Annotated in this window: 53 protein-coding genes (1 of these 53 running past the window's edge); 36 read left to right on the top strand and 17 right to left on the bottom strand. The window is 56.4% G+C overall.

Annotated elements, in window-relative coordinates:
* Nucleotides 1-794, top strand: the 3' portion of a protein-coding gene (locus GRPL_RS05715; RefSeq protein WP_032700309.1) for a Gfo/Idh/MocA family protein. Its footprint begins 130 nt before the window's first position; the window shows 794 of its 924 coding nt (coding positions 131-924); its start codon lies off the left edge, out of view; the stop codon is at nucleotides 792-794.
* Nucleotides 795-906: 112 nt separating this feature from the next.
* Nucleotides 907-2,442 (top strand): murein biosynthesis integral membrane protein MurJ, encoded by a 1,536-nt coding sequence (murJ, locus tag GRPL_RS05720; RefSeq protein WP_032688374.1) that lies wholly within the window; start codon nucleotides 907-909, stop codon nucleotides 2,440-2,442.
* Between the two features lie 52 nt (nucleotides 2,443-2,494).
* On the opposite strand, the gene GRPL_RS05725 is transcribed toward murJ, so the two are convergent.
* On the bottom strand, nucleotides 2,495-3,709 hold the full coding sequence (locus tag GRPL_RS05725) for an MFS transporter (RefSeq protein ID WP_032700307.1): 1,215 nt from the start codon (nucleotides 3,707-3,709) through the stop codon (nucleotides 2,495-2,497).
* A 109-nt stretch (nucleotides 3,710-3,818) separates the two neighbouring features.
* On the opposite strand from GRPL_RS05725, the gene GRPL_RS05730 reads away from it, so the two are divergent.
* Entirely contained in the window at nucleotides 3,819-4,754 is a 936-nt protein-coding gene (locus GRPL_RS05730; protein WP_032688372.1) for a LysR family transcriptional regulator, read from the top strand.
* Between the two features lie 41 nt (nucleotides 4,755-4,795).
* Here the strand turns inward: GRPL_RS05730 and rne are convergent, their stop codons facing one another.
* On the bottom strand, nucleotides 4,796-8,074 hold the full coding sequence (rne, locus tag GRPL_RS05735) for a ribonuclease E (protein WP_032700305.1): 3,279 nt from the start codon (nucleotides 8,072-8,074) through the stop codon (nucleotides 4,796-4,798).
* A gap of 829 nt (nucleotides 8,075-8,903) precedes the next feature.
* Between rne and rluC the strand changes: the two genes are divergently transcribed.
* Nucleotides 8,904-9,857: a 23S rRNA pseudouridine(955/2504/2580) synthase RluC gene (gene rluC / locus GRPL_RS05740; protein ID WP_015584649.1), complete on the top strand. Its 954-nt coding sequence runs from the start codon at nucleotides 8,904-8,906 to the stop codon at nucleotides 9,855-9,857.
* A 90-nt stretch (nucleotides 9,858-9,947) separates the two neighbouring features.
* Here the strand turns inward: rluC and GRPL_RS27875 are convergent, their stop codons facing one another.
* A complete protein-coding gene (locus GRPL_RS27875) occupies nucleotides 9,948-10,217 on the bottom strand; it encodes a hypothetical protein (protein ID WP_123618909.1) in 270 nt (89 codons plus the stop codon).
* Between the two features lie 109 nt (nucleotides 10,218-10,326).
* Nucleotides 10,327-10,911, bottom strand: coding sequence for a Maf family protein (locus GRPL_RS05745; protein WP_032688367.1), 585 nt, complete (start codon nucleotides 10,909-10,911; stop codon nucleotides 10,327-10,329).
* Between the two features lie 141 nt (nucleotides 10,912-11,052).
* Between GRPL_RS05745 and yceD the strand changes: the two genes are divergently transcribed.
* The 22 genes from yceD to GRPL_RS05850 all read left to right on the top strand — a co-directional run bounded on the left by yceD (nucleotide 11,053) and on the right by GRPL_RS05850 (nucleotide 30,158).
* Nucleotides 11,053-11,574 (top strand): 23S rRNA accumulation protein YceD, encoded by a 522-nt coding sequence (yceD, locus tag GRPL_RS05750; protein ID WP_032695736.1) that lies wholly within the window; start codon nucleotides 11,053-11,055, stop codon nucleotides 11,572-11,574.
* 16 nt (nucleotides 11,575-11,590) lie between these two features.
* Nucleotides 11,591-11,764 (top strand): 50S ribosomal protein L32, encoded by a 174-nt coding sequence (gene rpmF, locus GRPL_RS05755; RefSeq protein WP_000290724.1) that lies wholly within the window; start codon nucleotides 11,591-11,593, stop codon nucleotides 11,762-11,764.
* A 201-nt stretch (nucleotides 11,765-11,965) separates the two neighbouring features.
* Nucleotides 11,966-13,063, top strand: coding sequence for a phosphate acyltransferase PlsX (gene plsX, locus GRPL_RS0125885; protein WP_071824628.1), 1,098 nt, complete (start codon nucleotides 11,966-11,968; stop codon nucleotides 13,061-13,063).
* Nucleotides 13,064-13,116: 53 nt separating this feature from the next.
* The gene (locus tag GRPL_RS05760; RefSeq protein ID WP_032688349.1) at nucleotides 13,117-14,070 is read left to right on the top strand and encodes a beta-ketoacyl-ACP synthase III; all 954 of its coding nucleotides are present in this window, start codon (nucleotides 13,117-13,119) and stop codon (nucleotides 14,068-14,070) included.
* A gap of 15 nt (nucleotides 14,071-14,085) precedes the next feature.
* Nucleotides 14,086-15,015: an ACP S-malonyltransferase gene (gene fabD, locus GRPL_RS05765; protein ID WP_032688348.1), complete on the top strand. Its 930-nt coding sequence runs from the start codon at nucleotides 14,086-14,088 to the stop codon at nucleotides 15,013-15,015.
* A gap of 12 nt (nucleotides 15,016-15,027) precedes the next feature.
* Nucleotides 15,028-15,762 carry a 3-oxoacyl-ACP reductase FabG gene (gene fabG, locus GRPL_RS05770; RefSeq protein WP_004860512.1) on the top strand — a complete coding sequence of 245 codons (735 nt, stop codon included), beginning with the start codon at nucleotides 15,028-15,030 and terminating at the stop codon, nucleotides 15,760-15,762.
* A 210-nt stretch (nucleotides 15,763-15,972) separates the two neighbouring features.
* Nucleotides 15,973-16,209 (top strand): acyl carrier protein, encoded by a 237-nt coding sequence (gene acpP / locus GRPL_RS05775; protein ID WP_000103754.1) that lies wholly within the window; start codon nucleotides 15,973-15,975, stop codon nucleotides 16,207-16,209.
* Between the two features lie 88 nt (nucleotides 16,210-16,297).
* Nucleotides 16,298-17,539, top strand: a complete 1,242-nt coding sequence (gene fabF / locus GRPL_RS05780; protein WP_032688347.1) for a beta-ketoacyl-ACP synthase II — start codon at nucleotides 16,298-16,300, stop codon at nucleotides 17,537-17,539.
* 132 nt (nucleotides 17,540-17,671) lie between these two features.
* The gene (gene pabC, locus GRPL_RS05785; RefSeq protein ID WP_032700304.1) at nucleotides 17,672-18,481 is read left to right on the top strand and encodes an aminodeoxychorismate lyase; all 810 of its coding nucleotides are present in this window, start codon (nucleotides 17,672-17,674) and stop codon (nucleotides 18,479-18,481) included.
* Between the two features lie 2 nt (nucleotides 18,482-18,483).
* Nucleotides 18,484-19,506 (top strand): cell division protein YceG, encoded by a 1,023-nt coding sequence (gene yceG / locus GRPL_RS05790; protein ID WP_032700302.1) that lies wholly within the window; start codon nucleotides 18,484-18,486, stop codon nucleotides 19,504-19,506.
* Nucleotides 19,496-20,137, top strand: a complete 642-nt coding sequence (gene tmk, locus GRPL_RS05795) for a dTMP kinase (protein ID WP_032688343.1) — start codon at nucleotides 19,496-19,498, stop codon at nucleotides 20,135-20,137. Before yceG ends, tmk begins: the two co-directional genes overlap by 11 nt.
* Nucleotides 20,134-21,138: a DNA polymerase III subunit delta' gene (gene holB / locus GRPL_RS05800; protein ID WP_032700301.1), complete on the top strand. Its 1,005-nt coding sequence runs from the start codon at nucleotides 20,134-20,136 to the stop codon at nucleotides 21,136-21,138. The genes tmk and holB overlap by 4 nt, the downstream gene beginning before the upstream one ends.
* 10 nt (nucleotides 21,139-21,148) lie before the next feature.
* A complete protein-coding gene (locus GRPL_RS05805; RefSeq protein WP_004860525.1) occupies nucleotides 21,149-21,934 on the top strand; it encodes a metal-dependent hydrolase in 786 nt (261 codons plus the stop codon).
* 303 nt (nucleotides 21,935-22,237) lie between these two features.
* Complete coding sequence (gene ptsG, locus GRPL_RS05810) at nucleotides 22,238-23,671, top strand: PTS glucose transporter subunit IIBC (RefSeq protein WP_004860526.1); 1,434 nt, start codon at nucleotides 22,238-22,240, stop codon at nucleotides 23,669-23,671.
* A 345-nt stretch (nucleotides 23,672-24,016) separates the two neighbouring features.
* A complete protein-coding gene (gene hinT / locus GRPL_RS05815; protein ID WP_004860530.1) occupies nucleotides 24,017-24,373 on the top strand; it encodes a purine nucleoside phosphoramidase in 357 nt (118 codons plus the stop codon).
* Between the two features lie 3 nt (nucleotides 24,374-24,376).
* The gene (locus tag GRPL_RS05820; RefSeq protein WP_032700299.1) at nucleotides 24,377-24,751 is read left to right on the top strand and encodes a YcfL family putative periplasmic lipoprotein; all 375 of its coding nucleotides are present in this window, start codon (nucleotides 24,377-24,379) and stop codon (nucleotides 24,749-24,751) included.
* A gap of 21 nt (nucleotides 24,752-24,772) precedes the next feature.
* Nucleotides 24,773-25,408 carry a penicillin-binding protein activator LpoB gene (lpoB, locus tag GRPL_RS05825; RefSeq protein WP_162180106.1) on the top strand — a complete coding sequence of 212 codons (636 nt, stop codon included), beginning with the start codon at nucleotides 24,773-24,775 and terminating at the stop codon, nucleotides 25,406-25,408.
* On the top strand, nucleotides 25,389-26,207 hold the full coding sequence (gene thiK / locus GRPL_RS05830) for a thiamine kinase (RefSeq protein ID WP_032695740.1): 819 nt from the start codon (nucleotides 25,389-25,391) through the stop codon (nucleotides 26,205-26,207). The genes lpoB and thiK overlap by 20 nt, the downstream gene beginning before the upstream one ends.
* 20 nt (nucleotides 26,208-26,227) lie before the next feature.
* Nucleotides 26,228-27,250 carry a beta-N-acetylhexosaminidase gene (gene nagZ / locus GRPL_RS05835; RefSeq protein ID WP_015584641.1) on the top strand — a complete coding sequence of 341 codons (1,023 nt, stop codon included), beginning with the start codon at nucleotides 26,228-26,230 and terminating at the stop codon, nucleotides 27,248-27,250.
* Between the two features lie 26 nt (nucleotides 27,251-27,276).
* A complete protein-coding gene (ycfP, locus tag GRPL_RS05840) occupies nucleotides 27,277-27,819 on the top strand; it encodes an alpha/beta hydrolase YcfP (RefSeq protein ID WP_032688339.1) in 543 nt (180 codons plus the stop codon).
* 240 nt (nucleotides 27,820-28,059) lie between these two features.
* Complete coding sequence (locus GRPL_RS05845) at nucleotides 28,060-29,364, top strand: NAD(P)/FAD-dependent oxidoreductase (RefSeq protein WP_032688338.1); 1,305 nt, start codon at nucleotides 28,060-28,062, stop codon at nucleotides 29,362-29,364.
* Nucleotides 29,365-29,618: 254 nt separating this feature from the next.
* A complete protein-coding gene (locus GRPL_RS05850; RefSeq protein WP_048619515.1) occupies nucleotides 29,619-30,158 on the top strand; it encodes a glycine zipper 2TM domain-containing protein in 540 nt (179 codons plus the stop codon).
* Nucleotides 30,159-30,213: 55 nt separating this feature from the next.
* Here GRPL_RS05850 and GRPL_RS05855 read toward each other — a convergent pair whose 3' ends face one another.
* A complete protein-coding gene (locus GRPL_RS05855) occupies nucleotides 30,214-32,400 on the bottom strand; it encodes a TonB-dependent siderophore receptor (RefSeq protein WP_032700297.1) in 2,187 nt (728 codons plus the stop codon).
* 244 nt (nucleotides 32,401-32,644) lie between these two features.
* Nucleotides 32,645-33,280: a TetR/AcrR family transcriptional regulator gene (locus GRPL_RS05860; protein WP_032688336.1), complete on the bottom strand. Its 636-nt coding sequence runs from the start codon at nucleotides 33,278-33,280 to the stop codon at nucleotides 32,645-32,647.
* 249 nt (nucleotides 33,281-33,529) lie between these two features.
* Between GRPL_RS05860 and bhsA the strand changes: the two genes are divergently transcribed.
* Nucleotides 33,530-33,787 (top strand): multiple stress resistance protein BhsA, encoded by a 258-nt coding sequence (gene bhsA / locus GRPL_RS05865; protein WP_004860548.1) that lies wholly within the window; start codon nucleotides 33,530-33,532, stop codon nucleotides 33,785-33,787.
* A 209-nt stretch (nucleotides 33,788-33,996) separates the two neighbouring features.
* On the opposite strand, the gene ldtC is transcribed toward bhsA, so the two are convergent.
* Together ldtC and mfd are read right to left on the bottom strand one after the other, a co-directional pair.
* On the bottom strand, nucleotides 33,997-34,959 hold the full coding sequence (gene ldtC, locus GRPL_RS05870) for a L,D-transpeptidase LdtC (protein WP_032688335.1): 963 nt from the start codon (nucleotides 34,957-34,959) through the stop codon (nucleotides 33,997-33,999).
* Between the two features lie 167 nt (nucleotides 34,960-35,126).
* Complete coding sequence (gene mfd, locus GRPL_RS05875; RefSeq protein ID WP_032700295.1) at nucleotides 35,127-38,573, bottom strand: transcription-repair coupling factor; 3,447 nt, start codon at nucleotides 38,571-38,573, stop codon at nucleotides 35,127-35,129.
* Nucleotides 38,574-39,137: 564 nt separating this feature from the next.
* Between mfd and lolC the strand changes: the two genes are divergently transcribed.
* The 5 genes from lolC to cobB all read left to right on the top strand — a co-directional run bounded on the left by lolC (nucleotide 39,138) and on the right by cobB (nucleotide 44,181).
* Nucleotides 39,138-40,337 (top strand): lipoprotein-releasing ABC transporter permease subunit LolC, encoded by a 1,200-nt coding sequence (gene lolC, locus GRPL_RS05880; RefSeq protein ID WP_123198868.1) that lies wholly within the window; start codon nucleotides 39,138-39,140, stop codon nucleotides 40,335-40,337.
* The gene (gene lolD, locus GRPL_RS05885) at nucleotides 40,330-41,031 is read left to right on the top strand and encodes a lipoprotein-releasing ABC transporter ATP-binding protein LolD (RefSeq protein ID WP_032688332.1); all 702 of its coding nucleotides are present in this window, start codon (nucleotides 40,330-40,332) and stop codon (nucleotides 41,029-41,031) included. The genes lolC and lolD overlap by 8 nt, the downstream gene beginning before the upstream one ends.
* On the top strand, nucleotides 41,031-42,275 hold the full coding sequence (gene lolE, locus GRPL_RS05890; protein WP_032688331.1) for a lipoprotein-releasing ABC transporter permease subunit LolE: 1,245 nt from the start codon (nucleotides 41,031-41,033) through the stop codon (nucleotides 42,273-42,275). The genes lolD and lolE overlap by 1 nt, the downstream gene beginning before the upstream one ends.
* A 155-nt stretch (nucleotides 42,276-42,430) precedes the next feature.
* The gene (gene nagK, locus GRPL_RS05895) at nucleotides 42,431-43,342 is read left to right on the top strand and encodes an N-acetylglucosamine kinase (protein WP_032700293.1); all 912 of its coding nucleotides are present in this window, start codon (nucleotides 42,431-42,433) and stop codon (nucleotides 43,340-43,342) included.
* Nucleotides 43,343-43,356: 14 nt separating this feature from the next.
* Nucleotides 43,357-44,181: a Sir2 family NAD+-dependent deacetylase gene (gene cobB / locus GRPL_RS05900; RefSeq protein ID WP_032688329.1), complete on the top strand. Its 825-nt coding sequence runs from the start codon at nucleotides 43,357-43,359 to the stop codon at nucleotides 44,179-44,181.
* Nucleotides 44,182-44,351: 170 nt separating this feature from the next.
* Here the strand turns inward: cobB and GRPL_RS05905 are convergent, their stop codons facing one another.
* The 3 genes from GRPL_RS05905 to GRPL_RS05915 are packed head-to-tail and all read right to left on the bottom strand — an operon-like array spanning nucleotide 44,352 to nucleotide 46,072.
* A complete protein-coding gene (locus GRPL_RS05905) occupies nucleotides 44,352-44,612 on the bottom strand; it encodes a pentapeptide MXKDX repeat protein (protein WP_032700292.1) in 261 nt (86 codons plus the stop codon).
* 49 nt (nucleotides 44,613-44,661) lie between these two features.
* Nucleotides 44,662-45,450 carry a molybdopterin-binding protein gene (locus GRPL_RS05910; RefSeq protein ID WP_032695745.1) on the bottom strand — a complete coding sequence of 263 codons (789 nt, stop codon included), beginning with the start codon at nucleotides 45,448-45,450 and terminating at the stop codon, nucleotides 44,662-44,664.
* A 10-nt stretch (nucleotides 45,451-45,460) separates the two neighbouring features.
* Nucleotides 45,461-46,072 carry a cytochrome b/b6 domain-containing protein gene (locus GRPL_RS05915; RefSeq protein ID WP_032700317.1) on the bottom strand — a complete coding sequence of 204 codons (612 nt, stop codon included), beginning with the start codon at nucleotides 46,070-46,072 and terminating at the stop codon, nucleotides 45,461-45,463.
* A 144-nt stretch (nucleotides 46,073-46,216) separates the two neighbouring features.
* Here GRPL_RS05915 and GRPL_RS05920 point away from each other — a divergent pair, with 144 nt between their 5' ends.
* Nucleotides 46,217-46,936 carry a response regulator transcription factor gene (locus GRPL_RS05920; protein WP_032700290.1) on the top strand — a complete coding sequence of 240 codons (720 nt, stop codon included), beginning with the start codon at nucleotides 46,217-46,219 and terminating at the stop codon, nucleotides 46,934-46,936.
* Between the two features lie 272 nt (nucleotides 46,937-47,208).
* Nucleotides 47,209-48,846 carry a long-chain fatty acid--CoA ligase gene (locus GRPL_RS05925; protein ID WP_032700288.1) on the top strand — a complete coding sequence of 546 codons (1,638 nt, stop codon included), beginning with the start codon at nucleotides 47,209-47,211 and terminating at the stop codon, nucleotides 48,844-48,846.
* Between the two features lie 252 nt (nucleotides 48,847-49,098).
* Here the strand turns inward: GRPL_RS05925 and potD are convergent, their stop codons facing one another.
* The 4 genes from potD to potA are packed head-to-tail and all read right to left on the bottom strand — an operon-like array spanning nucleotide 49,099 to nucleotide 52,883.
* The gene (potD, locus tag GRPL_RS05930) at nucleotides 49,099-50,145 is read right to left on the bottom strand and encodes a spermidine/putrescine ABC transporter substrate-binding protein PotD (protein ID WP_032688324.1); all 1,047 of its coding nucleotides are present in this window, start codon (nucleotides 50,143-50,145) and stop codon (nucleotides 49,099-49,101) included.
* Nucleotides 50,142-50,927 carry a spermidine/putrescine ABC transporter permease PotC gene (potC, locus tag GRPL_RS05935; RefSeq protein WP_032688323.1) on the bottom strand — a complete coding sequence of 262 codons (786 nt, stop codon included), beginning with the start codon at nucleotides 50,925-50,927 and terminating at the stop codon, nucleotides 50,142-50,144. The genes potD and potC overlap by 4 nt, the downstream gene beginning before the upstream one ends.
* Nucleotides 50,924-51,781: a spermidine/putrescine ABC transporter permease PotB gene (potB, locus tag GRPL_RS05940; RefSeq protein ID WP_032700287.1), complete on the bottom strand. Its 858-nt coding sequence runs from the start codon at nucleotides 51,779-51,781 to the stop codon at nucleotides 50,924-50,926. Before potB ends, potC begins: the two co-directional genes overlap by 4 nt.
* Nucleotides 51,765-52,883 carry a spermidine/putrescine ABC transporter ATP-binding protein PotA gene (gene potA, locus GRPL_RS05945; RefSeq protein ID WP_032700285.1) on the bottom strand — a complete coding sequence of 373 codons (1,119 nt, stop codon included), beginning with the start codon at nucleotides 52,881-52,883 and terminating at the stop codon, nucleotides 51,765-51,767. The genes potB and potA overlap by 17 nt, the downstream gene beginning before the upstream one ends.
* A gap of 274 nt (nucleotides 52,884-53,157) precedes the next feature.
* Between potA and pepT the strand changes: the two genes are divergently transcribed.
* A complete protein-coding gene (gene pepT, locus GRPL_RS05950; RefSeq protein WP_032700283.1) occupies nucleotides 53,158-54,387 on the top strand; it encodes a peptidase T in 1,230 nt (409 codons plus the stop codon).
* 277 nt (nucleotides 54,388-54,664) lie between these two features.
* Entirely contained in the window at nucleotides 54,665-55,168 is a 504-nt protein-coding gene (locus GRPL_RS05955; protein ID WP_032695749.1) for an REP-associated tyrosine transposase, read from the top strand.
* Between the two features lie 450 nt (nucleotides 55,169-55,618).
* Here the strand turns inward: GRPL_RS05955 and GRPL_RS05960 are convergent, their stop codons facing one another.
* Nucleotides 55,619-56,740 (bottom strand): ribosomal protein uL16 3-hydroxylase, encoded by a 1,122-nt coding sequence (locus GRPL_RS05960; RefSeq protein ID WP_032688318.1) that lies wholly within the window; start codon nucleotides 56,738-56,740, stop codon nucleotides 55,619-55,621.
* A 124-nt stretch (nucleotides 56,741-56,864) separates the two neighbouring features.
* A partial coding sequence (gene phoQ, locus GRPL_RS05965) for a two-component system sensor histidine kinase PhoQ (protein ID WP_032700282.1) occupies nucleotides 56,865-57,671 on the bottom strand: 807 nt, incomplete at its 5' end.

The raw sequence follows: 57,671 nt of genomic DNA, 5'->3' as shown, positions 1-57,671 counted from the left end.
TGCGTATCTGTGAGGGCTGGCGCATTCCCTATGCCGACTCGCTGGAGCAGCTGGCGGCGCAGTGCGATGCGGTCTTTGTGCATACTTCAACGGCCTCGCATTTTGAGGTGGTCAGCCGCCTGTTGAATGCCGGGGTGCATGTGTGCGTGGATAAACCGCTGGCCGACAAGCTGAATGAGGCAGAGTCGCTGGTCGAACTGGCGGCGCGCCGCAAGCTCACGCTGATGGTCGGTTTTAACCGTCGCTTTGCGCCGCTGTATCGTGAACTCAAAACGCAGATGGGCAGCGCCGCATCGCTGCGCATGGATAAACATCGCAGCGACAGCGTCGGCCACGATCTGCGTTTTACGTTGCTGGATGATTATCTGCATGTGGTGGATACTGCGCTGTGGCTGGCGGGCGGTACCGCGCGCCTGAGCGGCGGCTCGCTGCAAACCACGTCCCAGGGCGAAATGCTCTATGCCGAACACCACTTCAGCACGCCTCAACTGGAGGTCACCACCAGTATGCACCGGCGTGCCGGTAGTCAGCGGGAGTGGGTGCAGGCCGTAACTGACGGCGGACTGTACGCCGTCTGCGATATGCGCGAATGGCAGGAAGAGCGCGGTCAGGGGGTGATTATGCGCCCGGTTCCGGGCTGGCAAACCACGCTGGAGCAACGCGGGTTTGTCGGCTGCGCGCGCCACTTCATCGAATGCGTGCAAAATCAGACGGTTCCGGAAACTGCGGGTGAACAGGCGCTGTTGGCCCAACGGGTGGTCGAAAAACTCTGGCGCGAGGCAATGAGTGAATAATTGGTTGTAACATCTGGGAGTAGTAATTCATGACGAACCCGGTAGACTATCGCCACTTTCCAGCGCCCGCAATCGCGGGCGTTTTACTTCAGGGTTGTGGAATAACACGTTAATGAACCTTTTAAAATCACTGGCAGCAGTCAGTTCGATGACCATGTTTTCACGCGTTCTGGGGTTTGCGCGTGATGCTATCGTCGCCCGAATTTTTGGCGCAGGGATGGCGACGGACGCCTTTTTCGTCGCGTTTAAATTACCGAATTTGCTGCGTCGTATCTTCGCTGAAGGGGCCTTCTCTCAGGCATTTGTACCCATTCTTGCCGAATATAAAAGCAAGCAGGGCGAAGATGCGACCCGCGTGTTTGTGGCCTATGTCTCTGGCCTGCTGACGCTGGTTCTGGCGGTCGTTACCGTTCTTGGAATGCTGGCGGCGCCCTGGGTGATTACCGTCACTGCGCCCGGTTTTGCCGACAGCCCGGATAAATTTACCCTGACCACCCAGCTGCTGCGCATCACCTTTCCTTATATTCTGCTGATTTCACTGGCGTCGTTAGCCGGGGCGATTCTCAACACCTGGAACCGTTTTTCCGTTCCCGCCTTCGCCCCGACGTTCCTCAACGTCAGTATGATCGGTTTTGCTCTGTTTGCCGCGCCCTATTTCCACCCACCAATGCTGGCGATGGCGTGGGCGGTCACCGTCGGCGGCGTGCTGCAACTGGCCTATCAACTGCCGCATCTGAAAAAGATTGGCATGCTGGTTCTGCCGCGCATTAACCTGAAAGATGCCGGCGCAATGCGGGTGGTCAAACAGATGGGGCCGGCGATCCTCGGCGTCTCTGTTAGCCAGATTTCATTGATTATCAACACTATCTTTGCCTCGTTCCTGGTGTCCGGTTCGGTGTCGTGGATGTATTACGCGGATCGCCTGATGGAGTTTCCGTCCGGGGTCCTTGGCGTGGCGCTGGGGACTATTCTGCTGCCATCGCTGTCAAAAAGCTTTGCCAGCGGTAATCATGATGAGTACTGTCGCCTGATGGACTGGGGGCTGCGTCTGTGTTTCCTGCTGGCGTTGCCCAGCGCCGTGGCGCTGGGGATCCTGGCGAAGCCGCTCACCGTTGCGCTGTTCCAGTATGGGAAATTCAGCGCGTTTGATGCGGCGATGACCCAGCGCGCGCTGGTGGCTTACTCCGTCGGACTGATGGGACTGATTGTCGTTAAGGTACTGGCACCGGGCTTTTATTCGCGGCAGGACATTAAAACGCCGGTAAAAATCGCGATCGTTACGCTGATTATGACCCAGGTGATGAACCTGATCTTTATTGGCCCGCTGAAGCATGCCGGGCTGTCGCTGTCTATCGGCCTGGCGGCCTGCCTTAACGCCGGTCTGTTGTACTGGCAGTTGCGTAAGCAAAAGATCTTTACTCCGCAGCCTGGATGGTTCTCCTTCCTGCTGCGCCTGGTGGTTGCGGTGCTGGTGATGTCGGCGGCGCTGTTGGGCATGATGTATATCATGCCGGAGTGGTCGCAGGGCTCGATGCCGTTCCGTCTGCTGCGCCTGATGGCGGTGGTGGCGGCGGGCGTGGTGGCCTATTTTGCCACCTTAATGGTGCTGGGCTTCCGGGTTAAAGAGTTTGCCCGACGTACGGCCTGACGCCATACGCCGGATTGAAAGAGACCCGTTCCGCATTGCGGAGCGGGTTTTTTTATCGCACTGCGCGCGCTATGGATGCCAGACGGGCGCTTTCCCGCAGACGAATCACGAGCGCAATCGCGCCGGTAACTACGGCCAGGACAACGACGCCGTTCCAGCCGGCGACCACGTATAGTCGGCTGCCGAGTACTGAGCCGAGCGCCATACCAATAAACACGCCGGTGAACAGCAGGGCGTTCAGGCGACCGCGAGCCTGCGGCTCGAGGCTGTAAACCAGATTCTGATGCGCGACCAGGCTGGACTGCAGACCGAGATCGAAGCCGATCGCCGAAAGGCCGATCAGCAGCAGCTGACCATGTGGCGGCAGTAGCGGCATCAGGAACATCAGGGCGAAAGAAAGGGTAACCAGTCCGGCCCCTAGCTGAGTGACCCTTCCCGCGCCATATTTATCGGCCAGTCCACCCGCCAGCGGGGCGGCAAGGGCCCCGGCCGCACCGGCGATGCCGAATCCCCCGGCCACGGCGCTACCCATCTGATAATGTGCGAGCAGCATCACCGCTAGCGTTGACCAGAAGGCGCTGAAGGCGATGGATAAAAAGCCCTGGGCCAGTGCCGCGCGTCGCAGCGCAGGGTAGCGTTGCCACAGGTGCGCCATCGATTTCATCAGCTGCGGATAGCTTAGCGTTGAGTGAATCGCAAAGCGGGGCAGAATACGCCACATCAGCAGGCCGATGAGAGCGATACTCAGAGCTGCCGCCTGATACATCACCCGCCAACCGAACAGCGCCCCGACCAGTCCGCTGACGGTCCGCGAGAGCAGAATTCCCAGCAGCAGACCGGTCATCACCGTCCCGACCATTTTCCCCTGCTTACCCGCCGGGGCCAGAATCGCTGCTGCCGGAACAATATCCTGCGCCATCGTCGCGGCCATCCCGATCAATAAGCTGACCACCAGCAGTGAAGTGAGCTGGTCCGTCAGGCTACACAGCAGCAGCAGGACCGCCAGCGCCGCGCTTTTCAGTAGAATCAACGTCCGCCGGTCGTGGCGATCGCCGAGCGGCAGCAGAAACAGAATGCCCAGCGCGTAGCCGGCCTGGGTCAGGGTCGGGACGAGGCCCATCCCTTCAACGCTCAGGTGCAGGTTGGCGCCCATCAGCGGGAGCAGGGGCTGGGCGTAATAAATAGAGGCAACGCTAAAACCAGCGCCAAGAGCGAGTATAAAAATAATCCAGCCTGCCTCGCGGGAGGATAGTGGAGTCGGGGTCATGATGAAGTCCTCGTAGATGAGATGGCGCTATTCTTCCCCGAATGCCGCTGGCGCGGTAGATAGCGTGGTGGTAAAACGGTTATACGTTTAACGTATAGAGAAAGTGATAATGAAGAGGCAGGAGCGTATAGACCGCATTGAACTGATGCGGACCTTTATTCGAATTGTCGAGGCCGGTTCACTCTCTTCGGCGGCACGGCAGCTGGATACCACTCAGGCGACGGTCAGCCGCCGTCTGCAGTCGCTGGAGAGCATGCTCGGTAATCGACTGATCCTGCGTACAACGCATGCCATGAAGCTCACCGATGATGGTGAACGCTGTTATCAGCACGCGCGTCAGGTGGTGGATGCGTGGCTGGCGCTGGAGGACGAGATGAGTATTGCTGACGATCGGCCGGTAGGGGTACTGCGCGTGCGTGCGCCTCATGCCTTTGGTCAGCAGCAGCTGCTGGGGCCGCTGGTCAGTTTTCTGCAACGCTATCCGCAGCTGGCGGTGGAGTGGATGCTCAATGACAAAACCGTCGATTTTCTCAGTGACAATATCGATTGCGCGATTCGGGTGGGCGCTGAAGTTGACCCGGCCACGGTGTCGGTGCTGCTGGCCGAAGTTCCGCGTAGTCTGGTGGTTGCCCCACAGCTGTTGTCACGCTATCCGGCATTAGCGATGCCTGAGGATCTGTCGCGGCTGCCGTGGGTGGCCATCAGTACCTTTTATCAACATGAAGTGGAGTTGCAGCATCAGGAGGATAGCCGGGAGATATCGTTTGGTATTGTGCCCTGTCTGAGCACCGATAGCGTGTATGTGGCCCGTAATACGGCGCTGGCGGGGCTGGGGGTTGCTATCGTGTCGAGTTGGGCTGTGACGGAGGATATCGCCGCCGGTCGGTTGGTTGAGCTATTTCCGCAGTGGCGGGCCTCTTCGCTGCCGGTCCACCTGGTCTATCCGTGGGCGCGTTATTACCCGACCCGGCTACGAAAGTTTCTCGACCTGATGCGCGAAGTGATGCCGCAGGTTGCCGGGATGCAGCGTCCGGAGGGGGAATAAAAAACCGGCCAGAGGCCGGTTTTTTTGATGCCGTACCGCGTTTACTCGGCAGGTTGTGGACGGGTTGGTTCCGCCGTCGCCTGATGAGTGGCGCTGTGGCCGCCTGCCGCACCTTTGCCGTCAAAGGCAAACGACGGGCGAACCCAGTCGCTGTGACGCGGCGCTTCTGGCTCGTAGGCCGGCGCCGGGGCACGCGTCATCGGGGCGGTCGCGTGGCGATGAGACACGATAACCGCCGCCGCGGGTGTGGCGACCACGACCGGAGCAGGCGCTGATTCGACGACCGGCGCTGTTTCCAGGACCGGAGCGGCTTCAACCACTGGGGCGGGTTCAACCACCGGAGTAGCTTCAACCACCGGCGCGGGTTCAATGACCTGCGGTGCCGGAGCTGCTTGTGCCACAACCGGGGCAGATTCCTCAACAACGGCTTCAGCTGCTGTTTCTACTGCTACCGTTTCCGGTTCTGCAGCAACCGGCGCAACACCGCTTTCTGCCTCAACAACCGGCGCTTCTGCGGCGATAGCATCCTGCGGCGCAACCTCGGTTTCGCGGGCGACTTCCGGCTGAACAGTCTGCGCGGCTTCAGCGGCGGTTGCTTCGGCTACGACAGGTTGTTCGGCGGCAGCAGGCGCCGCCTCGGCAACCGCCGGGGCGACCACTTCTGCAATGGCGGCTTCAGCGACAGCAACAGGAGCGACAGTTTCAGTAACGGACGCCTGAACCTGCTGTTCTTCCTGCTGTTGATCCTGCGGACGGACAACCGGGTAACGAATCCACACTTTACCTGACGCCATTTCCGGGGATGCACAGGCTACGGTCAGCGGCATCGGCGACTGGGTCGGGTAACGCTCATCGCGGTAACGACGACGACGCTGGCCGCTGACGCGCAGATGACGCGGCGAGCGACGGGAGCGACGCGGCATACCGTTGGCTTCGCGAGACTCGTTGTTGTCGTCATGGTCGCCGTTGCTTTCAACGACGGCAGGCAGATCGACTTTCGCCAGTTCCGTGCGCGGAGCGACCGCTTCCGGCTGGACCGCAGGCACGGTTTCAACAACCTGATCGGCCGTTTCAGCTACCGCAGACTCGATGCGAACTTTCTGGGATAACTGACGCGGTTTACGACGGGACATCGTCTGAACGCGTTCTTCCTGCTCGACTTCCTGCTGAACTACTGGCTCTTCGCGCGTTTGTGCTTTGGCTTCCTGCGGAGCCTGGCGCTTCTCGTCATTACGACGACGATTACGCTCACGACGCGGCTGCTGCTCATCGCGCGCTTTGCCTTTTTCTGCATCCTCGGTCACCGTCTGACGAGATTCACGCGGCTCGACATTCTGCTGCTGTTTCTCGCGACGATTACGGCGGTTTTCCTCGCGGGATTCACGAGGTTCACGGCCTTCGGTATTTTCAGCACGGTTATCGCGGTTATCACGACCGTCGCGGTTATCACGGTTATCACGACGATCGTTGCGATCGCGGCGATTGTTGGTCCGCGGTTTACGACGTTCTTGCTGACGTTCCGGTTTCTCTTCGGCTTTCTTCTCTACCTGAGGTTCTGCCGGTTTGGTCTCTTCTGCACCGGAGAAGATGTTTTTCAGGGCGCCAAAGAAGCGGGAGAGCAGACCAGGCTGCGCTGGCGCAGCAGCGGCTACCGCTGGTTTTGCGGCGGCAGGTGCGGCAACAGGAACTTCCTGCTCTGGCGCTGGCGGGACGTCCGGCATCACGAAGGTGGCCAGGGCCGGCTGCTCAGGGCGCTTACGCTCGGCCGGTTCTTCGTCAGCAGGCAGCGCCATCTCTTCTTCGTGCAGTTTAGGCAGCAGATAGCTCAGGGTAGAGGTCTCTTCGCCTTTACGTACGCGCAGCACGGAGTAGTGCGGGGTTTCCATCTGATCGTTCGGGACGATGATCACGCGCACGTCGCCCTGGCGGGTTTCGATGGCGCTCACCGCAGCACGTTTTTCGTTCAGCAGGTAGGACGCAATCGGCACAGGCACGATAGCGTGAACTTCCTGGGTGTTCTCTTTCAGCGCTTCTTCTTCAATCAGACGCAGGATAGAGAGCGACAGGGATTCGTTATCACGAACGGTGCCGGTACCGCTACAGCGTGGGCAGACGTGATGACTGGATTCACCCAGCGACGGGCTCAGACGCTGACGCGACATCTCGAGCAGGCCGAAGCGAGAGATATGACTGATCTGGATACGCGCACGATCCTGACGCACCGCTTCGCGCAGGCGGTTTTCCACCGCGCGCTGGTGGCGTACTGGCGTCATGTCGATGAAGTCGATGACAATCAGGCCGCCGAGGTCACGCAGACGCAGCTGGCGAGCAATCTCATCGGCTGCTTCCAGGTTGGTGTTGAATGCCGTTTCTTCGATGTCGCCGCCGCGGGTGGCGCGAGCGGAGTTGATATCGATAGCGGTTAACGCTTCGGTGCTGTCGATAACGATTGACCCGCCGGAAGGCAGGCGCACTTCGCGCTGGAAGGCGGATTCAATCTGCGATTCGATTTGATAATGGCTGAACAGCGGGATTTCACCGGTGTACAGTTTGATTTTGCTGCTGAAATCCGGGCGGCCCAGTGCGGCGATGTGCTGGCGAGCCAGCTCAAGCACTTTCGGGTTATCGATCAGGATTTCGCCGATGTCCTGGCGCAGGTAATCACGGAAGGCACGCACGATGACGTTGCTTTCCTGATGGATCAGGAACGGCGCCGGGCGGCTTTCAGCGGCTTTCTGGATTGCTTCCCAATGTTTCAGACGGAAGCTCAGGTCCCACTGCAGCGCTTCGGCAGATTTGCCGACGCCCGCGGTACGCACGATAAGCCCCATGCCGTCCGGCAGCTCAAGGCTGGCCAGCGCTTCTTTTAGTTCTGTACGATCGTCACCCTCAATGCGGCGTGAAATACCGCCCGCGCGCGGGTTGTTCGGCATCAGTACCAGATAGCTACCCGCCAGGCTGATAAAGGTGGTGAGCGCGGCGCCTTTGTTGCCACGTTCTTCTTTATCAATCTGAACAATCACTTCCTGACCTTCACGCAGAACATCCTTAATATTCGGACGACCATGAGAATTGTAGTTAGCAGGGAAGTATTCGCGGGCGATTTCTTTGAGGGGGAGGAAACCATGACGCTCGGCGCCGTAATCAACAAACGCGGCTTCAAGGCTAGGTTCAATACGGGTAATTTTGCCTTTGTAGATGTTCGCTTTTTTCTGTTCGTGCCCGGGGCTTTCGATATCCAGGTCGTACAGGCGCTGCCCATCAACAAGGGCGACGCGCAACTCTTCCTGCTGAGTTGCGTTGATTAACATTCTTTTCATCGTAACTTACTCATTATTCTTACATTGACGACTAAGCTGCGGGCAGAGTATTGCCTTGCCGGGGGAAACCGATGGCCTCGTGTCTGTTTCACGTCGCCAACCTCACGGTTGTCGCGCGCTTAAGAGGCGCAGAGTGTCGGTCGCCTGTATTTCAAACGGAAACACAGCGCAATTAGCAGGGGAACAGCCTGGGATGTATCACCAGAGAAGATTCCATTTATACGCGTCATTTTTCAGGTTGCTTCTGCGTCGGCTTGCTCGTTTCACCCCTGTTGCTGACTTACTGATGATGTCAGTTCCGGAGATTCTCTCTTTCGCCGCCTTGGCGCATCCTGAATAATTTTGCGTATATCTCGTCGTCTTTCACGTTACAGATGTAGTGGCTTAACCCGCTCATCTCAATCAGCGGACTGAGTAGAGCACCCGGGAATACCCGGAGTCGACGCCTTCCTGCGACGTGAAATCCATAGAGGCCTGTACCGGTAAGGACTGCAACCCGCAGCCCGCTAACTGTCTGAAAGATCAATACGTCTTACGCCATTGCTGCGTGGATGATCGGTCAGACAAAATTGGTCATTCCGCTAATTTCTTGTTCTAACAAGATTCAACACGGAAAACGGCATCATTATTCCATTGCTAACCTTGTTATAGCAAGTTGACTTTTACCTTTTATCACCCGGTTACTCACAGTTTTTTCACCAGCGCATACAGATTGTTCTAATAACAAACAAAACGCCGATGAAGCATTCAATGAAAACCGGATAATGATAAATATAAGCATATAAAAATGAGTGGCGCTAATGCGTCGGGCTATTTAGAATCGCGCACCATGAAAACTGAGACTCCAAGCGTAAAAATGGTTGCCATTACCGCCGATGAAGCGGGGCAACGCATCGATAACTTTTTGCGTACGCAGCTAAAGGGCGTACCGAAGAGCATGATTTATCGCATCCTGCGTAAAGGCGAGGTGCGGGTGAATAAAAAACGCGTCAAGCCGGAATACAAGCTGGAAGCCGGCGACGAAATCCGCATTCCGCCTGTTCGGGTTGCCGAGCGTGAAGAAGAAGCCGTCTCCCCGCATCTGCAGAAAGTGTCGGCGCTGGCCGACGTGATTCTGTATGAAGATGACCATATTCTGGTGCTGAACAAACCTTCCGGTACCGCGGTGCACGGCGGCAGCGGCCTGAGTTTCGGCGTCATTGAAGGCCTGCGCGCGCTGCGTCCGGAAGCCCGTTTCCTCGAACTGGTTCACCGCCTTGACCGCGATACCTCCGGCGTACTGCTGGTCGCGAAGAAGCGTTCCGCGCTGCGTTCGCTGCATGAACAGCTGCGCGAAAAGGGGATGCAGAAGGATTATCTGGCGCTGGTGCGCGGGCAGTGGCAGTCGCACACCAAAGTGGTGCAGGCACCGCTGCTGAAAAACATTCTGCAGAGCGGCGAACGTATCGTTCGCGTCAGTCAGGAAGGAAAACCGTCGGAGACGCGCTTTAAGGTTGAAGAGCGCTATACGCACGCGACGCTGGTTCGCTGCAGTCCGGTGACCGGGCGTACGCACCAGATCCGCGTTCACACGCAGTATGCGGGCCACCCCATTGCCTTTGACGACCGTTATGGCGACCGCGAGTTTGACAAACAGCTGGCTGGCACCGGCCTGAATCGGTTGTTCCTCCATGCTGCCGCGCTGAAATTTACTCATCCGGGGACCGGGGAAGTGATGCGTGTCGAAGCGCCGCTGGATAACCAGCTGAAGCGCTGCCTGCAGGTGCTACGTAATAGTAAATGATCGTCCCGGCGGACGCTGAATCCGCCATTGTCATCTGCTGCGTCGCTGTGCCAGCATTCACCGCGACGTTTTTCTCCTTTATGGGTAAATTTACCCGCCGCGCCAGCGCGATATCCCATACCGCACCCCATCAGGATTGCCGTTCGCCAGACCTCCGGGCCAGGCCAGACGGCGGCTGGCTCGCTCCCCACTGCCACTGACCTGTCGCCAGCGCCATCCTGACTTCGGCAATAGTGGTGTTGTTTCGCCCATCAGCGGATGGATAAACAGGCCGGCAGTCTGCCCCATCCCCACGGTGATGAGCAACATCAGGCTGGCAGGGTAACAGACAGCCGCGGCCAGGCGCGTGAGTGAGTCCACGGTTATTTTCAGTCGCTAAGAGGGGAAATGAGATGACTGGCTGAGACGGAAAAAAACCAAGGTAGAGCAGCAGGCCAGAACGGCGGTTCCGGCCCGGCAGAATAAACGGCTAGCGCAACAGCGGATTACAGCCTTCCCGGCGTAGCATCTGACACAGGGCGATCAGCGGCAGGCCCACCAGCGCATTCGGGTCACGTCCTTCCAGTCGCTCGAAAAGGGTAATGCCCAGACCTTCACTTTTAAAACTCCCGGCGCAGTGCAGCGGACGCTCTTTGCGCACATAATTGTCTATTTCCTGGTCGCTTAAATGGCGAAAATGGACATCAAAGGGTTCACACTCGGTTTGTAGATGGCCATTGGCGGAATGATAAAGTGCCAGTCCGGTATAAAAGGTCACAATCGTGCCGCTGGCTTTCCTTAACTGCAGGCGCGCATTCTCTTCGCTGTGCGGCTTGCCGGTAATTTCGCCATCGAGGACGCAAACCTGATCGGATCCGATAATTAAGTGCCGGGGATAGCGTTCGGCAAGAGCCTGCGCCTTCGCCTGCGCCAGACGGACCACCAGCTGACGGGCAGATTCGCCGGGGTGGGGTGTTTCATCCACATCAGGCGCCGCGCAGTCAAACGGCATGGCCAGTTTTTCCAGCAGCATTCGCCGCCACGGCGAGGTCGACGCCAGGATAAGTTCAGACATATTTTTTCATCCACATATAGCGCTTCTAAGAGCATCATTTTAAACTATGGGCCGCAATGTGTGCGAATAAATGGCGAAAGGCAACCTGAGGCTGCCTTTTTCTTTGACTCTATGACATTACAAAGTTAATATGCGCGCCCTATGCAAAAGGTAAAATTACCCCTGACTCTCGATCCGGTTCGCACGGCTCAAAAACGCCTCGATTACGAAGGTATCTATGCCCGTGATCAGGTTGAACGTGTAGCCGATTCAGTAGTCAGCGTGGACAGCGATGTGGAATGCAGCATGTCGTTCGCTATTGATAATCAGCGCCTTGCCGTTATTACCGGCGATGCAAAGGTATCAGTAACCCTCGAATGTCAGCGTTGCGGGAAACCGTTCCCCCATCATGTCCACACCACGTATTGTTTTAGCCCCGTCAGAAATGACGAACAGGCCGAAGCACTGCCGGAAGCGTATGAGCCGATTGAGGTTAACGAATTCGGTGAAATCGACCTGCAAGCGATGGTTGAGGATGAAATCATTCTCTCCTTGCCTGTAGTTCCGGTGCATGATTCTGAACACTGTGAAGTGTCCGACGCGGACATGGTCTTTGGTGAACTGCCTGAAGAGGCACAAAAACCAAATCCATTTGCCGTATTAGCCAGCTTAAAGCATAAGTAATTGAGGAGTAAGGTCCATGGCCGTACAACAGAATAAACCAACCCGTTCCAAACGTGGCATGCGTCGTTCCCATGACGCTCTGACCGCAGTCACCAGCCTGTCTGTAGACAAAACTTCTGGTGAGAAACACCTGCGTCACCACATCACTGCCGACGGTTTCTACCGCGGTCGCAAGGTTATCGCTAAGTAATCACGCACGACTCCATGGATTTCGCGCGGCAAGAGGCGTAAGCGAGAACATCGCCGGCAGCATAGACAACTATGTGACTGGGATGAACGAGCGCAGTCAACATACTTGCAGCGTGAAAGACAAAGAGTATGAGCGTGATGAAGCTTAGCGAGGATTTCCCCAGGTGACTGGGGAATAACCGAACCGGGCAGCGACGATATCTTGACACGTCTAACCCTGGCGTTAGATGTCATGGGGGGTGATTTTGGCCCATCCGTGACAGTGCCTGCAGCACTGCAGGCACTGAACTCTAATTCGCAACTCACACTTCTTTTAGTCGGCGACCCCGACACCATCACGCCATTACTTGCCAAAGCTGATTTCGAACAACGTTCGCGTCTGCAGGTGATCCCTGCGCAGTCAGTTATTGCTAGTGATGCGCGGCCCGCTCAGGCGATCCGCAGTAGCCGCGGAAGCTCAATGCGCGTGGCGCTGGAGTTAGTAAAAGAAGGGCGGGCGGAAGCCTGCGTCAGCGCGGGGAATACCGGCGCGCTGATGGGACTGGCCAAGTTATTACTCAAACCCATTGAAGGGATTGAGCGTCCGGCGCTGGTGACGGTGTTACCGCATCAGCAAAAGGGCAAAACGGTGGTGCTGGATTTAGGCGCCAACGTGGATTGCGATAGTACGATGCTGGTGCAGTTTGCGGTCATGGGCGCCGTACTGGCCGAAGAAGTGGTCGGCATTGAGAACCCCCGCGTCGCGCTGTTGAACATCGGCGAAGAAGAGATGAAGGGCCTCAGCAGTATCCGCGATGCCGCTGCGGTGCTGAAGACACTGCCGTCGCTGAACTATATCGGCTATCTTGAAGCCAACGAACTATTGACGGGCAAAACCGATGTGCTGGTTTGTGATGGATTCACGGGCAACGTCACATTAAAAACTATGGAAGGTGTTGTCAGAATGTTCCTCTCGCTGCTGAAATCACAGGGTGAGGGCAAAAAACGGTCGTGGTGGCTGCTGTTATTGAAGCGTTGGTTACAAAAAAGCCTGGCAAGGCGATTCAGTCACCTCAACCCCGACCAGTATAATGGCGCCTGTCTGTTAGGATTGCGCGGTTCCGTGATTAAGAGTCACGGTGCTGCCAATCAGCGCGCCTTCAGCGTGGCGATAGAGCAGGCAGTGCAGGCGGTGCAGCGGCAAATTCCTCAGCGGATCGCCGCTCGCCTGGAATCTTTATACCCAGCAGGTTTCGAACTGCCCACGGGCGACAGAAACGGGAACTCCCGGCAGCAAAGCGGGACGAACGAAGAAGGCTGACGCCCAGCGGTTTGAACAAGGCGGGTATATTACCCAAGAGTGACTGAGCGTACATGTATACGAAGATTATTGGTACCGGCAGTTATCTGCCCGAGCAAGTGCGTACTAACGCCGACCTGGAAAAAATGGTAGAGACGTCTGACGAGTGGATTGTTACTCGTACGGGTATCCGTGAACGTCGTATTGCTGCACCGAATGAAACCGTTGCTACGCTGGGTTTTGAAGCGGCAAAAAATGCGCTGGATATGGCGGGTGTTAAACCGGAGCAAATTGGTCTGATCGTTGTTGCGACCACCTCGGGTACTCACGCATTTCCAAGTTCGGCTTGTCAGATTCAGTCTATGCTGGGTATTAATGGCTGCCCGGCCTTTGACGTGGCGGCGGCGTGCGCAGGGTTTACCTACGCACTGAGCATCGCCGATCAATACGTGAAAAACGGAGCCGTGGACTACGCGCTGGTGATTGGCGCTGACGTTCTGGCGCGTACCTGCGATCCTGGCGATCGCGGGACGATCATTATTTTTGGTGATGGCGCGGGAGCCGTCGTACTGGGCGCTTCTGAAGAGCCGGGTATCATTTCCACCCACCTGCATGCGGATGGCCGCTACGGCGAGCTGTTAACGCTGCCGAACGCCGATCGCGTTGAGCCGGAAAATCCGATCTATCTGACGATGGCGGGCAACGAAGTGTTTAAAGTTGCCGTGACCGAGCTGGCGCATATTGTCGATGAGACGCTGGCGGCTAACAATCTCGATCGCTCGGCGCTGGACTGGCTGGTACCGCATCAGGCTAACCTGCGCATCATCAGCGCGACGGCAAGAAAACTGGGGATGTCGATGGATAACGTGGTGGTGACGCTCGATCGTCATGGCAATACCTCCGCGGCTTCCGTTCCCTGTGCGCTGGATGAAGCGGTGCGCGATGGCCGCATCCAGCGTGGTCAGCTGATTCTGCTGGAAGCCTTTGGTGGCGGTTTCACCTGGGGTTCCGCGCTGGTTCGTTTTTAGGATAAGGATTTAGACATGACGCAATTTGCTTTTGTGTTCCCGGGACAAGGTTCTCAGACGGTCGGCATGTTGTCTGACATGGCAGCGGCGTATCCGGTTATCGAAGAAACTTTCCGTGAAGCCTCTGCGGCGTTGGGTTACGATCTGTGGGCGCTTGCTCAGCAGGGCCCGGCGGAAGAGCTGAACAAAACCTGGCAAACCCAGCCTGCGCTGCTGACTGCTTCCGTGGCGCTGTATCGCGTCTGGCAGCAGCAGGGCGGTAAGACCCCGGCTCTGCTGGCGGGTCATAGCCTGGGTGAGTATTCCGCGCTGGTTTGTGCCGGCGTGATTGATTTTGCCGACGCGGTGCGTCTGGTCGAAATGCGCGGCAAATTTATGCAGGAAGCGGTCCCGGAAGGGACCGGCGCGATGTCAGCGATTATCGGTCTTGACGATGCGTCTATTGCGAAAGCCTGCGAAGAGTCCGCCGAAGGGCAGGTCGTGGCTCCGGTCAACTTTAACTCTCCGGGCCAGGTGGTCATTGCCGGCAACAAAGAAGCCGTTGAGCGTGCCGGTGCTGCCTGTAAAGCTGCCGGCGCTAAACGTGCGCTGCCGCTGCCGGTGAGCGTCCCGTCCCACTGCGCGCTGATGAAGCCTGCGGCGGAAAAACTGGCTGTCGAACTGCAAAACATCACCTTTAACGCACCGGTTATTTCGGTGGTGAACAACGTTGATGTGCAGTGTGAAACGGCGCCAGACGCGATTCGCGATGCGCTGATTCGCCAGCTGTACAGCCCGGTTCAGTGGACCAAAACCGTTGAGTTTATGGCATCCCAGGGCGTAGAACACCTGTATGAAGTGGGACCGGGTAAAGTCCTCACCGGTCTGACCAAACGTATTGTTGACACCCTGACCGCTTCCGCGCTTAACGAGCCAGCAGCGATGTCTGCGGCGCTTGAGCAATAAAAGAGGAATACCATGAGTTTTGAAGGAAAAATCGCGCTGGTTACCGGTGCAAGTCGCGGCATTGGCCGCGCAATCGCAGAAACGCTTGTCGCCCGTGGCGCGAAAGTGATCGGCACGGCCACCAGCGAGAGCGGTGCGCAGGCGATCAGCGATTACCTCGGTGCTAATGGCAAAGGTATGCTGTTGAATGTGACCGATCCGGCATCTATCGAATCTGTTCTGGGAAATATTCGCGCAGAGTTTGGTGAAGTTGATATCCTGGTTAATAATGCCGGTATTACTCGTGATAACCTGTTAATGCGAATGAAAGATGATGAGTGGAACGATATTATCGAAACCAACCTGTCATCAGTTTTCCGTCTGTCAAAAGCAGTAATGCGCGCTATGATGAAAAAGCGTCACGGCCGCATTATTACTATCGGTTCTGTGGTCGGTACCATGGGAAATGCTGGTCAGGCCAACTACGCTGCGGCGAAAGCGGGTCTGATTGGTTTTAGTAAATCGCTGGCACGTGAAGTCGCGTCCCGCGGTATTACTGTTAACGTTGTTGCTCCGGGCTTTATTGAAACGGACATGACGCGTGCGCTGTCTGAAGATCAGCGTGCGGGTATTCTGGCGCAAGTTCCTGCGGGTCGCCTCGGCGATGCAAAAGAAATCGCCAGTGCGGTTGCGTTCTTAGCTTCTGACGAAGCAGGTTACATCTCTGGTGAAACCCTGCACGTCAACGGCGGAATGTATATGGTCTGACCGAGATTTGCACAAAACGCTCAGGAACCGCGCAGTCTGTGCGATCCCGAATGCGGTTTTGTGCAAAATGATTTGCGTTCTGAGGGCAAACACCCGCAAAATAGCGTAAAATCGTGGTAAGACCTGCCGGGATTTAGTTGCAAATTTTTCAACATTTTATACACTACGAAAACCATCGCGAAAGCGAGTTTTGATAGGAAATTTAAGAGTATGAGCACTATCGAAGAACGCGTTAAGAAAATTATCGGCGAACAGCTGGGCGTTAAGCAGGAAGAAGTTACCAACAATGCTTCCTTCGTTGAAGACCTGGGCGCTGATTCTCTTGACACCGTTGAGCTGGTAATGGCTCTGGAAGAAGAGTTTGATACTGAGATTCCGGACGAAGAAGCTGAGAAAATCACCACTGTTCAGGCTGCCATTGATTACATCAACGGTCACCAGGCGTAAGTGAACATCTCCAGGCGGTCATTCGACCGCCTGAGTTTTATCTTTTTTTGTCCCACAAGAATCTATTTTCCCTCCCTGGAGGACAACCGTGTCTAAGCGTCGTGTAGTTGTGACCGGACTGGGCATGTTGTCTCCTGTCGGCAATACCGTAGAGTCTACCTGGAAAGCTCTCCTTGCCGGTCAGAGTGGCATCAGCCTGATCGACCATTTCGATACTAGCGCCTATGCAACAAAATTTGCTGGCTTAGTAAAGGATTTTAACTGTGATGACATTATCTCGCGCAAAGAACAGCGCAAGATGGATGCCTTCATTCAATATGGAATTGTCGCTGGCGTTCAGGCCATGCAGGATTCTGGTCTTGAAGTAACGGAAGAGAACGCAACCCGCATCGGCGCCGCTATTGGTTCCGGTATTGGCGGTCTTGGCCTGATCGAGGAAAACCACAGTTCGTTAACCAACGGCGGACCTCGGAAGATCAGCCCGTTCTTTGTACCGTCTACAATTGTTAACATGGTGGCCGGGCATTTGACCATCATGTTTGGTCTGCGTGGGCCGAGTATTTCTATCGCGACCGCTTGTACCTCTGGCGTACACAATATTGGTCAGGCTGCGCGTATGATTGCGTATGGCGATGCTGATGCAATGGTGGCCGGCGGTGCGGAAAAAGCCAGTACCCCGCTTGGCGTGGGTGGCTTTGGCGCCGCGCGTGCGCTCTCAACCCGCAACGACAATCCGCAGGCGGCAAGCCGTCCGTGGGATAAAGATCGCGACGGTTTTGTGCTGGGCGACGGTGCAGGTATGGTGGTGCTGGAAGAGTACGAGCACGCCAAAAAACGCGGCGCGAAAATCTACGCGGAAATCGTCGGCTTTGGTATGAGCAGCGATGCTTACCATATGACGTCTCCTCCGGAGAATGGCGCCGGCGCGGCCCTGGCGATGGTGAATGCCATCCGCGATGCAGGGATTGAACCGGGCCAGATTGCTTACGTTAACGCGCATGGCACCTCGACGCCGGCGGGCGATAAAGCAGAAGCGCAGGCGGTTAAATCTGTCTTCGGTGACGCCGCAAGCCGCGTGATGGTCAGCTCAACCAAATCAATGACCGGGCACCTGCTGGGCGCTGCCGGAGCAGTAGAATCGATCTACTCCATCCTGGCGCTGCGCGATGGCGTGGTTCCGCCGACCATCAACCTGGATAATCCGGATGAGGGTTGTGACCTGGACTTCGTTCCACACGAAGCGCGTCAGGTTTCCGGTATGGAGTACGCGCTGTGTAACTCCTTCGGCTTTGGTGGCACCAACGGTTCACTGATCTTTAAAAAGATCTAAGCCCGTCGCGCTTGCCGCTAAATCCTGACTCAGGCCTGCATCAAATGCGGGCCTTCTTTTTTCTTCAGCTTTCTCTGCTTGTCCTGCGTAATTCATCCTGAGACACTGACAGGCCACCGATAAGGAGCCGCTATGTTCTTGATTAATGGCATTGAACGGGACACCCTGGCCGCTAATGACCGGGCCATTCAGTTTGGGGATGGGTGCTTTACCACCGCACGCATTGCGGGACGTAAAGTACAGATGTTGCCAGCCCACCTTCGCCGTTTGCAGCAGGCCTGCGAAAAACTGATGATTCCCTACACCCGCTGGCAAACGCTGGAAGAGGAAATGCGGCACCTGGCGCTGGCGCATGATGACGGCGTGCTTAAAGTCATTCTGACGCGCGGTGCAGGCGGACGCGGCTACAGCGGCGCGAGCTGTCAGGCTCCCACACGTATCCTCAGCGTTTCGGCTTATCCGGCGCATTATGCGCGCTGGCAAGAAACCGGCGTTGCGCTGACGCTAAGCCCGGTTCGGCTGGGACGTAATCCGGCGCTGGCCGGGCTGAAGCACCTAAACCGCCTGGAACAGGTGTTGATCCGGTCTCATCTTGAGCAGACGGACGCCGATGAGGCGCTGGTTCTTGACAGCGACGGGTGGCTTACGGAATGCTGTGCCGCGAATCTGTTCTGGCGCAAGGGGATGGATGTGTTTACGCCACGTCTCGATCATGCCGGGGTCAATGGCATTATGCGCCAGCATTGCATCGCGCAACTGGCACAATCGCCGTTTCGCGTTGTCGAAGTCACTGCGGGTGCGGAGGCGTTGCGTGATGCCGATGAAGTGCTGATATGCAATGCGCTGATGCCGCTGGTACCGGTTCGCCGCTGGGACGAGACATGCTGGTCCTCGCGAGAGCTTTATCATTTTTTAGCCCCACTGTGTGAGCTGTCTGGTTAGTCATGAAGAAAATGTTACGTTTTATCCTGCTGTTGTTGGTAGTGCTGGGCATTGCTGCAGGCGCGGGCATCTGGAAAGTTCGTCAGCTTGCACAGAGCAAGCTGCTGATTAAAGAAGAGACGATCTTCACCTTAGAGGCCGGTACCGGGCGCATGGCGCTGGGTGAGCAGCTGTATGTCGATAAGGTGATCAATCGGCCGCGCGTATTCCAGTGGCTGCTGCGTCTTGAGCCTGAATTATCCCACTTTAAAGCCGGTACCTACCGCTTTACGCCGGACATGACGGTGCGGGAAATGCTGCAACTGCTGGGCAGCGGCAAAGAGGCCCAGTTCCCGCTGCGCTTTGTGGAGGGGATGCGGGTGAGCGACTACCTGCGTCAGCTGCGCGATGCGCCGTATATCAAACATACGTTGGCAGATGACCGCTACGAAACCGTCGCCCAGGCGCTTAACCTCGAGCATGCGGATTGGGTTGAAGGCTGGTTCTGGCCGGATACCTGGATGTATACCGCCCATACCAGCGATGTGGCGATCCTCAAGCGCGCGCATCAGAAGATGGTCGCGCAGGTCGAAAAAGCCTGGGAAGGGCGGATGGATAATCTGCCGTACAAAGATCAGAACCAGCTGCTGACCATGGCGTCCATTATTGAAAAAGAGACGGCGGTTGCCGAAGAACGCGACCGCGTGGCGTCGGTATTTATCAATCGCCTGCGGACTGGCATGCGTCTGCAAACCGACCCGACCGTTATCTACGGTATGGGGGAGAGTTATACTGGCAAGCTGACGCGCAAAGATCTGGAGACGCCGACGGCGTACAATACCTACGTGATCGGCGGTATGCCGCCGGGACCCATCGCCGTACCGGGAGAAGCCTCTCTGAACGCCGCGGCGCACCCGGCGAAAACGCCCTATCTCTATTTTGTTGCCGATGGTAAGGGTGGGCATACGTTTAACACCAATCTGGCCAGCCACAACCGCTCGGTGCAGGATTATCTGAAAGTACTTAAGGAAAAAAATGCGCAGTAACTATATCGTTATCGAAGGCCTGGAAGGTGCAGGGAAGACCACCGCGCGCAATCTGGTGGTGGAGGCGCTGCAGGAATCAGGTATCAGCGATCTGGTGTTTACCCGCGAGCCGGGCGGCACTATTCTGGCCGAGAAGCTGCGCAGCCTGGTGCTGGATATCCAGTCCACCGGCGATGAAGTGATTAATGACAAAGCCGAAGTGCTGATGTTTTACGCCGCCCGCGTTCAGCTGGTCGAGACGGTGATCAAACCCGCTCTGGCTCGCGGTCAATGGGTCATCGGCGATCGCCACGACCTGTCGACCCAGGCCTATCAGGGCGGCGGTCGCGGTATCGACCAGACGATGCTGGCTACGCTGCGTGATGCGGTACTGGGTAATTTTCGCCCGCACCTGACGCTGTATCTGGATGTGACGCCGGAGGTGGGGTTGAAGCGCGCGCGCGCGCGCGGTGAACTCGATCGCATTGAACAAGAATCGCTGGCTTTCTTCAATCGTACCCGGGCGCGCTACCTTGAGCTGGCGGCACAGGATCCGACTATTCACACCATTGATGCGACGCAGTCGCTGGAAGCCGTCGCAAGTGATATCAAGGCGGTTATCCGCCGGTGGGTCGCGGAGCAAAGCGCATGAAATGGTACCCGTGGTTACGCCCGTCATTTGAACAATTAGTCGCCGGCTATCAGGCTGGACGGGGTCACCATGCGTTACTGCTTCAGGCATTGCCTGGCATGGGAGGGGAGGCGCTGATCTACGCGCTGTGCCGTTATCTCATGTGCCGACAGCCGGAAGGAAATAAAAGCTGCGGGCAGTGCCATAGCTGCCAGTTGATGCAGGCTGGTACGCACCCCGATTACTACACCCTGGCGCCGGAAAAAGGCAAAAGCGCCCTCGGTATTGACGCTGTGCGTGATGTTAACGAAAAGCTTTATGAGCGTTCCCGTCTTGGCGGCGCCAAAGTGGTGTGGGCAGGCGATGCTGCTTTGTTAACGGATGCGGCGGCAAATGCCCTGTTAAAAACGCTGGAAGAGCCGCCGGAAAATACCTGGTTTTTCCTCGCCTGTCAGGAGCCCGCGCGGTTGCTGGCCACGCTGCGTAGCCGCTGTCGCCTCCATCACCTCGCGCCGCCGTCAGAGTCCTACGGGCTGGCGTGGCTGGAGCGCGAGGTGGCAATGCCTCAGGAGACGCTGCTCTCTGCGCTGCGCCTGAGCGCGAATGCGCCAGCAGCGGCGTTGGATCTGCTGCAGGAGAGTCACTGGGCTTCCCGGCAGCAGCTTACCCAGACGCTGGCTGGCGTCTTAAGCAGCGGCGACTGGCTGGCGCTGCTGCCGATTTTGAATCACGAACAGGCCGCGGTTCGTTTGCACTGGCTGGCATCGCTGCTGCTGGATGCACAAAAACGGCAACAGGGCATCACGCTGGTGAGTAACCCTGATGCCTGGACGCTGGTCAATCAGCTGGCGCAGGCGCTGCCTGCCGCCCGTTTGCAGGCGATCGCCCGCGACGTCAGCGCCTGCCGCGACCAGCTGTTGAACGTGATTGGCGTCAACCGCGAACTGCTGCTAACCGAGCGCCTTCTGCGCTGGGAACATTACCTGCAACCTGGGACGGTACTTCCCGTATCCCACCTCTGAGCGAGACATTATGTTTTTAGTCGACTCCCACTGCCATCTGGATGGTCTGGATTATCAAACGCTGCACAAAGACGTGGACGATGTGCTGGCAAAAGCCGCGGCCCGTGACGTGAAGTTTTTCCTCGCGGTGGCCACGACGCTGCCGGGATACCGTGGAATGCGTGAGCTTGTCGGACCGCGCGACAATGTGGTTTTCTCCTGCGGCGTACATCCGCTCAATCAGGATGAAGAGTACGATGTTGACGAGCTGCGTAAGCTGGCGGCGGAAGAGGGGGTTGTCGCAATGGGGGAGACCGGGCTGGACTATTTTTACACGCCGGAAACCAAACCCCGCCAGCAGGCTTCCTTCCGCGATCATATCCGCATTGGCCGCGAGTTAAACAAGCCGGTTATCGTGCATACCCGCGATGCGCGCGCCGACACGCTGGCCATTTTGCAGGAAGAAAAAGTGACGGATTGCGGTGGCGTACTACACTGTTTCACTGAGGACAGGGAGACGGCAGGTAAATTGCTGGATATGGGGTTCTATATCTCGTTTTCCGGGATCGTCACTTTCCGTAATGCCGAGCAGCTGCGCGATGCCGCGCGCTATGTTCCGCTCGACCGCCTGCTGGTGGAAACCGACTCGCCGTACCTGGCGCCGGTCCCGCATCGCGGCAAAGAGAACCAGCCGGCAATGGTACGCGATGTTGCGGAATACATGGCGGTACTGAAGGGGGTTTCGCTTGAGCAGCTGGCGCAACAGACCACGCAAAATTTCGCCAGCCTGTTCCACATTGACCCCGCCAGACTGTAACCTGCCGATCTTTCTATTATTTTAAGGCTCGTAATTAATAGGTAAAGCGAGTAAAGTTCACCGCCACAAAATCGGCGGTGAAGGGTTTTTTGCAACATCCAGAAACGGATTATGTAAGTTGGTGTAAATTTTTCAACGCTGACTGATTGAAACGTGATAGCCGTCAAACAATGATTCCGTCAATTATTTTACTCTGTGTAATAAATAAAGGGCGCTTAGATGTCCTGTCCACGGCACGGTTCTCCCCCCGTGCCAATGCGTGAAAACGTAAAAAGCACCAAATACTCAGGAGCACTCTCAATTATGTTTAAGAATGCATTTGCTAACCTGCAGAAGGTCGGTAAATCGCTGATGCTGCCGGTCTCCGTGCTGCCTATCGCAGGTATCCTGCTGGGCGTCGGTTCCGCAAACTTCAGCTGGCTGCCAGCCGTTGTTTCCCACGTTATGGCAGAAGCAGGCGGTTCAGTCTTTGCCAATATGCCATTGATCTTCGCTATCGGTGTGGCGCTTGGCTTCACCAATAACGACGGCGTATCTGCGCTGGCTTCCGTTGTTGCTTACGGCATCATGGTGAAAACCATGGCGGTCGTTGCACCGCTGGTTCTGCATTTACCTGCTGAAGAAATTGCGGCCAAACACCTGGCTGATACCGGCGTACTCGGCGGTATTATCTCTGGTGCGATTGCAGCGTACATGTTCAACCGCTTCTACCGCATCAAGCTGCCTGAATATCTGGGCTTCTTTGCGGGCAAGCGTTTTGTTCCGATTATCTCCGGTCTCGCCGCTATTTTCACCGGCGTGATCCTCTCCTTCATCTGGCCACCGATCGGTACTGCTATCCAGACCTTCTCGCAGTGGGCGGCATACCAGAACCCGGTTGTGGCGTTCGGTATCTACGGCTTCATCGAACGCTGCCTGGTACCGTTTGGTCTGCACCACATCTGGAACGTTCCTTTCCAGATGCAGATTGGCGAATACACCAACGCGGCAGGTCAGGTCTTCCACGGCGATATCCCTCGTTATATGGCAGGCGACCCGACTGCGGGTAAACTGTCCGGCGGCTTCCTGTTCAAAATGTACGGTCTGCCGGCTGCTGCTATCGCGATTTGGCACTCCGCTAAGCCGGAAAACCGCGCGAAAGTGGGCGGTATCATGATCTCCGCAGCGTTGACCTCGTTCCTGACCGGTATCACCGAGCCGATCGAGTTCTCCTTCATGTTCGTTGCGCCGATTCTGTACGTTATCCACGCTATTCTTGCCGGTCTGGCCTTCCCGATCTGTATCCTGCTGGGTATGCGTGATGGTACGTCGTTCTCTCATGGTCTGATCGACTTTATCGTACTGTCTGGTAACAGCAGCAAACTGTGGCTGTTCCCGATCGTCGGTATCTGCTATGCCATCGTCTACTACGTTATCTTCCGCGTGCTGATTAAAGCACTGGACCTGAAAACTCCGGGTCGTGAAGATACGACTGAAGACAGCAAAGCCGGTGCGACCAGCGAAATGGCTCCGGCACTGATTGCAGCGTTCGGCGGTAAAGACAACATCACTAACCTTGATGCATGCATCACCCGTCTGCGCGTCAGCGTGGCCGACGTCGCGAAAGTTGATCAGGCTGGCCTGAAAAAACTGGGCGCTGCCGGTGTGGTTGTTGCAGGTTCAGGCGTTCAGGCCATCTTCGGGACCAAATCCGATAACCTGAAAACTGAAATGGATGAGTACATCCGCAGCAACTAAGTCGTGATGTGGGGAGACTAAGGCAGCCGAATGGCTGCCTTTTTTATTGTTCTCAATCTGCCGGCTGAAACCCGGGGGGCGTATTAAGGCATAAAAGAGATGTGGGCATCAGCCTTTGATACCCACGGTGGTGCCAAAAGGGCCCTTAAGCGAGCCCGGCGCAAAGCCTGAAGCCGCAATATGATTAATCCATCAGCAGCTATCACCGTCGCGACATAAGAAAAAGCGCATTCGGGTTGAAAGAGAGGGAGTAACTCGCTCATACTCTTAGGCGAATCCTGTGCATCCGCGTTTATCTGCAGAGGCAGGCCAGAGCACGGTATAAAAATTAATAAGGAATCAGTCATGGCAGAAGAAACGATTTTTAGCAAAATCATTCGCCGGGAGATCCCGTCGGATATGGTTTATCAGGATGAACTGGTGACCGCTTTTCGCGATATTTCCCCGCAGGCGCCGACCCACATTCTGATTGTCCCCAATATCCTGATTCCTACCGTCAACGATGTGACCGCTGAACATGAACTGACGCTGGGGCGCATGATGACCGTTGCGGCAAAAATTGCGCGTGATGAAGGTCTTGCTGACGATGGCTATCGTCTGATTGTCAATTGCAACCGCCACGGCGGCCAGGAAGTCTACCATATCCATATGCACCTGCTGGGCGGTCGCCCGCTAGGCCCGATGCTGGCTCACAAAGGTTAATCGATGCGCGCAGCTCATTTCGGCCCGCTTCTGGCGGCTATGCTCCTGGTCGGGTGCGGTTCCCATGCGGAAATCCCCGTTGGTGAACAGCAGACTCTGGTGATGGAATCCAACGTGCTGGCGGCGGGCATCAGCGCCGATGCGCCAGAGGTCACGGCCTCAGAGATTCAGGCAACCGCCACCTCCAGACTGTTTAATGAACGACAGGAACCGATCACCGTGCATTACCGCTTCTTCTGGTATGACGCCAGAGGACTGGAAATGCATCCGCTGGAGCCGGCCCGGAGTATTACGGTGCCTGCGCACTCTTCTGTCACCTTGTACGGTAGCGCAAATATTTTGGGGGCACATAAGGCCCGCCTGTATCTTTATCTGTAAGGGGTAATTGTAATGATTAAAATGTGTCGCTACGCGTTAATCACGGCACTGGCGATATTCCTTGCCGGGTGCGTGGGGCAACGTCAGGAGCCCGCTCCCGTTGAGGAGGCGCAGCCGAAGCCAACCCAGCCCGCGCAGCCGCAGCCGACGGTGCCAACCGTACCTACGGTTCCGACTATTCCGGAGCAGCCAGGGCCGATTGAACACGAGCAGCAGCCGGCACAGCCAGCGCCGCGCGTGCGTCATTATGACTGGAATGCGGCGGTACAGCCGATGGTGGGGCAAATGCTGCAGGCGGGCGGCGTCAATGCGGGCAGTATTCTGCTGGTCGACAGTGTGAATAACCGCACCAACGGCACGCTGAACGCCGGAGAGGCGACGACGGCGTTGCGCAATGCCCTGAGTGGCAATGGCAAATTTACGCTGGTGTCTGCCCAGCAGCTGGGAGTGGCAAAACAGCAGCTGGGTTTATCCCCTCAGGATAGTCTCGGCAGCCGCAGCAAAGCGATGGGGATTGCCCGTACCGTGGGAGCTCAGTACGTGCTGTACTCGAATGCGACCGGCAACGTCAATTCACCTGAGCTGAAAATGCAGCTGATGCTGGTGCAGACTGGCGAGATTATTTGGTCAGGTAAAGGTGCCGTTCAGCAACAGTAAACTGACGCGCGATGAGGTGTTGTCGCGCTTTTTCCCCCGCTATTCACCTGTCGCCGGCCTGGGCCAGAATGGCCTGAGCGGCGGCAGCTGTATTATCAGCGACGGCGTCCGGCGGCTGGTCCTGCGCCAGCCGCACGACCCCGACGCTCCCGCCCGTGATTTCCTCCGTCAGTACCGCACCCTGTCTCGCCTGCCGAAGACCGTCGTCCCCGCGCCGCTTTTTTATTCGCCGGGCTGGCTGGTGGCGGAATATTGCGATGGCGAGATGAAAAGCACGCTTCCGGAGTGCCCGCAGCTGGCAGGGTTATTGTATCATCTGCACCGGCAGTCGCGTCTGGGCTGGTATGTGGCGCTGGCGCCGCTGCTTGAACGCTACTGGCTGGCCTGTGATCCTGCGCGGCGTACGCCGCTGTGGCTGCGTTGGCATAAACGTTTGTTGCAGCGCGGCGAGCCTCGTCCTCTGCGGCTGGCGCCGTTACATATGGATGTGCATGCCGGCAATATTGTCCATACGAAAGCGGGGCTGCGGTTGATCGACTGGGAATATGCGGGCGATGGCGACATTGCGCTGGAGCTGGCCGCGGTGTGGATTGCGCCGGCGGCGCATCGCCAGCTGGTCACCGCATATGCCCGGCTGGCGCGTATTGATGAGCGGCTGCTGTGGCGGCAGGTACAACGCTGGCGTCCTTGGGTCATATTGCTGATGGCGGGCTGGTATGAACGCCGCTGGCAGCAGACCGGCGACCGGCAATTTATCACGCTGGCAGATGAAACATGGTGTCAGTTAGACAAAGAATGAAAAGGATAAGAGAGGTCAGTGTGGGTCCGGTAATGTTGGATGTCGAAGGGTTTGAACTGGATGCGGAAGAGCGTGAGATTCTCGCCCATCCGCTGGTGGGCGGGCTGATTTTATTCACCCGCAACTATCACGATCCGGCCCAACTGCGGGAACTGGTGCGCCAGATCCGCGAGGCTTCGCGCAATCATCTGGTGGTGGCCGTCGATCAGGAAGGCGGGCGCGTACAGCGCTTTCGCGAGGGGTTTACCCGACTGCCGGCCGCGCAATCTTTTGCGGCGCTGCTGGGGATGGAAGAGGGCGGCGCGCTGGCGGCTCAGGCCGGTTGGCTGATGGCCAGCGAGATGATCGCGATGGATATCGATATCAGCTTTGCGCCGGTTCTTGATGTCGGCCACATCAGTGCCGCGATCGGTGAACGCGCTTATCATGACGATCCGGATAAAGCGCTGGCCATCGCCCGCCGCTTTATCGACGGTATGCACGAGGCGGGGATGAAAACCACCGGGAAACACTTCCCGGGACACGGTGCTGTGACCGCGGATTCGCATAAAGAGACGCCGCGAGATCCGCGCGCTGAAGCTGAGATTCGGGCCCGGGATATGGCGGTTTTCCGCACCCTGGTGGCGGAAAATCGTCTCGATGCCATTATGCCTGCCCACGTTATCTACAGCGATGTGGATCCGCGCCCGGCCAGTGGTTCAGCGCACTGGCTGAAGACGGTGCTGCGCGGTGAGCTGGGTTTCGACGGGGTCATTTTCTCTGACGATCTGTCGATGGAAGGGGCGGCGATCATGGGCAGTTATGCCGAACGTGGGCAGGCATCGCTGGATGCAGGTTGCGATATGATCCTGGTCTGCAATAATCGTAAGGGTGCGGTCAGCGTGCTGGATAACCTGTCGCCGATCAAAGCAGAGCGTGTTACGAAATTGTATCATAAAGGTTCATTTACCCGTCAGGAGTTAAGGGATTCTGCCCGTTGGAAGACGGTTAATGCGCAGCTGGAGCAGCTCCACGCGCGTTGGCAAGAGGCGAAGTCTGCGTAATTGACCTGAAGTCTGGTGAGGATGCGATGATTATCTATTTACACGGTTTTGACTCAAACAGTCCCGGAAACCATGAGAAAGTGCTGCAGCTGCAGTTTATCGATCCCGATGTGCGTCTGATAAGCTACAGCACGCGGCACCCAAAACATGATATGCAGCACTTGTTAAAAGAAGTCGATAAAATGCTGCAGCTTAATACTGACGATCGGCCGCTGATTTGCGGCGTCGGTCTGGGCGGCTATTGGGCGGAACGGATCGGTTTCCTTTGCGATGTGCGTCAGGCCATTTTTAACCCCAATCTGTTTCCCGCAGAAAACATGGAAGGTAAGATCGACAGGCCTGAAGAGTATGCTGATATCGGGACCAAGTGCGTCAACAACTTCCGCGAGAAAAACCGCGATCGTTGTCTGGTGATACTCTCCCGCCAGGACGAAGCGCTGGACAGCCAGCGTTCCGCTGACCTGCTGCATCACTACTATGAAATCATCTGGGATAATGAGCAGACCCACAAATTCAAAAACATCTCCCCCCATCTGCAGCGGATAAAAGCCTTTAAGACGCTAGGCTGAACCGCTCCTGGACTCCGGCCCGCCGTATGTGAATACGGCGGGCTTTTTTTATGGCGCCAGTGATGGCATGGTTAAAAAACAGGCGGTAAAACTTGATGCATATCAATTTTGGTATGACCAATGACCCGTTCATGGTATTCTCAATTTCGCTGAATGGTTTCACTGCTGTAACTTGTTGTTAAATAAGAGCTATTTATATAACTTTTAATTAACAATTGGTTAATATTTTTAGGGGGTCTCGTGACTACACCATTGAAAAAAATCGTAATCGTAGGTGGCGGTGCCGGTGGACTGGAACTGGCGACTCAGCTGGGGAGAAAGCTGGGGCGTAGCAAAAAAGCGAAAATCACGCTGGTGGATCGTAATCATAGCCATCTGTGGAAGCCGTTGCTGCATGAAGTGGCGACCGGTTCGCTCGATGAAGGCGTCGATGCGCTGAGCTATCTGGCCCACGCCCGCAACCACGGTTTCCAGTTCCAGCTGGGGTCAGTGGCGGATATTAACCGTGAAGCGAAAACCATTACGCTGTCCGAGCTGCGTGACGAGAAGGGCGAGCTGCTGGTCGCCGAGCGTAAGCTGCCGTACGACACGCTGGTGATGGCGCTGGGCAGTACCTCTAACGACTTTAATACTCCGGGCGTCAAAGAGAACTGTATTTTCCTTGATAACCCGCACCAGGCACGCCGTTTCCATCAGGAAATGCTGAACCTGTTCCTGAAATACTCGGCTAACCTCGGCGCCAACGGCAAAGTCAATATCGCGATCGTGGGCGGCGGGGCTACCGGCGTTGAGCTCTCCGCTGAGCTGCACAACGCGGTGAAGCAACTGCACAGCTACGGTTACAAAGGGCTGACTAACGAGGCATTGAACGTGACTCTGGTTGAAGCGGGTGAGCGTATTCTTCCTGCGCTGCCGCCGCGTATTTCCAGCGCCGCTCACAATGAACTGACAAAGCTTGGTGTACGCGTCCTGACGAAAACCATGGTGACCAGCGCCGATGCCAACGGTCTGCATACCAAAGACGGCGAGTTCATTAATGCCGACCTGATGGTCTGGGCGGCGGGGATCAAAGCGCCGGACTTTATGAAAGAGATCGGCGGTCTGGAAACCAACCGTATTAACCAACTGGTGGTTCAGCCAACGCTGCAAACGACGCTCGACCCGGATATTTATGCGATCGGCGACTGCGCATCCTGCGCGCGTCCGGAAGGTGGATTTGTGCCACCGCGCGCCCAGGCGGCTCACCAGATGGCGACCTGCGCATTGAATAATATTCTGGCGCAGATGAAAGACAAGCCGCTGAAGCCCTACGTCTATAAAGATCACGGTTCGCTGGTTTCGCTCTCCAACTACTCGACCGTGGGGAGCCTGATGGGCAACCTGATGCGCGGTTCCATGATGGTCGAAGGACGTATTGCGCGTTTCGTGTATATCTCTCTGTACCGTATGCACCAGATTGCGCTGCACGGCTACTGCAAGACCGGTCTGATGATGCTGGTAGGGCGCATCAACCGCATCATTCGTCCCCGTCTGAAGCTGCACTGATAGTCTGTTTGCCTCGTTCCCGGATTGTGCCGCTAGGCCCGTTTGGGATGGTAACAAGGTGAACGTTGAGCCGGTAATCTCCTTGCCGGCTCAATGACAGAATTTCTGTCTGCCATTTCGCGCATAACATCTCGGATTCCTCTGAATCCACTCCGTTTGCCGCTTTTCCCCGCATTTTTCATCCGCTTTCTCATTTGCAAGGTCCCCGGGTCGATAGCAAAATTGTTTCTATCAGCAACAAGGGAGGATACCCCGTGAATAAATCAATGTTGGCGGGTATAGGGATTGGCGTGGCTGCCGCGCTGGGTGTTGCAGCTGTCGCTGGTCTTAACGTCTTAGATCGTGGCCCGCAATATGCGCAAGTGGTGTCCAGTACACCGATAAAAGAGACCGTAAAAACTCCGCGTCAGGAATGCCGTAACGTCACCGTGACCCATCGTCGTCCGGTGCAGGATGAAAACCGCATCGCCGGCTCCGTTCTTGGCGCCGTTGCCGGCGGGGTCATCGGCCATCAGTTTGGCGGCGGTCGTGGTCGCAGCGTGGCGACCGTCGTGGGCGCTCTGGGCGGCGGTTACGCCGGTAACCAGATTCAGGGTTCGATGCAGGAAGGGGATACCTACACCACCACGCAGCAGCGCTGTAAAACGGTGTATGACAAGTCGGATAAAATGCTGGGCTACGATGTGACCTACAAAATTGGCGAACAGCAGGGAAAAATCCGCATGGAACACGATCCCGGGACGCAGATTCCGCTGGACAGTAACGGCCAGCTGGTCCTCAACAACAAAGCGTAAAAAAGACGTGACTGTTATTTGCCCCTCCTGCACTCAGGCTGAGGGGCTTTTTTTATCAGAAGCTGACGGCGTAGTTCAGGCCAAAGGTACGGCCGCGACCTTTGTATTCATACAGTGAACTGCTGCCGTAGGTCGGGCTATAGAGCAGCGGGGCGCGCTGTCCCCAGATGGTGACATAGTCTTCGTTCAGCAGGTTCTCGATGCTGAAGGTCAGTTTGCCCACCGGGAGCGCATAGCTGCCGATAAAGTCTACGGTATTATAGCCGTCGAGCTTATTACCGCTGGCATCGCTCAGGTCGAATACCTGCTGGGTTTGCACGCGCAGCGACCACGGATCCGGCGCCCAGCCGACCCAGGCGGTGGCTTTAGATGGCGAAGCGAGAGTCACATCCCATTTCTGCCAGCTACCGTCACTCTTCACCTGAGATTTCAGCACGTTGAAGTTCGCACCTGTGCTCCAGTCGCTATCCGGGAAGAAGTAATCGACGGCCCCTTCCACGCCGTAAATACGCCGCTTGTCGGACTGGACGTCGATCGTCATATCGGTGCGGTTAACGACAATGGTTTTGTCCGAGGTGGAGTAGTATGCCGCCAGCTGCGTGCGCAGGTTATCGCCGGTGTAACGCCAGCCCAGTTCGTAGGAGTTGACTTTGATCCCCTGCAGCGGCGAATCACCCACGTTGACGCTCGACAGCAGGGGATAGTTGCCGTTGACCGCCGCGCCGTATTTGCCGATACCATAGTATTTACCCGGGTCCGGCAGCTCGACGCCCTGCGAGAAGTTAAACCAGGTCTGCTGGCGGTCGGTGAGGTGGGCGACAATACCGGCGTTAAACAGGAAGTTATCATAATCCGTTTTACCGCCCGGGATGGCATCGGCCGAGTTCACTTTGCCGCTGGCGACATCCTGCTGCTGGGCGTAGCCGACAAAATCATCAACCCGGTTTTCCGTCCATTGATAGCGCACGCCGCCGCTCAGTGTGAAAATATCATTCAGGTCATAACTACTTTGCAGGAACGGCGCCAGGTTTGTAATGCTATAGCCCGGGTAGCGTCCTGTCGTGTAGATAGACTCGTTGTGCAGGCCGCCTGACGCCATCGAAGTGTTCAGATCGAAGAACATCTGGTTGGCATTAAAGGTCTCATGATCGGCATCCAGCCCCCAGGTCAGATCCCAGCCGTCAAGCGGTTGGCTGTTAAGGGTAATCTTCGCACCGTACTGATCGGTATCCTGTTTAGATGAGGAGAAGCTGCTGACCTGACCTTTGGTGAGCGTCGGGAAGGGGTAAAAGGTCAGCGACTCGTCGCGATAATAGATCTGGCTGACCAGATTCTGGCCATAGAAATCGGCATCGGAGTATTGCAGGCTAATCAGATGCCGTTCGGTACCAGGAACGCGGTCGGAATTAAGCCCGTCGGTGGTATAGGCTTTGCCCTCACCGGTGACGGCCGACATGTTTTTGCCGAGATACAGGCCGTAATCATCGCCCTGGCTTTTATAGTATTGCGTCACCAGCTGCAGCTGACGGTTATCGTCGATGTTGATGGTGCCGGTGCCCATGACATCGAGGCGATCCGAGTGCTGCAGGCCGGTCTGCGTATTATCGAGGACCAGCGCATCGTTATTGCCATCATACCAGCCGCCAAAGCGCTGATAAGCCACCGATAACCGTCCGGAAGCATGGTCGGTGCCGCCGCTGACCGCCGCCGCCACGCGTTCGTCGTGATCGTTGCTGTTGGCAAATCCGCTTTTGCCGCCTAATTCCAGATCCACCTGGCGTTCCTGCTGCCCTTTTTTGGTCACGATATTGATCAGGCCGCCGGTACTGCCGCCGCCATACAGCGAAGTGGCGCCGGAGATGACTTCAATATGCTCAATGTTGAACGGGTCGATAGCGTCGAGCTGACGGCTGTCGGTACGGGAAGAGTTGAGGCGAACGCCGTCGATCAGCACCACGATGGCCCGTCCACGCATGTTCATTCCGTAGTTGGTTCGTCCCTGGCTGCTGACATCAATTCCGGGAATCAACTGGGCCAGGACGTCTTTGAACTCCTTTCCCCCCTGAACCTGTTGTTCTATCTCCTGACCTTCGATAACCCACGTGGTTTGCGCCATTTCGGCGACGGTGCGGTGAGTTCGGTTGGCGCTAACGATAATGTTTTCTTCTTCCGCCTGCGCGGCAAAGGCGGGCAGGGCGGTGGCCAGCAGCAGTGGGTTAAGCACCCAGAGACGCTTGTTCATACGCATTCCTTTTATGAGTTAACTGCAGTCATGTTGTTTTTAGTGTTCGATGCGGGCGCATCGGTTGTTACAGATGGAAATAAGCAGAAAAACTTAAAAGCGGATTTTGCACGTAGTGATTATTGTTATCAATATCATTTACAACAAAATTGATACGTAACAGTGTGAAAACATGAATAAAACTGGGGTTAATCAGGAAAGACAGGGGAAAACCCGGTGGCGATTGTCACCGGGGAAGCGCAGATTAGTGCTGGAGGATTTGCGGCCACAGCCGCAGGGTGGTATCGGCGATTTGCATCAGCCTGGTGAAATCAGCCCCTTCGCGTGCGCTGATGGACATCCCTTGCAACACGCAGTTTAAGAACTGCGCCAGCTGTCGCACATCGCCGTTTTGCGGCAGTTCGCCGCGCAGCTGCCGCTGCTGGAGGAACTGGGTCAGCGTTTGTTCCTGCATCGCGTGCCGCGACTTAATGGTATTGGCGATCGCGGTAGATGATGCCGCCAGCGCCGCGGACGTATTGATCATAAAACAGCCTGCCGGCGTGTCTTTACTGGTAAAGCAGGTGGCAATGGCGGTGAAATAGTCTCGCAGCGCCTGATCAACTGATTTTTCTTCGGCAAACAACAGCGCTTCGTGTCTGGCGGCAAAACGTGAAATATAGCGATCCAGAACCGCGCGAAATAACCCTTCCTTGTTGACGAACTCAGCGTACAGCGTCGGTGCTTTTGCCCCGGTCGCCTCCACCAGATCGGCAAGAGAAGTTGCCTCGTAGCCGTGCTGCCAGAAAAGTGCCATAGCCTTATCCAGCGCCGCTTCCTTGTCGAACACTTTGGGTCGGCCACGGCTTTTTTTTGTGCAACTTTGAACGTCAGTTGTCATGATGCCGCTGTACCTATGTTGGTTTGTTGAAGAGGCATTATAAAAATAAACCTTACAACCTTCCAGCGCTGAACCCGCAAAAATAAATAATTCATATATGTATGAATTTTAAGTTGTTTATAAATAAATAAACGATCGTTATAAAAATTCATTGACGTGTGATATAGGTCACATTATTATTTACCTATCGATCGTTAAGTTAATTCTTACGACCCTACTAAAAAAATCATCTGCATAGGTATAATAATCATGAAAAACATCAAAACGCTGACGCTTGCCGCCGTGCTGAGCTCTCTTTCTTTCGCCAGCTTCGCGGCTGTTGAAGTGCAGTCCACACCTGCCGGCCAACACAAAATCGGTACCGTTTCTGCCTCCGCCGGGACAAACCTGGGCTCGCTGGAAGACCAGCTGGCGCAGAAAGCGGAAGAAATGGGCGCCACCTCTTTCCGTATCACCTCAGTAACGGGTCCAAACACCCTGCATGGCACTGCGGTTATCTACAAATAAGTTTCGTTTTACCCCTGTCATGCCACTGACAAAACGCGACCCCTGACCCCTTTATCAGGCCGCGAGCAGTAAGTTGTTCCCTGTTATGCCACTTACGTGACGCGGTTTTCACCCCTTTATGAAACCGCGAAGCGTCGCACTATCGTTTTACCCCGTTTGTTATCCCATAAAAACCGCCCCCGGGCGGTTTTTTATTTCTGTCTAAGCGCTTACAATGACTGTTCGCCAGCATTGTGATGACGGGTAACGTCAATCGGCATACCCGAACGCAGCACCATCGCACGATCCATCACCGTCTGATCGGTCTGCGCGGCCTGCTTAAACGCCGACATCTCGCTATTCAGGACTATTGGCAGCGTCTGCGGATCGTCATTTAAGTGTTTGGACAGCGGCTGATGGATTTCCACCAGACGTCTGCCGTCAGGCTCCACGGAGACTTTTACTGGCGTGTTGATAATATTGACTTTCGTCCCTGGGGTAACGAGGTTAAACAGGGTTTTGATGTCGTCATCGCGCAGGCGGATACAGCCGGAGCTTACGCGCATTCCGATGCCAAAATCGGCATTCGTGCCGTGCAGCAGATAGACGCCGCCGTAGGCCGCAAGGCGGATAGCATGGTGCCCCATCGGGTTATCCGGCCCGGCAGGTACCACGCCCGGGAGTTCTATTCCCATCGCTTTATACCGTGCGCGAATATTCGCCGTCGGCGTCCAGGTTGGATTTGCGCGCTTGTCGGAGACGGTGGTGATCATCGTCGGAGTAAGGGTATCCCCTCCCAACTGGCCGATACCGATAGGGTAGACGGTGACCTCATTTTTCCCCGGCGGGTAGTAGTAGAGGCGAAGCTCGGCGAGGTTGATCACCAGCCCTTCGCGCGGCGCTTCCGGCAGTAGGGTCTGCAGCGGAATGGTCAGTACGCTGCCGGCACGCGGAACGTAAGGATCGACGCCGGGATTTGCCTGAAGCAATGCCAGAAAGCCCACGTTGTATTTTTTGGCGATAGCCTCCAGCGAACCGCCGTCATTCTGGACGACATGAAACTGATTTTGCCCGACGAGGCGGCTACCTGAAGGCGGTAAGGGCCAGGTATTGGCGCGGGCAGGGAGGGCCAGGACGCCAGCAACGGCCGCCATTGCCAGCCACAGTGAAAAACGCGATACGAAAGTAGCCATAATAAATAAGTGGTTATTTTTTATGAGGAAACAGACGGGGATTATCGCGCGGGTCTCTGTGGGGAAACCCTGGTGAATTGCAAAATGTTTGTAAAGTTTACCGGGTGTGACCGTGAAGGAAGAAAAAGGCGCGGAAGACGGTGACGGGCACCGCCTCCGCGCTGCGATTAAGCGGTCGCGTTCTCTTCTAACTGACGCATAAACTGGCGAACCCACTCCATCCGCGTTTTACGCTCGCCGAGTTCCTGCATGAACTTCAGCCGCGTCGGGCCATCCAGGCGGAAGTGCTGAGGCTGTTTTTGCAGCAGGCCAATCAGCCACACCGGGTTGACGTTGTTCTTTTCATTGAACTCAATCACGCCGCCTTTCTCATTGCCCTCCAACTTACGGATACCCAGCTTCTGCGCCTGTTGACGCAGGCGGGCGATATCCAGCAGGTTTCTCGCCGCATCCGGTAGCGGGCCAAAGCGGTCAATCAGTTCGACTTTAATCTCTTCCAGGTCGTGCTCATTCCTGGCGCTGGCAATCCGCTTGTAGAACGAGAGTCGGGTATTCACATCAGGAATAAAGTCGTCCGGCAACAGTGAAGGCATACGCAGCTCAACTTCAGTCTGCTGGCTGGTCAGATCCTCAAGCGAAGGTTCGCGTCCGGCTTTCAGCGCATCGACAGCATTCTCCAGAAGCTCCATATAGAGCGAAAAACCGATGGTGGTCATCTGCCCGCTCTGATCTTCGCCCAGCAACTCGCCGGCGCCGCGGATTTCCAGGTCATGCGTGGCCAGCGCGAAACCGGCGCCGAGATCCTCCAGCGAGGCGATGGCTTCCAGACGCTTTTGCGCATCGGTGGTCATTGCTTTCGGGTGCGGCGTCAGCAGCCAGGCATAGGCCTGATGATGCGAACGGCCGACGCGTCCGCGCAGCTGGTGCAGCTGAGCCAGACCGAAATGGTCCGCGCGTTCGATGATAATGGTATTGGCGGTCGGGATATCGATCCCGGTCTCAATGATGGTGGTACAGACCAGTACGCTAAAGCGCTGATGGTGGAAATCATTCATCACCCGTTCCAGCTCGCGCTCGCGCATCTGCCCGTGACCGATGGCAATACGAGCCTCCGGCACCAGCTCCGCCAGCCGATCCGCCGCTTTCTGGATATTCTCCACGTCGTTATAGAGGTAGTAGACCTGGCCGCCGCGCAGCACTTCACGCAGGATCGCCTCGCGAACCACCAGCGAGTCATACTCCCGGACGAAAGTTTTCACCGCCAGACGGCGGGCGGGCGGGGTGGCAATAATGGACAGATCCCGCATTCCGCTCATCGCCATGTTCAGCGTTCGTGGAATCGGCGTGGCGGTCAGCGTCAGAATATCGACATCGGCACGCATCGCCTTGATTCGCTCTTTGTGGCGAACCCCAAAGCGATGCTCTTCATCGACGATCAGCAGCCCAAGGTCACGCAGTTTGACTTCACTTTGCAGCAGCTTATGCGTGCCGATAAGAATATCGATTTTACCTTCGGCGGCCTGTTCAAGAATCTGCGCCTGCTCTTTCGCGCTGCGAAAGCGCGACAGCATTTCAATACGTACCGGCCAGTTGGCAAAGCGGTCGCAGAAGTTATCGAAGTGCTGCTGCGCGAGCAGGGTGGTCGGCACCAGGACCGCGACCTGTTTGTGGTTCTCCACTGCCAGGAAGGCGGCACGCATTGCCACTTCGGTTTTACCGAAGCCGACGTCGCCGCAGACCAGGCGGTCCATGGCCAGCGGCTGACACATGTCGCTGAGAACGGCATTAATTGCCTGCGCCTGATCCGGGGTGGTTTCAAAGGGGAAACCGTCGCAGAACAGCTGGTACTGTTCGCGATCGTGCTTAAAGGCAAAGCCCGATTTCGCCGCGCGCTGGGCGTAAATATCGAGCAGTTCTGCCGCCACATCGCGCACTTTTTCTGCCGCTTTCTGCCGCGCGCGCGCCCAGGCATCGCCGCCGAGTTTATGCAACGGCGCGCTCTCTTCTGCGCCGCCGGCGTAGCGGCTAATCAGATGCAAGGATGACACCGGTACGTACAGTTTGGCCTCGTTGGCGTAGGTCAGCATCAGGTATTCCCCTTTGATGCCGCCGGCTTCCAGCGTGGTCATACCGGCGTAACGGCCAACGCCATGCTCGAGGTGCACTACCGGCTGGCCGATATGCAGTTCCGCCAGGTTACGGATTAAGGTGTCGGGGTTAATGGTGCGGCGTGAATCCTGGCGACGGCGCGCCACGCGCTCGCCCAACAGGTCGCTTTCGCAAATCAGTGCCAGATCACGCTGGCTATCGATAAACCCATGTTCGGCGGCGCCAATCATCAAATAGCGGCCGTTGCCGGTGGCTTCTTCCAGCCGCAGAATATGTTTTGGCGCAATTTTGATGCGCGCCAGCACTTCGCCCAGCGCTTCCCGGCGACCTTCGCTCTCAACCGAGAATATGACCGGGCCGGTAAAGGCTTCAAGGAAACGGCGCAGATTGTCCAGCGGCGCTTTGTTCTGCGCCTGTACAGAGAGGTCCGGCAGCTTCTGATAACCGAGGTTAATGTTGGCGGCTTTCTCGGCCAGACGTTCCGTTTTTAACTGAATGCGCGGCCATTTTTTCAGCTCGCTGAACAGTTCGTCAATCCGCAGCCAGAGCTGTTCCGGCGGCAGCAGCGGACGCATCGGGTCGACGCCGCGGCTTTCGAAGCGGGCGCGGGTTTCGTTTTGAAAACGCCCGGCGCTGGCTTCCAGATCGCCGGTATTCACGATCAGGGCGTTCGCCGGGAAGTAGCTGAACAGCGGCGGCAGAGGCTCACTGAAAAACAGCGGCTGCCAGTATTCGATACCGGTCGGTAATGTCCCTTTACTGACCTGCTGATAGATATGTTCGGCGTCGCGTTTGACCTCAAAGCGATCGCGCCACTGGCTACGAAACAGCTCAATCGCCGCCTGATCGGTCGGGAACTCATGGGCGGGCAGCAGATTAATGGCGGCCACCTCTTCCAGCGTACGCTGGCTGTCGACGTCGAACAGGCGCAGGCTGTCGATTTCATCATCGAAGAAGTCGAGGCGATAGGGTTGCTCGCTCCCCATCGGGAACAGGTCAAGCAGGGCGCCGCGGGTGGCATACTCTCCGTGCTCCATCACCTGATCCACATGGCGATAGCCGGCGCTGTCCAGCTGAGAGCGCAGGGCATCACGCGACAGACGCTGGCCTTTTTTCATCACCAGCGCATGTCCGTGGAGGAAATTATGCGGACAGACGCGCTGCATGAGGGTGCTGACCGGCACGATCAGTACACCGCGCTGCATGGTGGGTAATTGATAGAGCGTGGCGAGGCGGGAAGAGATAATGTCCTGATGCGGCGAGAAGCTATCGTAAGGTAGCGTTTCCCAGTCTGCCAGGCCTGTCACCATGCTGTCGGTAAACTGGCGAACTTCATCGTTCAGGCGCAGGGCATTTTGCATATCGGGGGCGACGAGGATAACCGGCCCACCGTGGCGCTCGGCCATTTCCGCAACCAACGTGGCACAAGCCGCGCCGGTTAATTCACCGAGGTGCCGCTGTTCGCCGGGCTTGACCGGCAGTGTGTATCGGTATTGTTGAGGCATAGCTGTTATCAGGATCCCTTCTTGATTCGCTCTATATGTGTACCCTAAATATTCGAATTGCTGCTCAAAAACACCTCAGGCATTGTTGAACAGCGCTTGCACTGACCCCGAAGGGGCAAGGCCATAGGCCAGGTTACGCGGCAAGTGAGCGACAAATTCGTCAGAAACGAACCTGAACAGTCGACGATGCCTCTGGCAAGGGACAAAGAGGTCCCTCATTTTGCCGATTGCTGCCCGATGAGCTTACGCAGGTAAGTGATTCGGGTAAACCAGCGTCGCCAATGCACATGCAGCTTGCAGTATGACCGGTATATAAGGGCAAATCGCTAATATTCAATGTTGATGATTATCCGCGATTGACCCGTATTCGCCAACCTGATTGACGGTAAGAGGGGCCGCTACGGTGAAAGATTCTGATAGATAAGCGCTGACTAATCAAATATCCATTTGATTTATCTTTACTTTTTTCTTATTACGCGACAAAAACTTACCGTTTCAGTGATTTACGCGTTGTGCTATGCCATATATACTCGTGCATCGGCTATCAGCAACCAGATGGATTACATGTACCAACCTGCCGCACTCTTTATCGGCCTTCGCTACATGCGCGGGCGCGCAGCCGACCGCTTCGGTCGTTTCGTCTCCTGGCTATCCACCATCGGCATTACGCTTGGCGTGATGGCGCTGGTGACCGTGCTTTCGGTCATGAACGGCTTCGAGCGCGAGCTGCAGAACAACATCCTGGGGCTGATGCCGCAGGCCATGATTAGCGCACAGCAGGGCTCGGTGAACCCTCAGCAGCTGCCGGAAAGCGCCATCAAGTTACAGGGCGTCACGCGCATAGCGCCATTAACGACCGGCGATGTGGTGCTGCAAAGCGCCCGCAGCGTCGCAGTTGGCGTGATGCTGGGTATCGACCCGACGCAAAACGATCCGCTCACTCCCTATCTCGTTAACGTGAAGCAAAGCGATCTTCAGGCCGGCAAATATAACGTCATTCTTGGCGAACAGCTGGCCGGTCAGCTGGGGGTTAACCGCGGCGACCAGATTCGCGTCATGGTGCCTTCAGCCAGTCAGTTCACGCCAATGGGGCGGGTGCCCAGCCAACGCCTGTTTAACGTGATCGGCACCTTTGCCGCCAACAGTGAAGTGGACGGCTATCAGATGTTGACCAATATCGACGATGCCTCGCGCCTGATGCGCTACCCGCTGGGCAACATTACCGGTTGGCGCCTGTGGCTGAGCCAGCCTTTACAGGTGGATACCCTCAGCCAGCAGACGCTGCCGCAGGGAACGAAGTGGCAGGACTGGCGCGAGCGGAAAGGCGAGCTGTTCCAGGCCGTGCGCATGGAAAAAAATATGATGGGCCTGCTGCTGAGCCTGATTGTGGCCGTCGCGGCGTTTAATATCATTACCTCGCTGGGGATGATGGTCATGGAAAAACAGGGCGAGGTGGCGATTTTGCAAACCCTGGGGCTGACCCCGCGACAGATTATGCTGGTCTTTATGGTCCAGGGGGCCAGCGCCGGGATCGTCGGAGCCTTGCTTGGCGCCGCACTCGGCGTACTGCTCGCCAGCCAGTTAAATAATTTAATGCCGATTATCGGCGCGTTCCTTGACGGCGCTGCGCTGCCGGTCGCAATCGAGCCTTTCCAGGTGACGATTATCGTACTGGTGGCCATGGTGCTGGCATTGTTATCTACGTTGTATCCTTCCTGGCGCGCTGCCGCCACTCAACCCGCTGAGGCTTTACGTTATGAATAAGATCCTGCTGCAATGCGACAATCTGTGCAAACGCTATCAGGAAGGCAGTGTGCAAACCGACGTGTTGCACAATGTCAGCTTCAGCATTGAGGAAGGGGAGATGATGGCGATTGTCGGTACCTCGGGTTCCGGGAAGAGTACGCTGCTCCATCTGCTCGGCGGGCTGGATACGCCGACCTCCGGCGATGTGATTTTCTCCGGGCAGTCGATGAACCGGCTCTCCGCAGCCGCGCGAGCCGACCTGCGTAACCGTGAACTGGGCTTTATCTACCAGTTCCACCACCTGTTGCCGGATTTCACCGCCCTCGAAAACGTGGCAATGCCGCTGCTGATTGGCAAACAGAAAGCAGCGGATATTGAACGTCAGGCTAAGGCGATGCTGCATGCCGTGGGGCTGGAACACCGCAGCAACCACCGCCCGTCAGAGCTTTCCGGCGGCGAGCGCCAGCGGGTGGCGATTGCCCGGGCGCTGGTCAACAAGCCCCGGCTGGTGCTGGCGGATGAACCGACCGGTAACCTCGATGCCCGCAACGCCGACAGTATTTTTCAGCTGCTGGGGGAACTGAACGTTGCCCAGCGCACCGCTTTTCTGGTGGTGACCCACGACCTGCAACTGGCCAAACGGATGAACCGCCAGCTGGAGATGCGTGATGGCCATCTGGACGCGGAACTGACCCTGATGGGGGCCAGGTAATGACTTCTCCGTTATCGTTATTGATTGCCCTGCGTTTTAGCCGCGGACGGCGACGTGGCGGCATGGTGTCGCTGATTTCGGTGATTTCAACCATCGGGATTGCGCTCGGGGTGGCGGTATTGATCGTCGGCCTCAGCGCAATGAACGGTTTTGAACGTGAGCTGAACAACCGCATTCTGGCGGTGGTTCCGCATGGCGAAATCGAGCCGGTGAAGCAGCCGTGGACCAACTGGAACGACGCGCTGGCGAAGGTGGAAAAAGTTAAAGGGATCGTTGCCGCGGCGCCGTACATTAATTTCACCGGGCTGGTGGAGAGCGGCAGCAACATGCGCGCCATTCAGGTCAAGGGTGTCGATCCGCAGCAGGAAAGCCGCCTGAGTTCGCTGCCTCAGTTTGTCCAGAATAACGCGTGGGCTAATTTTAAAGCCGGCGAACAGCAGGTCATTCTCGGTAAAGGGGTGGCGGATGCGCTGCACGTGAAGCAGGGCGACTGGGTTTCCATCATGATCCCCAACTCTGATTCCGAGCATCAGCTCCTGCAGCCGAAACGCGTCAGGCTGCATGTGACCGGGATTTTGCAGCTCAGCGGCCAGCTCGATCACAGTTTTGCGATGATCCCGATGAGCGATGCCCAGCAGTATCTGGATATGGCTGGCAGCGTGACCGGGATTGCGATTAAAGTCACCGATGTGTTCCACGCCAACACGCTGGTGCGTGATGCCGGCGAAGTGACCAACAGCTACGTTTACATCAAGAGCTGGATCGGAACCTACGGTTATATGTATCGTGATATTCAGATGATCCGCGCCATTATGTACCTCGCGATGGTGCTGGTGATCGGCGTGGCCTGCTTTAACATCGTTTCCACCCTGGTGATGGCGGTGAAAGATAAAAGCAGCGATATTGCGGTACTGCGTACGCTCGGGGCGAAAGATGGCCTGATCCGCGCCATTTTTGTCTGGTATGGTTTGCTTGCCGGTTCGGTCGGGAGCCTGATTGGTGTGGCGATCGGCGTCATTTGTGCGCTAAATCTGACGTCCATCATCAACGGCCTTGAATACCTGATCGGGCACAAATTCTTGTCCGGCGACATCTATTTTATTGACTTCCTGCCGTCTGAACTGCACTGGCTGGATGTTATTTATGTGCTGGTGACGGCACTGTTGCTGAGTTTGCTGGCCAGCTGGTATCCCGCCCGCCGCGCCAGCCGCATTGACCCGGCGAGGGTGCTGAGTGGCCAGTAATTCAGTGGATTGCGGGGGATGAACCGGTAGGTCGGGTAAGGAGAAGCTGCCACCTGACATTGCGCCCGGTGGCGCTTCGTTTGCGCGGACCTACAAGAATCTCTGTTATCCACTCTTTACGTCCTGACCTTTTCGGTCAGTAAAGAGGAATGGCTATGTACTACGGATTTGATATTGGCGGCAGCAAAATAGCGCTGGGCGTGTTTGATAAAGCGCGGCGATTGCAGTGGGAAAAACGCGTTGCCACGCCGAAGGAGAGTTATGCCGACTTTCTACAGGCGGTAGAGGCGCTGGTCCGTGAAGCTGACGGCCGCTTTGACTGTCAGGGGACGGTAGGGATTGGTATTCCGGGGATGCCGGAAACCGCGGACGGCACGCTGTATGCCGCCAACGTCCCCGCTGCCAGCGGCCAGTCGCTGCGCAGCGATCTGAGCGCCCGGCTCGGGCGTGAAGTCCGTCTGGATAACGACGCCAACTGCTTTGCTCTCTCCGAAGCCTGGGACGATGAATTTACGCAATACCCGCTGGTGATGGGGCTGATTCTCGGCACCGGGGTGGGCGGCGGCCTGGTCCTCAACGGTAAATCGATTACCGGACATAGCTATATTACCGGTGAATTTGGCCATATCCGGCTGCCGGTGGATGCGCTGGAGGTCGTGGGGCGTGATTTCCCGCTCACCCGCTGCGGCTGCGGTCAGCTGGGCTGCATTGAAAACTATCTCTCCGGCCGCGGTTTTGCCTGGCTCTATGAACATTTCTATCAACACACCTTAACCTCTCCCGAAATCGTGGCGCTCTGGCAGCAGGGCGATGCGCGGGCGCACGAGCACGTCGAGCGCTATCTTGACCTGCTGGCGGTCTGTCTGGGTAATATTCTGACGATTGTTGATCCGGATCTGCTGGTGCTTGGCGGAGGATTGTCTAACTTTACTGCCATAAGCGAAGGGCTGGCGCAACGCCTGCCGCGACATTTACTTCCCGTTGCCCGGGTACCGCGTATTGAACGTGCGCGCCATGGCGATGCCGGAGGCATGCGCGGTGCGGCCTTCCTTCATTTGACTCATTAACCACAGGGGGAGCTATGTTGTCGCGCCGCTTACACCGATTGAGCCGTTTTCGTCGCAATAAACGTCGCTTGCGTGAACGTCTGCGCCAGCGGATTTTTTTTAAAGAGGATAAGGCGGCTGTGGAAACAACAGATAAACCCAGGGTTGTGGTGCTGACCGGCGCGGGCATTTCAGCGGAGTCCGGGATTAAAACGTTTCGCGCGGCCGATGGTTTGTGGGAAGAGCACCGGGTGGAAGATGTGGCGACGCCGGAAGGATTCGCCCGCGACCCTGCGCTGGTGCAGGCGTTTTATAACGCCCGTCGCCGGCAGTTGCAAAGCCCGGAGATAGCGCCGAATGCGGCACATCAGGCGCTGGCGCGGCTGGAAGCGGCGCTGGGCGATCGATTTGTGCTGGTTACCCAGAACATTGATAACCTGCACGAACGCGCGGGAAACCGTCGGGTGATTCATATGCACGGCGAGCTGTTGAAGGTGCGCTGTTCGTGGAGCGGACAGGTACTGGAGTGGACCGGAGACGTCACGGCGGAAGATAAGTGCCACTGCTGCCAGTTCCCGGCGCCGCTGCGTCCGCACGTGGTCTGGTTTGGCGAGATGCCGCTGGGGATGGATGACATTTACAGCGCGCTGGCCGATGCCGATATCTTCATCGCCATTGGCACTTCCGGGCACGTTTACCCGGCGGCAGGTTTCGTGCACGAAGCCCGTCTGCAGGGGGCGCATACCGTGGAACTTAACCTCGAGCCCAGCCAGGTCGGCAGCGAATTTGCCGAAAAACACTACGGTCTGGCGAGTGAGGTTGTTCCGGCATTCGTCGACCGGCTGTTGAAAGATCTCTGATCCCGTAACGCTACGGCTTTGATTGCTAAAGCTCAGGTCGGAGGAGAGCGGTTTCCCGGTGTTTCGAGGGCCCCTGCTGGCGATCCTACGGTGGCAGGATGAGGGGATAAAAAGGGGTTACCTGCCCAACCGGCAGGCCACCCCTTTGACCTCGTCGTCGGGCTGCGCGGTTATTGTTTACCCATCGTGTCTTTGCCCATCTTGTCTTTCGACATGGCATCTTTGGCCATGCTGTCTTTGCTCATTTTATCCTTCGACATGCCATCTTTAGACATACACTCTTTTTTCATGCCATCTTTTGTGCAGTCGTGAGACATCTTGCCCATGTTATCTTTGGCCATATTATCTTTAGCCATATTATCGGCAGCGTAGGCGCTGGACATACCGAAAAGTAAAGCAGAGCACATCAGTAACGTATTAATCTTTTTCATTTTGCAATTCCTTCATGTTGTATGAATAACGGATGATGACGACCACGAATTAACTACCAGCGAACCAGTTATAACCCTGGTCTTCCCAGTAGCCGCCGGGGTAGCGGTTGGTGACTTCAATTGACATAATATGCTTCGGGTTTTTATAACCGAGCTTGGTCGGAATTCTTAACTTCATCGGGAAACCATATTTACGCGGTAATATCTGGCCATCGTAGGTTAATGCCATAATCGTCTGCGGATGGATCGCAGTGGCCATATCGATACTGGTATAATAATTATCAGCACAGCGAAAGCTGACGTAGCTGGCGCTCAGATCGGCGCCGATACGTTTGAGGAATAGGGCAAACGGAACGCCACCCCATTTACCGATGGCGCTCCATCCTTCCACACAAATATGTCGCGTGATCTGGCTGACCTGCGCCATCTTATGCAGTTCGGCCAGTGTCCATGGGCGTTTGTCAGCCACTAATCCAGAAACTTCAAGACGATAATCGCTGCCGTCGATCGCGGGCGCCTGATCCTCGCTGTAAAATGCATTAAACGGGAAAGGGCGAGCGATCATACTTTCGGGATAAACCGGCGCAAGGTTATTAGCATTAAATAACCAGCGTTGAATACGATCGTTAAATTGTGAGATCTGGCTTAAGGTTGTTTCGACCTCGCTGTTATTGCTGATATCGCAACCGCTTAACAGCATCAGACCGCCAAAAGTTAACCCCTGCCTGATAAAGCGGCGACGACCTTCCGATGAGAGCCGCTTGTTAATTTCCCGGCTCGCCTCCTGGACTACGATGGCCTTGTCGGCGGCGGAGAATGAATTTTTATGATTGTTCACTGTATTTTCCTTATCGTCCGCGGAGCATGGCCAGTAACGTTTTCGGGACCAGCAGCACCATCAGCAGATGAATAACGACAAATCCCATCAGTGCGGACATCGCAAAGAAATGAATCACCCGTGCGTTGTCATATCCCCCGAGTAAGATTCGTAGCAGCGGAAACTGCACCGACTTCCAGATAACCAGACCGGATAACGCCAGAATAATGCTATCGAGCATGACGAAGAGATAGGCCAGTTTCTGGACGTAGTTATAATGGCCGGGATTGTCATGTGTCAGCCTGCCGCGTAGTGCGGAAATAAAATCGTCAATTACTCCTTGCGGCGACAGAGGCCAGAATTGTTTTTTTAAGCGCCCGCTGACAAGATTCATCAGCAGGTAAAATACACCGTTAAGAGCAAACAACCACATTGCTGAAAAATGCCATTGCAATGCGCCTGCCAGCCAACCGCCAAGAGTCAGTGCATCAGGAATATAAAAATTAAACAACGGTGATGCGTTATAAATACGCCAGCCGCTGGTCACCATAATTAATATCGAAAGCGCATTAACCCAGTGGCAAATTCTTAACCACAGAGGATGAATGGTCGCGGGCTTAATCTGATTTGAGAGACTGTTCATCATGATATTCCCGGTTATTGCGTTAATAACAGTGTGGCCTGAATCTGTTCGCCGATGTATCACGAAAAGTTAAATTAAATGTGATAACTCGCGATGCGAATGTCGTCTAAACTGTCTCTGACAGAACGCAATAAGGCGGCAGCGATGAAGCCCAAAAAAGTATTAATTATTGAAGATGATGAAAATATCGCGGAGCTGCTGCAGCTGCATTTATGCGAGGAGGGCTATGAAATCAGCCATGCTGCTGAAGGCACCGGCGGGCTGGCGATGGTCAGGCAGGGCGGCTGGGACGCGCTGATCCTCGACCTGATGTTACCGGGCATCGACGGTCTGGAGATCTGCCGGCATGCCCGCACCATGGCAAGCTACATGCCGATAGTGATAATCAGCGCGCGCGCAAGTGAAGTCCATCGTGTCCTGGGGCTGGAACTCGGGGCAGATGACTACCTCGCGAAACCCTTTTCGATGCTTGAGCTGGTGGCGCGAGTGAAGGCGCTCTTCCGTCGTCAGGAGGCCATGGCCCAGAATCTGATGCAGGACGCCGGCATACTGCACATTGACCGGCTGACCATCGACCCGCTTGCGCGCGAAGCGCGTTTGCGCGATCTCGCGCTTGACCTGACGCCGCGCGAGTTCGACCTGCTGTGGTTCTTTGCCAGGCATCCCGATAAGGTCTTTTCCCGCATCAGTTTGCTCAACCAGGTGTGGGGCTATCAGCATGAAGGGTATGAGCATACGGTCAACACGCACATTAATCGGCTGAGGATGAAAATAGAAGATAATCCGGCGGAGCCGGAGTTTATTCTGACGGTATGGGGAAAAGGATATAAGTTTACGGTCCCGCAGCCAGAGCCTGGCAACTGAAACATTGCGCCGGCGCGAGTTGAATGCGACGAGCGTACCACTCGCGCATTCTTCACTGCGTCGGCCCCTCTTCTGCGCGCTACCGCCGCGCGTGAAAAGCCATTTCCCATCACATTCCCCGCTGCCAGACGAGGATTCTTGTGCGTGAACGCTAAATTTTGCACATCTGTTTTGGTTGGCTGCCCGGGTTGTTGCCAGATTTAGTGAGAGTTCGGGTGCACACCGGACCGCATCACTTACACAACATATCAGCCTGTCGCGGAGTAACAGCCATGCATCCACCGATGATGTATCAGGATTTAACGACCCGGACGCTCATTGAGCATGCCGCGCGCTATCATAGCGATACGGAAATTGTTTCGGTCGGGACGTTAGGGGGAAGAGAGTACAGTAGCTGGGGAGAGGTGGCGGATAACGCCCTGCGTCTGGCTTCCGCCATGAGCCGGCTGGGGCTCCCGACAGGCGCCCGCTGCGGCACGCTGGCGTGGAATAATCGCCGCCATCTGGAGATCTATTTTGGCATCAGTGCTGGGGGATGGGTGACGCATACCATCAACCCACGCCTGTCCACGGAACACCTCGCGTTTATCATCAATGATGCCGCGGACGAGATTCTGTTTTTCGACGACACCTTTCTGCCGCTTATCTGCGCGCTGCGGCCCCAGTTGCCAACGGTAAAGCATTTTGTTCTGCTGGAGCCGCGGAATGAGGAGGCGCTCGCCGCGCTGGACTCGCTGCTGTTTTTTGAGGAGCTGATCGCTGCAGCGGATCCGGCGTATCGCTGGCCCGAGGTGAGCGAACATTCGCCGGCGTCGCTGTGCTATACCTCGGGGACCACCGGCAAGCCGAAAGGGGTGCTGAATACCCACCGCTCGCTGGTACTGCATGCGCTGAGCGGCAATCAGCCGGATGCGGCCGGTATCTCGGCGCAGGACACGCTGTTGCCGGTAGTGCCGATGTTCCACGTCAATGCCTGGGGCACGCCTTTTATTGCCGCGATGGCCGGCGCTCGCCTGGTTCTGCCGGGGCCGAATCTGGACGGCGACAGCCTGCTGCGGCTGTTGAGCGAGGAGCAGGTCAGCGTCGCCTTCGGCGTTCCGGTCATCTGGGCAGGATTGCTTGCCGCGCTGCGTAAATCGGATGTTCGCCTGCCCTGTTTTAAACGATCTTTTGTCGGCGGGTCGGCGCTGCCCCCGTCGATGATTGAGGTCTTCCGCCGCGATTATGGTATTGAGCTGATTCATGCCTGGGGGATGACCGAGACTTCGCCCATCGGCACCATCAACACGCCGCTGAGCAAACATAAAGCCCTGCCTCAGGAGGCACAGCAAAAACTGGGGCACGGTCAGGGGCGCGTCATTTTTGGCATCGATCTGCGGGTGGTGGATGCTGAGGGCCAGGCGCTGGCCAACGATGGCGAAAGTCAGGGCTATCTGCAGGTGCGCGGCCATTGGGTGGCGGCAAATTACTACGGTCGTCCCGATACCGCGTTGACCGATGATGGCTGGTTCGACACCGGTGATATTGGCACGGTTGATGAGAATGGCTACCTGGTGATTCACGATCGGGCGAAAGATATCATTAAGTCCGGCGGAGAGTGGATCTCAACGGTCGAGCTGGAGAATATTGCGCTTGCCCATCCGGCGATTCGCAGCGCGGCGGCGATTGCGGCGCAGCATCCGCGCTGGGATGAGCGTCCGGTGCTGCTGTGTGTCAGGGCAGAAGATGGCGAAATTGAAGAGCCGGAGCTGTTGGCCTGGTACCAGACACGAGTGCCGAAATGGCAGCTTCCGGACCGGATTCTGTTCATCGATGCGCTCCCCGTCAGCGCCACCGGTAAAGTCCTGAAAAACCGGCTGCGCGCCGAGTTTGGTCAGATTCTGATGGCGGATGGGCGCGATGCGGGATAAGCCGGCCTCCGGGTGCCCCAATCAACGTGCGGGTGCTAATACCCAGAGTTGAATCGCGGAGGAATGGCCGCACCCGGCGGCTTACGCGGGATGATAATAGCGACCCGATTTCCCCGCCTCGGCAGCAGTCATACCGTCGCCAGCATGATTAGCCTCGTGGCGGAAATTCTGCGCTGGTATGAGTGTCAGTGTTGCGGAGTAGAGCGGGGGAAGGACGAAACAACGGCGGAGCCGGGGCTCCGCCTGACGGGATTAACGGCCCGCTTTTAGCTTCTGATAATACTCTTCATACAGGGTGCTGGCGCTGCCCACATCGTTTTGCCATTCGCCCCTGGCGATAGTGTCCGCATCCGGGTAGAGCGACTTATCATTGGCGACTTCCGGGCTGAGCATTTTACGCGCGGCGAGATTTGGCGTCGGGTAGCCGATGGTTTCCGCCACCTGTTTTGCCACTTCCGGACGCAGCAAGAAGTTAATCAGCTTGAGCGCGCCGTCGACGTTTTTCGCATTCGCCGGAATCGCCAGGCTATCCATCCAGAAGATCCCGCCTTCTTTCGGCCAGACGACCTCGAGCGGCGTGCCCGACTGGCGGGCAACCCATGCCGAACCGTTCCACACCATGCCGAGATTCACTTCCCCTTCCATATACGGGTTGGCCGGATTATCGGAGTTAAACGCCGCGACGTTAGGCATCAGTTTTTTCAGCTCGTTGTAGGCGGCTTCAATCTCTTTCGGGTCGGTGGTATTGCCGGAATAGCCCAGCTTACGTAAGGCTATCTGGAACACTTCCCGCGCATCGTCTGTCAGCAGCAGGCTGCTCTTATACTCTGGTTTCCACAGGTCGGCCCAGCTGGTGACGGTTTTCGGGTCGATAGCATCGCTATTGACGCCAATGGCGGTGGCGCCCCAGATGTAGGGAATGGAATAATCGTTACCCGGATCGAACGGTTTGTTCAGCATCTGCGGATCGAGGTTGCTGAAGTTCGTCAGCTTGCTCTTATCGATCTTCTGCAACATCCCTTCTTTACGCATCTTGTCGACGAAATAGGTGGAAGGCACCACCAGATCGTAGGCGCCGTCTTTGTAGGTTTTGAGTTTGGCGTACATGGTTTCATTCGACTCGTAAGTGGAATAGATAACCTTGATGCCGGTCTCTTTGGTGAACTGCTCCAGCAGACCCGGCGGCACATACTCGGTCCAGTTATAGAAATAGAGCGTTTTGCTGTCGTCCGCATGCGCGGCGCTGATACCCATTACCAGAGCGCCCGCTGCGAGCAGGTGGCGTGACCATTTTTTCATTTTAACGTCCCCTGAGTTTTATCACGTGCAATCAATTGGCTGGCGATGACCATCACCAGCGACAGAACTAACAGAATCGTCGCCAGGGCATTCACTTCCGGCGATACGCCCACTTTGACCATCGAATAGATCTTCAGCGGCAGGATCTCGTAACCCGGGCCGGTCACGAATGACGACACCACCACATCATCCATCGACAGCGTAAAGCTCAGCAGCCATCCGGCGGCCACGGCAGGCAGCGCCAGCGGCAGAAGAATTTTACGCAGAATGGTCAACTCGCTGGCGCCCAGATCTTTCGCCGCCTCCAGCATCCGCACATCAAAACCTTTGAGGCGCGAATAGACCGTCACCACCACGAAAGGCAGGCAGAAGGTGATGTGCGAAAACAGCAGCGACCAGAACCCCAACTGAATGCCGATCAGCATAAACAGCACCAGCAGGGAGATGGCCATGACGATATCCGGCGACATCATCACCACGAACAGCATCCCGCTGACGAACGGTTTACCACGAAAACGATAGCGATACAGCGCGACGGCGGTCAGCGACCCGATAAGCGTTGCAAAGGTGGCTGACAGCACCGCCATGGTCAGCGAGTGCTGTGCGGCCTGCAGCAGACTATCGTTGTTCATCAACAGGCTATACCATTGAGTGGTAAAGCCCTGCCAGTTAATACCAAAGCGCGAACTGTTAAACGAGTTGACGATCAGAATAATGATCGGAATATACAGGTAAGCATAAATGGCGGTCATAAAGCCGCCGCGCAGCAGTCGACCGATCATTCGAGTTCCACCTTGCTATTCAACAGACGCGCCGCGCGCCAGTAAATTAACAGCATCAGGCCCATCACCAGCGTCAGCGTAATGCTGGTCGCGGCGCCAAACGGCCAGTCGCGGATATTCAGGAACTGACTCTTAATCACGTTACCGATCAGCAGGTTTTTGGCGCCGCCCATCAGATCCGAGACGTAGAACAGCCCCATCGCCGGCAGCATCACCAGCAGACAGCCGGCAATAATACCCGGCATGGTCAGTGGAATAATGATGCGGATAAAGGTTTGCAGCTTGCTGGCGCCCAGATCTCTTGCCGCTTCCAGCAGAGGACGATCGAGCTTCTCAATACTGGAGTACAGCGGCATCACCATAAATGGCAGCAGAATATAGACCAGTCCGATGATGACCGCAGACGGGGTATACATGATGCGCAGCGGCGTATCAATCACTCCCAGCCACAGCAGGAACTCGTTGAGATACCCTTTGGTGCTGAGGAAGATTTTCAGCCCGTAGATACGGATCAAGGAGTTGGTCCAGAACGGCACGATCAGCAGAAACAGCAGCAGCGGGCGCACTTTTTCCGGCAGCCTGGCCAGAAACCAGGCGAAAGGATAGCCGAGCGCCAGACAGGCAAGGGTCGCCAGCAGCGCCATATTAAGCGAGTGCAGCAGCACGTCGTAATAGAGCGGATCCAGCAGGCGCGTGTAGTTATCCAGCGTGAAGACCATCTTGACGAAACTGGCGTCGTCGCGGGTCAAAAAGCTGGTACCGATGATCATCAGGTTGGGCAGGAACACAAACAGCACAAGCCAACCCACGATAGTGGCGATCACCACATTCTGGAATTTACTGGTGTTCTTCATCAGCCAGCACAACCTCCCAGCTTTCTACCCAGTTAATGGCCATTTTCTGGTCAAGCGGGTGATCAAAGTCCGGATCGTCTTCGTTAAAGAATTCACTGACCATCACCATTTTGCCATTTTCCAGTTCGACAACCGACTCCAGCGTCATGCCTTTGTAGTTGCGCTCGCGAATGTAGCCGATCAGTCCGTCGGCGTTGCTGCCGTCGTGGACTTCATCGACGCGCAGATCTTCCGGGCGCAGCAGAACGTTCAGCCGCTGATCCCGCTCGACGGGGAAGTTGACGTAGATATTGCATTCGCGGCCTTCAACGCTGGCGCGGACGCGCTGCTCGTCAAGGCGTTCAATGACCGTAGCATTAAACAGATTAATCTCGCCGATAAAACTGGCGACGAACAGGTTTTTCGGCTCTTCGTAGATTTCACGCGGCGTGCCGTCCTGCTCGATTTTCCCATCGCGCATGACCACGATGCGGTCGGACATGGTCAGGGCCTCTTCCTGATCGTGGGTGACGAAGACGAAGGTGATGCCCAGCTTACGCTGCAACGCCTTCAGCTCGTTTTGCATCTGCTTACGCAGCTTGTAATCCAGCGCCGACAGGGACTCATCCAGCAGCAGCAGGCGCGGTTTGTTGACCACCGCCCGGGCGATAGCCACCCGCTGCTGCTGACCGCCGGAGAGCTGATGCGGTTTGCGTTGGGCAAACTCCTCCAGCTGGACCATGCGCAGCGCATCGAGGACGCGAGGCGTGATTTCCGCCGCCGGCGTTTTCTGCATCCGCAGACCGAAGGCGACGTTTTCGAATACGCTCATATGGGGAAACAGAGCGTAGCTTTGGAAAACGGTATTGACGTGGCGGTTTTCCGCCGGAACATGAGTGATGTCCTGATCTTCGAGATGAATTCGCCCGCTGTCGACGTTTTCAAGCCCGGCAATAAGACGAAGAACGGTGGTTTTACCGCAGCCAGAGGGGCCAAGCAGGGTGAGAAACTCACCGTTGTTGATGGTCAGATTCAGATCTGAGATAACCGTTTTTCCATCAAAGCTTTTGCGAATTCCCGCCAGTTGCACCAGCGGCGAAAGCGAACGCGGTTGTATATTCAATTTTTAACTCTGTCCCATGTAGACGCAGCGGACGATTGACCGTTGCGGGGTTTGTGGTTAACCACCTTTGCGGTTGCGCATAATAAACGAGGGCCAGCATTCTACGGCAATCGCTTGCGATCGCCAATGCCTGTCTCATACGGATACACGACCTTTACAACAATACGCCGGTTCATGTATTAAATTTTTATTTGCCGGGCTAAAAATGACCTGACGCAATATTTGTATATTCGGGCTTATGAATAATGTTGTCACAAAAGATGAGGGTGGCTACATGGATAAATTGCTTGAGCGTTTTTTACAGTACGTTTCTCTGGACACACAGTCGAAGCCTGGCGTGCGTCAGGTTCCAAGCACGGAAGGTCAGTGGAAGCTGTTACGCCTGCTGCAGGCGCAGCTGGAAGAAATGGGACTGGTTAATGTGACGCTAAGTGAGAAAGGGACGGTAATGGGAACCCTTCCGGCCAACGTTGCCGGCGCTATTCCGCCCATTGGCTTTATTTCCCACGTCGACACGGCGCCGGATTTCAGCGGCAAAAACGTGAACCCGCAAATCGTTGAAAACTACCGTGGCGGTGATATCGCGCTTGGGATTGGCGATGAAGTGCTCTCACCGGTGATGTTCCCGGTACTGCACCAGTTGCTTGGGCAAACGCTGATCACCACCGATGGCAAAACGCTGCTTGGCGCCGATGACAAAGCCGGTATCGCCGAGATAATGACCGCGCTGGCGACGCTGAAGGCGAAAAATATTCCTCACGGCGATATTCGCGTGGCCTTCACGCCTGACGAAGAGGTCGGGAAAGGGGCGAAGCACTTTGATGTCGCCGCGTTTGACGCCCGCTGGGCCTATACCGTTGACGGCGGCGGAGTGGGCGAGCTGGAGTTTGAAAACTTCAACGCCGCATCGGTGACCATTAAGATCGTGGGCAACAATGTCCATCCGGGCACCGCAAAAGGGGTGATGGTGAATGCGCTGTCGCTGGCGGCACGGATTCATGCGGAAATCCCTGCCGATGAGGTGCCGGAGACGACCGAAGGCTACGAAGGTTTTTACCATCTGGCGAGCATGAAAGGCAGCGTTGACCGGGCAGAAATGCACTACATCATTCGCGACTTTGACCGTAAGCAGTTCGAGGCCCGCAAGCGCAAAATGATGGAAATTGCCAAAAAGGTCGGTAAGGGGCTGCATCCGGATTGCTATATTGAGCTGGTGATTGAAGACAGCTATTACAATATGCATGAAAAAGTGATGTCGCACCCGCACGTCGTGGAGATTGCCCGCCAGGCGATGGTGGATTGCGATATTGAACCGCAAATGAAGCCGATTCGCGGCGGCACCGACGGCGCTCAGCTCTCTTTTATGGGGCTACCCTGTCCGAACCTGTTTACCGGCGGCTATAACTATCACGGCAAGCATGAATTCGTCACGCTGGAGGGGATGGAGAAGGCGGTGCAGGTGATTGTGCGGATTGCGGAGCTAACGGCAAAACGCGGCTCCTGATCCCGAAGAACTCCCGGATAGCGCGGTGCTTATCCGGGCTATTGGTAGGCCCGGTAAGCCGCAGCGGGCAATATATGCGGTGCGCTACATAATTCCGGAGCCCGGACCGTAGGCCCGGTAAGGCGTGAGCCGCCACCGGGCAATATATGCGGTGCGGTACATAATCCCGGAGCCCGGACCGTAGGCCCGGTAAGGCGTAAGCCGCCACCGGGCAATACCGAACGTGCGGTTCGCAAAGACTGCGTACCTGCACCTGCGGAAGGGGAGGGAACCTCTGATGTCAAATTACCGCCGCAGCCATATCCCTGGCGGTACCTGGTTCTTTACCGTCAATTTGCGAAATCGGCAAAGCGATCTTTTGACCCGCCATATCGCTCAACTTCGCGCTGTGACAGCTGATATTAAACGCAAAAAGCCCTTCCTGATTAACGCGTGGGTTATTTTACCCGAACATATGCACGCTATCTGGACGCTACCGGAAGGTGATACCGATTATTCGGGACGCTGGCGGGATATTAAAAAAACATTCACCCGCGAACTGGGAATGCGCGAGGTCTGGCAGCCCCGTTTCTGGGAACATGCGATCCGTCATGAGGACGATTACCGACGGCATATGGATTACGTTTACATCAATCCGGTGAAACATGGCTATGTGAAGAGGGTGATTGACTGGCCGTATTCAACTTTTCATCGTGATGTGAGCCTCGGGTTGTATCCGCCGGATTGGGCTGGGGACGTTGCCGATTTTGACGCCGGAGAGCGCAAACAGAACGCCGGGTGACGGCTCACGCCTTACCCGGCCTACAGAATCCAGACTCACATTCATCCCGTAGGCCCGGTAAGGCGCGAGCCGCCATCGGGCAATATATGCGGTGTGGTACACAATCCCGGAGCCCGGACCGTAGGCCCGGTAAGGCGCGAGCCGCCACCGGGCAATATATGCGGTGTGGTACACAATCCCGGAGCCCGACCGTAGGCCCGGTAAGGCGCGAGCCGCCACCGGGCAATATATGAGGTGTGGTACACAATCCCGGAGCCCGGACCGTAGGCCCGGTAAGGCGCGAGCCGCCATTGGGCAATATATGCAGTGCGCTACATAATTCCGGAGCCGGGACCGTAGGCCCGGTAAGGCGCGAGCCGCCACCGGGCAATATATGCGGTGTGGTACATAATCCCGGAGCCGGGACCGTAGGCCCGGTAAGGCGTGAGCCGCCACCGGGCATCTCGCGGCTCAGTCCTCGAAGAACCAGTAGCCGCAGTTGACCAGTGCGGCAAGCATTGCGAGGAACGATGGATCTTCCAGCGCATCGCCAAAATGTTCCGCGTTAAGCGACAGATGCGTGGCCAGCGCGTCCAGCGCCGGACGGTGCGGCGAATTAATCTTCTCGCCGTTGACGAACACCTCGCCATCGATACGCAGTACGCGCAGCCCGCCCAGCCGCACCAGGCGATCGCCCTGTTGTAGCGCGTCGTAAATCTCATCAGGCTGATACGGCGGCTCAGCAGGAGCGACGTCCAGCTCATGGCGGGATTGGGTGATAAACTCCCCAAACCACTGCTTAAAATGCTCTGGCTGGTTAATCAACCCCAGCATCATATCGCGCAGACGGTCGAGTTCAGCCGGCAGAATATCCGCCGGATGATCGCGGGAAGGCACATCCGGATCGACATAGCGCTGGCTACCCAGTTCACGTTGCAGAATATAGTCGGCAAAGCCGCTGAACAGCTCGCGGGCATTTGGCGCGCGATAGCCTACCGAATAGTTCAGCGAGTTTTCCAGGGAATACCCCTCGTGCGGGAATCCCGGCGGAATATAGAGAATATCGCCCGGCTCCATCTCTTCATCAATGATGGCGTCGAACGGATCCACCTGCAGCAGGTCTGGATGCGGGCAGTGCTGCTTCATCGGGACTTTATCGCCCACGCGCCAACGACGCCGGCCGGTTCCCTGGATGATAAACACGTCGTACTGATCGAGATGGGGACCTACGCCGCCGCCGGGCACGGAGAAAGAGATCATCAGATCATCAATACGCCAGTCGGGGAGAGCGCGGAAGGGCTGCATCAGCGCGGCCGTCGGCTCGTGCCAGTTATTCACCGCCTGCACCAGCAGCGACCAGTTGTTTTCGCTCAGATGGTCGTAGCTTTCGAAAGGACCATGGCTGACCTGCCATTTCCCGTCCTGATGGCTGACCAGGCGGCTATCGACTTCGCTTTCCATCGCCAGCCCGGCCAGTTCATCCGGGCTAATGGGATCGACGAAATTCGCGAAGCCGCGCTTGAGGACTACCGGGCGTTTTTGCCAGTAGCGTTCGATAAAGTCAGGCCAGTTAAGCGTTAATTGATAATCCATTTTATTTATTCCACAGCAGGTGTCTGTTTGGGATTATACACGCCATGCTTCAAACTGCCTCTTTGTTGACGGCGATTGTGCTTCGTAGTCACAGAGTTTGCCCAGGCGTGGGAAGCGGGGCGATTCAGCTTTCCGTATCGTCGGGCAGCTGGCGGCCAAAAACCACCTCCATGCAGGCTCCGCCGAGCAGACTTTCGCCGGTGAGAATGTCGCCATCGTATTGCTCAACGATCTCCCGGGCGACGGAGAGTCCCACGCCCTGGCCTGGCCGCAGCGTATCGGCACGTTGCCCGCGATCGAATACGGCAGTCCGCTGGTTTAACGGGATGCCGGGGCCATCATCTTCCACCAGAATATGCAGGTGGTTGTCGTTGGTCTGACGCACGGAAACTTCGACAAATTCCAGGCAGTATTTACAGGCGTTATCCAGCACGTTGCCCATCACTTCCATAAAATCATTCTGTTCGCCGACAAAGCTGATCTCCGGAGAGATATCAAGACTGATATTGACCCCTTTGCGCTGATAAACCTTGTTCAACGCCGAGGTCAACTTGTCGAGCAGCGGCGCAATGGGGTGCAGTTCGCGGCTGAGCAGGGTACCGCCGCTGCGCATACTGGCGCGATGCAGGTAGTAGCCGATTTGCTGCGAGATGCGGCTGATCTGCTCCAGCATGATCGGTTCTGCTTCATTAAGGTCAATCTTTTCGCCGCGCAAAGAACGCAGGGTGCTTTGCAGCACGGCCAGCGGCGTTTTCAGACTATGGGTCAAATCGGTCAGCGTGGTGCGATATTTGTCGTAGCGCTCGCGCTCGCTGGTCAGCAGCCGGTTAAGGTTGCTGACCAGTCGGGTCAGTTCGCGGGTGGTATTCGGGTTGAGCATGTCGCGGTGATGCTCTTCCAGCTCGCGGACCTCTTTTGCCAGCGACTCGAT

The sequence above is a fragment of the Klebsiella planticola ATCC 33531 genome (assembly GCF_000735435.1).
In the GTDB taxonomy this organism is placed as follows: Bacteria; Pseudomonadota; Gammaproteobacteria; order Enterobacterales; family Enterobacteriaceae; genus Klebsiella; species Klebsiella planticola.
The sequence above is the reverse complement of the archived record's forward strand: the minus strand, read 5'-3'. Positions and strand labels throughout refer to the sequence as shown.

Excerpts from the sequence above, each read along its gene's own strand:
- murJ (WP_032688374.1), top strand. The coding sequence starts at position 907 with ATGAACCTTTTAAAATCACTGGCAGCAGTCAGTTCGATGACCATGTTT.
- GRPL_RS05725 (WP_032700307.1), bottom strand. The coding sequence starts at position 3,709 with ATGACCCCGACTCCACTATCCTCCCGCGAGGCAGGCTGGATTATTTTT.
- GRPL_RS05730 (WP_032688372.1), top strand. The coding sequence starts at position 3,819 with ATGAAGAGGCAGGAGCGTATAGACCGCATTGAACTGATGCGGACCTTT.
- rne (WP_032700305.1), bottom strand. The coding sequence starts at position 8,074 with ATGAAAAGAATGTTAATCAACGCAACTCAGCAGGAAGAGTTGCGCGTC.
- rluC (WP_015584649.1), top strand. The coding sequence starts at position 8,904 with ATGAAAACTGAGACTCCAAGCGTAAAAATGGTTGCCATTACCGCCGAT.
- GRPL_RS05745 (WP_032688367.1), bottom strand. The coding sequence starts at position 10,911 with ATGTCTGAACTTATCCTGGCGTCGACCTCGCCGTGGCGGCGAATGCTG.
- yceD (WP_032695736.1), top strand. The coding sequence starts at position 11,053 with ATGCAAAAGGTAAAATTACCCCTGACTCTCGATCCGGTTCGCACGGCT.
- rpmF (WP_000290724.1), top strand. The coding sequence starts at position 11,591 with ATGGCCGTACAACAGAATAAACCAACCCGTTCCAAACGTGGCATGCGT.
- GRPL_RS05760 (WP_032688349.1), top strand. The coding sequence starts at position 13,117 with ATGTATACGAAGATTATTGGTACCGGCAGTTATCTGCCCGAGCAAGTG.
- fabD (WP_032688348.1), top strand. The coding sequence starts at position 14,086 with ATGACGCAATTTGCTTTTGTGTTCCCGGGACAAGGTTCTCAGACGGTC.
- fabG (WP_004860512.1), top strand. The coding sequence starts at position 15,028 with ATGAGTTTTGAAGGAAAAATCGCGCTGGTTACCGGTGCAAGTCGCGGC.
- acpP (WP_000103754.1), top strand. The coding sequence starts at position 15,973 with ATGAGCACTATCGAAGAACGCGTTAAGAAAATTATCGGCGAACAGCTG.
- pabC (WP_032700304.1), top strand. The coding sequence starts at position 17,672 with ATGTTCTTGATTAATGGCATTGAACGGGACACCCTGGCCGCTAATGAC.
- yceG (WP_032700302.1), top strand. The coding sequence starts at position 18,484 with ATGAAGAAAATGTTACGTTTTATCCTGCTGTTGTTGGTAGTGCTGGGC.
- tmk (WP_032688343.1), top strand. The coding sequence starts at position 19,496 with ATGCGCAGTAACTATATCGTTATCGAAGGCCTGGAAGGTGCAGGGAAG.
- holB (WP_032700301.1), top strand. The coding sequence starts at position 20,134 with ATGAAATGGTACCCGTGGTTACGCCCGTCATTTGAACAATTAGTCGCC.
- GRPL_RS05805 (WP_004860525.1), top strand. The coding sequence starts at position 21,149 with ATGTTTTTAGTCGACTCCCACTGCCATCTGGATGGTCTGGATTATCAA.
- ptsG (WP_004860526.1), top strand. The coding sequence starts at position 22,238 with ATGTTTAAGAATGCATTTGCTAACCTGCAGAAGGTCGGTAAATCGCTG.
- hinT (WP_004860530.1), top strand. The coding sequence starts at position 24,017 with ATGGCAGAAGAAACGATTTTTAGCAAAATCATTCGCCGGGAGATCCCG.
- GRPL_RS05820 (WP_032700299.1), top strand. The coding sequence starts at position 24,377 with ATGCGCGCAGCTCATTTCGGCCCGCTTCTGGCGGCTATGCTCCTGGTC.
- lpoB (WP_162180106.1), top strand. The coding sequence starts at position 24,773 with ATGTGTCGCTACGCGTTAATCACGGCACTGGCGATATTCCTTGCCGGG.
- ycfP (WP_032688339.1), top strand. The coding sequence starts at position 27,277 with ATGATTATCTATTTACACGGTTTTGACTCAAACAGTCCCGGAAACCAT.
- GRPL_RS05855 (WP_032700297.1), bottom strand. The coding sequence starts at position 32,400 with ATGAACAAGCGTCTCTGGGTGCTTAACCCACTGCTGCTGGCCACCGCC.
- GRPL_RS05860 (WP_032688336.1), bottom strand. The coding sequence starts at position 33,280 with ATGACAACTGACGTTCAAAGTTGCACAAAAAAAAGCCGTGGCCGACCC.
- bhsA (WP_004860548.1), top strand. The coding sequence starts at position 33,530 with ATGAAAAACATCAAAACGCTGACGCTTGCCGCCGTGCTGAGCTCTCTT.
- ldtC (WP_032688335.1), bottom strand. The coding sequence starts at position 34,959 with ATGGCTACTTTCGTATCGCGTTTTTCACTGTGGCTGGCAATGGCGGCC.
- mfd (WP_032700295.1), bottom strand. The coding sequence starts at position 38,573 with ATGCCTCAACAATACCGATACACACTGCCGGTCAAGCCCGGCGAACAG.
- lolC (WP_123198868.1), top strand. The coding sequence starts at position 39,138 with ATGTACCAACCTGCCGCACTCTTTATCGGCCTTCGCTACATGCGCGGG.
- lolD (WP_032688332.1), top strand. The coding sequence starts at position 40,330 with ATGAATAAGATCCTGCTGCAATGCGACAATCTGTGCAAACGCTATCAG.
- lolE (WP_032688331.1), top strand. The coding sequence starts at position 41,031 with ATGACTTCTCCGTTATCGTTATTGATTGCCCTGCGTTTTAGCCGCGGA.
- nagK (WP_032700293.1), top strand. The coding sequence starts at position 42,431 with ATGTACTACGGATTTGATATTGGCGGCAGCAAAATAGCGCTGGGCGTG.
- cobB (WP_032688329.1), top strand. The coding sequence starts at position 43,357 with ATGTTGTCGCGCCGCTTACACCGATTGAGCCGTTTTCGTCGCAATAAA.
- GRPL_RS05905 (WP_032700292.1), bottom strand. The coding sequence starts at position 44,612 with ATGAAAAAGATTAATACGTTACTGATGTGCTCTGCTTTACTTTTCGGT.
- GRPL_RS05915 (WP_032700317.1), bottom strand. The coding sequence starts at position 46,072 with ATGAACAGTCTCTCAAATCAGATTAAGCCCGCGACCATTCATCCTCTG.
- GRPL_RS05920 (WP_032700290.1), top strand. The coding sequence starts at position 46,217 with ATGAAGCCCAAAAAAGTATTAATTATTGAAGATGATGAAAATATCGCG.
- GRPL_RS05925 (WP_032700288.1), top strand. The coding sequence starts at position 47,209 with ATGCATCCACCGATGATGTATCAGGATTTAACGACCCGGACGCTCATT.
- potD (WP_032688324.1), bottom strand. The coding sequence starts at position 50,145 with ATGAAAAAATGGTCACGCCACCTGCTCGCAGCGGGCGCTCTGGTAATG.
- potC (WP_032688323.1), bottom strand. The coding sequence starts at position 50,927 with ATGATCGGTCGACTGCTGCGCGGCGGCTTTATGACCGCCATTTATGCT.
- potB (WP_032700287.1), bottom strand. The coding sequence starts at position 51,781 with ATGAAGAACACCAGTAAATTCCAGAATGTGGTGATCGCCACTATCGTG.
- pepT (WP_032700283.1), top strand. The coding sequence starts at position 53,158 with ATGGATAAATTGCTTGAGCGTTTTTTACAGTACGTTTCTCTGGACACA.
- GRPL_RS05955 (WP_032695749.1), top strand. The coding sequence starts at position 54,665 with ATGTCAAATTACCGCCGCAGCCATATCCCTGGCGGTACCTGGTTCTTT.
- GRPL_RS05960 (WP_032688318.1), bottom strand. The coding sequence starts at position 56,740 with ATGGATTATCAATTAACGCTTAACTGGCCTGACTTTATCGAACGCTAC.